At 62.5% G+C, this 57671-nt stretch carries 51 protein-coding genes and 2 tRNA genes (2 of these 53 cut by a window edge); 48 read left to right on the top strand and 5 right to left on the bottom strand.

What is annotated here, in order from left to right; all coding sequences use genetic code 11:
- From LQD11_RS06950 to LQD11_RS07035, 19 genes are all read left to right on the top strand, one after another.
- Nucleotides 1-113, top strand: partial view of a host specificity factor TipJ family phage tail protein gene (locus tag LQD11_RS06950; protein WP_238616897.1) — the 3' portion only. 10600 nt of this gene lie to the left of the window's left edge; the window shows 113 of its 10713 coding nt (coding positions 10601-10713); its start codon lies beyond the left edge, outside the window; it ends in the stop codon at nucleotides 111-113.
- A complete protein-coding gene (locus LQD11_RS06955) occupies nucleotides 110-520 on the top strand; it encodes a hypothetical protein (RefSeq protein WP_238616898.1) in 411 nt (136 codons plus the stop codon). Before LQD11_RS06950 ends, LQD11_RS06955 begins: the two co-directional genes overlap by 4 nt.
- Nucleotides 477-887, top strand: a complete 411-nt coding sequence (locus tag LQD11_RS06960; protein WP_238616899.1) for a hypothetical protein — start codon at nucleotides 477-479, stop codon at nucleotides 885-887. The genes LQD11_RS06955 and LQD11_RS06960 overlap by 44 nt, the downstream gene beginning before the upstream one ends.
- Nucleotides 888-968: 81 nt before the next feature.
- Nucleotides 969-1340, top strand: a complete 372-nt coding sequence (locus LQD11_RS06965; protein ID WP_238616900.1) for a hypothetical protein — start codon at nucleotides 969-971, stop codon at nucleotides 1338-1340.
- 3 nt (nucleotides 1341-1343) lie between these two features.
- A complete protein-coding gene (locus tag LQD11_RS15760) occupies nucleotides 1344-1745 on the top strand; it encodes a D-Ala-D-Ala carboxypeptidase family metallohydrolase (RefSeq protein ID WP_420828256.1) in 402 nt (133 codons plus the stop codon).
- Nucleotide 1746: 1 nt separating this feature from the next.
- A complete protein-coding gene (locus tag LQD11_RS06970) occupies nucleotides 1747-1977 on the top strand; it encodes a hypothetical protein (RefSeq protein ID WP_238616901.1) in 231 nt (76 codons plus the stop codon).
- On the top strand, nucleotides 1970-2503 hold the full coding sequence (locus tag LQD11_RS06975) for a hypothetical protein (protein WP_238616902.1): 534 nt from the start codon (nucleotides 1970-1972) through the stop codon (nucleotides 2501-2503). The genes LQD11_RS06970 and LQD11_RS06975 overlap by 8 nt, the downstream gene beginning before the upstream one ends.
- A gap of 67 nt (nucleotides 2504-2570) precedes the next feature.
- Entirely contained in the window at nucleotides 2571-5480 is a 2910-nt protein-coding gene (locus LQD11_RS06980) for a phage tail repeat domain-containing protein (protein WP_238616903.1), read from the top strand.
- Nucleotides 5477-6070, top strand: coding sequence for a DUF4376 domain-containing protein (locus LQD11_RS06985; RefSeq protein WP_238616904.1), 594 nt, complete (start codon nucleotides 5477-5479; stop codon nucleotides 6068-6070). The genes LQD11_RS06980 and LQD11_RS06985 overlap by 4 nt, the downstream gene beginning before the upstream one ends.
- Before the next feature lie 1360 nt (nucleotides 6071-7430).
- Nucleotides 7431-8204, top strand: coding sequence for a PhoH family protein (locus LQD11_RS06990; protein ID WP_238616905.1), 774 nt, complete (start codon nucleotides 7431-7433; stop codon nucleotides 8202-8204).
- A gap of 95 nt (nucleotides 8205-8299) precedes the next feature.
- Complete coding sequence (locus LQD11_RS06995; RefSeq protein WP_238616906.1) at nucleotides 8300-9034, top strand: hypothetical protein; 735 nt, start codon at nucleotides 8300-8302, stop codon at nucleotides 9032-9034.
- 76 nt (nucleotides 9035-9110) lie between these two features.
- Complete coding sequence (locus LQD11_RS07000) at nucleotides 9111-9437, top strand: RNA chaperone Hfq (protein ID WP_238616907.1); 327 nt, start codon at nucleotides 9111-9113, stop codon at nucleotides 9435-9437.
- A gap of 3 nt (nucleotides 9438-9440) precedes the next feature.
- Entirely contained in the window at nucleotides 9441-10850 is a 1410-nt protein-coding gene (locus LQD11_RS07005) for a DnaB-like helicase C-terminal domain-containing protein (protein ID WP_238616908.1), read from the top strand.
- A gap of 155 nt (nucleotides 10851-11005) precedes the next feature.
- A complete protein-coding gene (locus tag LQD11_RS07010) occupies nucleotides 11006-11935 on the top strand; it encodes a toprim domain-containing protein (RefSeq protein WP_238616909.1) in 930 nt (309 codons plus the stop codon).
- Between the two features lie 55 nt (nucleotides 11936-11990).
- The gene (locus LQD11_RS07015) at nucleotides 11991-12455 is read left to right on the top strand and encodes a hypothetical protein (RefSeq protein ID WP_238616910.1); all 465 of its coding nucleotides are present in this window, start codon (nucleotides 11991-11993) and stop codon (nucleotides 12453-12455) included.
- Complete coding sequence (locus LQD11_RS07020; RefSeq protein WP_238616911.1) at nucleotides 12449-13138, top strand: hypothetical protein; 690 nt, start codon at nucleotides 12449-12451, stop codon at nucleotides 13136-13138. The genes LQD11_RS07015 and LQD11_RS07020 overlap by 7 nt, the downstream gene beginning before the upstream one ends.
- Nucleotides 13128-14477 (top strand): ATP-dependent DNA ligase, encoded by a 1350-nt coding sequence (locus LQD11_RS07025; protein ID WP_238616912.1) that lies wholly within the window; start codon nucleotides 13128-13130, stop codon nucleotides 14475-14477. The genes LQD11_RS07020 and LQD11_RS07025 overlap by 11 nt, the downstream gene beginning before the upstream one ends.
- Nucleotides 14474-14698, top strand: a complete 225-nt coding sequence (locus LQD11_RS07030) for a hypothetical protein (protein WP_238616913.1) — start codon at nucleotides 14474-14476, stop codon at nucleotides 14696-14698. The genes LQD11_RS07025 and LQD11_RS07030 overlap by 4 nt, the downstream gene beginning before the upstream one ends.
- Nucleotides 14691-15317: a guanylate kinase gene (locus tag LQD11_RS07035; RefSeq protein ID WP_238616914.1), complete on the top strand. Its 627-nt coding sequence runs from the start codon at nucleotides 14691-14693 to the stop codon at nucleotides 15315-15317. The genes LQD11_RS07030 and LQD11_RS07035 overlap by 8 nt, the downstream gene beginning before the upstream one ends.
- Nucleotides 15318-15653: 336 nt before the next feature.
- On the opposite strand, the gene LQD11_RS07040 is transcribed toward LQD11_RS07035, so the two are convergent.
- Nucleotides 15654-15730: transfer RNA gene (locus tag LQD11_RS07040), tRNA-Val, on the bottom strand.
- Between the two features lie 104 nt (nucleotides 15731-15834).
- Here LQD11_RS07040 and LQD11_RS07045 point away from each other — a divergent pair.
- The 3 genes from LQD11_RS07045 to LQD11_RS07055 all read left to right on the top strand — a co-directional run bounded on the left by LQD11_RS07045 (nucleotide 15835) and on the right by LQD11_RS07055 (nucleotide 19623).
- Nucleotides 15835-16632 (top strand): type II secretion system protein N, encoded by a 798-nt coding sequence (locus LQD11_RS07045; protein ID WP_238616915.1) that lies wholly within the window; start codon nucleotides 15835-15837, stop codon nucleotides 16630-16632.
- An 81-nt stretch (nucleotides 16633-16713) separates the two neighbouring features.
- The gene (locus LQD11_RS07050; protein ID WP_238616916.1) at nucleotides 16714-17658 is read left to right on the top strand and encodes a histone deacetylase family protein; all 945 of its coding nucleotides are present in this window, start codon (nucleotides 16714-16716) and stop codon (nucleotides 17656-17658) included.
- A 90-nt stretch (nucleotides 17659-17748) separates the two neighbouring features.
- Entirely contained in the window at nucleotides 17749-19623 is a 1875-nt protein-coding gene (locus LQD11_RS07055; RefSeq protein ID WP_238616917.1) for a phosphoenolpyruvate carboxykinase (GTP), read from the top strand.
- Between the two features lie 75 nt (nucleotides 19624-19698).
- On the opposite strand, the gene LQD11_RS07060 is transcribed toward LQD11_RS07055, so the two are convergent.
- On the bottom strand, nucleotides 19699-21030 hold the full coding sequence (locus LQD11_RS07060; RefSeq protein WP_238616918.1) for a helix-turn-helix transcriptional regulator: 1332 nt from the start codon (nucleotides 21028-21030) through the stop codon (nucleotides 19699-19701).
- 147 nt (nucleotides 21031-21177) lie between these two features.
- Here LQD11_RS07060 and LQD11_RS07065 point away from each other — a divergent pair, with 147 nt between their 5' ends.
- The 24 genes from LQD11_RS07065 to recJ all read left to right on the top strand — a co-directional run bounded on the left by LQD11_RS07065 (nucleotide 21178) and on the right by recJ (nucleotide 50883).
- Nucleotides 21178-23298, top strand: coding sequence for a vWA domain-containing protein (locus tag LQD11_RS07065; RefSeq protein ID WP_238616919.1), 2121 nt, complete (start codon nucleotides 21178-21180; stop codon nucleotides 23296-23298).
- A gap of 22 nt (nucleotides 23299-23320) precedes the next feature.
- Nucleotides 23321-24073, top strand: a complete 753-nt coding sequence (locus LQD11_RS07070; RefSeq protein ID WP_238616920.1) for an ABC transporter ATP-binding protein — start codon at nucleotides 23321-23323, stop codon at nucleotides 24071-24073.
- A gap of 6 nt (nucleotides 24074-24079) precedes the next feature.
- Complete coding sequence (locus LQD11_RS07075; protein ID WP_238616921.1) at nucleotides 24080-25915, top strand: FtsX-like permease family protein; 1836 nt, start codon at nucleotides 24080-24082, stop codon at nucleotides 25913-25915.
- Complete coding sequence (locus tag LQD11_RS07080) at nucleotides 25905-27596, top strand: formylglycine-generating enzyme family protein (protein ID WP_238616922.1); 1692 nt, start codon at nucleotides 25905-25907, stop codon at nucleotides 27594-27596. The genes LQD11_RS07075 and LQD11_RS07080 overlap by 11 nt, the downstream gene beginning before the upstream one ends.
- Nucleotides 27597-27630: 34 nt before the next feature.
- Entirely contained in the window at nucleotides 27631-28275 is a 645-nt protein-coding gene (locus tag LQD11_RS07085) for a glycine zipper domain-containing protein (protein WP_238616923.1), read from the top strand.
- Nucleotides 28272-28817 carry a hypothetical protein gene (locus tag LQD11_RS07090; RefSeq protein WP_238616924.1) on the top strand — a complete coding sequence of 182 codons (546 nt, stop codon included), beginning with the start codon at nucleotides 28272-28274 and terminating at the stop codon, nucleotides 28815-28817. Before LQD11_RS07085 ends, LQD11_RS07090 begins: the two co-directional genes overlap by 4 nt.
- Nucleotides 28814-30016 carry a S41 family peptidase gene (locus LQD11_RS07095; protein ID WP_238616925.1) on the top strand — a complete coding sequence of 401 codons (1203 nt, stop codon included), beginning with the start codon at nucleotides 28814-28816 and terminating at the stop codon, nucleotides 30014-30016. The genes LQD11_RS07090 and LQD11_RS07095 overlap by 4 nt, the downstream gene beginning before the upstream one ends.
- Before the next feature lie 66 nt (nucleotides 30017-30082).
- On the top strand, nucleotides 30083-32302 hold the full coding sequence (locus LQD11_RS07100; RefSeq protein WP_238616926.1) for an NHL repeat-containing protein: 2220 nt from the start codon (nucleotides 30083-30085) through the stop codon (nucleotides 32300-32302).
- 95 nt (nucleotides 32303-32397) lie between these two features.
- A complete protein-coding gene (locus tag LQD11_RS07105) occupies nucleotides 32398-34608 on the top strand; it encodes a PepSY domain-containing protein (RefSeq protein WP_238616927.1) in 2211 nt (736 codons plus the stop codon).
- Between the two features lie 94 nt (nucleotides 34609-34702).
- Complete coding sequence (locus tag LQD11_RS07110) at nucleotides 34703-35071, top strand: DUF4870 family protein (RefSeq protein WP_008931338.1); 369 nt, start codon at nucleotides 34703-34705, stop codon at nucleotides 35069-35071.
- Nucleotides 35072-35339: 268 nt separating this feature from the next.
- Nucleotides 35340-37271, top strand: coding sequence for a threonine--tRNA ligase (gene thrS / locus LQD11_RS07115; protein ID WP_238616928.1), 1932 nt, complete (start codon nucleotides 35340-35342; stop codon nucleotides 37269-37271).
- Nucleotides 37272-37274: 3 nt separating this feature from the next.
- A complete protein-coding gene (gene infC, locus LQD11_RS07120; RefSeq protein ID WP_238617033.1) occupies nucleotides 37275-37793 on the top strand; it encodes a translation initiation factor IF-3 in 519 nt (172 codons plus the stop codon).
- 110 nt (nucleotides 37794-37903) lie between these two features.
- Nucleotides 37904-38101 (top strand): 50S ribosomal protein L35, encoded by a 198-nt coding sequence (gene rpmI, locus LQD11_RS07125; protein ID WP_008931335.1) that lies wholly within the window; start codon nucleotides 37904-37906, stop codon nucleotides 38099-38101.
- Nucleotides 38102-38126: 25 nt separating this feature from the next.
- Nucleotides 38127-38483 carry a 50S ribosomal protein L20 gene (gene rplT / locus LQD11_RS07130; RefSeq protein ID WP_238616929.1) on the top strand — a complete coding sequence of 119 codons (357 nt, stop codon included), beginning with the start codon at nucleotides 38127-38129 and terminating at the stop codon, nucleotides 38481-38483.
- Between the two features lie 105 nt (nucleotides 38484-38588).
- The gene (pheS, locus tag LQD11_RS07135) at nucleotides 38589-39608 is read left to right on the top strand and encodes a phenylalanine--tRNA ligase subunit alpha (RefSeq protein WP_090206202.1); all 1020 of its coding nucleotides are present in this window, start codon (nucleotides 38589-38591) and stop codon (nucleotides 39606-39608) included.
- Between the two features lie 28 nt (nucleotides 39609-39636).
- Entirely contained in the window at nucleotides 39637-42015 is a 2379-nt protein-coding gene (pheT, locus tag LQD11_RS07140) for a phenylalanine--tRNA ligase subunit beta (RefSeq protein ID WP_238616930.1), read from the top strand.
- A gap of 3 nt (nucleotides 42016-42018) precedes the next feature.
- Nucleotides 42019-42321, top strand: a complete 303-nt coding sequence (ihfA, locus tag LQD11_RS07145) for an integration host factor subunit alpha (RefSeq protein ID WP_238616931.1) — start codon at nucleotides 42019-42021, stop codon at nucleotides 42319-42321.
- Entirely contained in the window at nucleotides 42299-42664 is a 366-nt protein-coding gene (locus LQD11_RS07150; RefSeq protein ID WP_238616932.1) for a MerR family transcriptional regulator, read from the top strand. The genes ihfA and LQD11_RS07150 overlap by 23 nt, the downstream gene beginning before the upstream one ends.
- A gap of 72 nt (nucleotides 42665-42736) precedes the next feature.
- Nucleotides 42737-42813, top strand: a tRNA-Pro gene (locus LQD11_RS07155).
- Nucleotides 42814-42900: 87 nt separating this feature from the next.
- Complete coding sequence (locus LQD11_RS07160) at nucleotides 42901-44289, top strand: AmpG family muropeptide MFS transporter (RefSeq protein ID WP_238616933.1); 1389 nt, start codon at nucleotides 42901-42903, stop codon at nucleotides 44287-44289.
- Nucleotides 44290-44298: 9 nt separating this feature from the next.
- Nucleotides 44299-46974 (top strand): PAS domain S-box protein, encoded by a 2676-nt coding sequence (locus tag LQD11_RS07165; protein WP_238616934.1) that lies wholly within the window; start codon nucleotides 44299-44301, stop codon nucleotides 46972-46974.
- Nucleotides 46971-48110 carry an ATP-binding response regulator gene (locus tag LQD11_RS07170; protein ID WP_238616935.1) on the top strand — a complete coding sequence of 380 codons (1140 nt, stop codon included), beginning with the start codon at nucleotides 46971-46973 and terminating at the stop codon, nucleotides 48108-48110. Before LQD11_RS07165 ends, LQD11_RS07170 begins: the two co-directional genes overlap by 4 nt.
- Entirely contained in the window at nucleotides 48107-49174 is a 1068-nt protein-coding gene (locus LQD11_RS07175; RefSeq protein ID WP_238616936.1) for a hypothetical protein, read from the top strand. Before LQD11_RS07170 ends, LQD11_RS07175 begins: the two co-directional genes overlap by 4 nt.
- Nucleotides 49171-50883 carry a single-stranded-DNA-specific exonuclease RecJ gene (gene recJ, locus LQD11_RS07180; protein ID WP_238616937.1) on the top strand — a complete coding sequence of 571 codons (1713 nt, stop codon included), beginning with the start codon at nucleotides 49171-49173 and terminating at the stop codon, nucleotides 50881-50883. Before LQD11_RS07175 ends, recJ begins: the two co-directional genes overlap by 4 nt.
- Nucleotides 50884-50886: 3 nt before the next feature.
- Here the strand turns inward: recJ and mgtE (LQD11_RS07185) are convergent, their stop codons facing one another.
- The 3 genes from mgtE (LQD11_RS07185) to LQD11_RS07195 form a co-directional block, all read right to left on the bottom strand.
- A complete protein-coding gene (gene mgtE, locus LQD11_RS07185) occupies nucleotides 50887-52254 on the bottom strand; it encodes a magnesium transporter (RefSeq protein WP_238616938.1) in 1368 nt (455 codons plus the stop codon).
- A 1-nt stretch (nucleotide 52255) separates the two neighbouring features.
- On the bottom strand, nucleotides 52256-53626 hold the full coding sequence (gene mgtE / locus LQD11_RS07190; protein WP_238616939.1) for a magnesium transporter: 1371 nt from the start codon (nucleotides 53624-53626) through the stop codon (nucleotides 52256-52258).
- Nucleotides 53627-53780: 154 nt separating this feature from the next.
- Entirely contained in the window at nucleotides 53781-54962 is a 1182-nt protein-coding gene (locus LQD11_RS07195; protein WP_238616940.1) for a glycosyltransferase, read from the bottom strand.
- Nucleotides 54963-55069: 107 nt separating this feature from the next.
- Here LQD11_RS07195 and LQD11_RS07200 point away from each other — a divergent pair, with 107 nt between their 5' ends.
- Both LQD11_RS07200 and LQD11_RS07205 read left to right on the top strand, forming a co-directional pair.
- Nucleotides 55070-55804, top strand: coding sequence for an ABC transporter ATP-binding protein (locus LQD11_RS07200; RefSeq protein WP_238616941.1), 735 nt, complete (start codon nucleotides 55070-55072; stop codon nucleotides 55802-55804).
- Nucleotides 55801-57671, top strand: partial view of an ABC transporter permease gene (locus LQD11_RS07205; protein WP_238616942.1) — the 5' portion only. 646 nt of this gene lie beyond the right edge of the window; 1871 of the gene's 2517 nt are visible here — the first part of the coding sequence; it begins with the start codon at nucleotides 55801-55803; the stop codon falls past the right edge of the window. Before LQD11_RS07200 ends, LQD11_RS07205 begins: the two co-directional genes overlap by 4 nt.

Here is a 57671-nt window from a genome sequence, read left to right on the forward strand (position 1 = left end):
CTGGAGTTGATTATATTGTCAGGCTTTATGCTAGGACGACTAATTTGAACACTTTTGATGGCCATCGTGGAGTAACAAGAGCACACTTGGCCGTACTTGGATCAATGAAATGAATTTCATCGTTTACGAAAAAGACACTGGCAGAATTACCAGCATTGTTTCTGGGGTATGTGTTTCTGCTAGTGAGATGGAAAAAAATATCTCTCATTATCAAAATAGAAAATTTATTGCTGGAGAGGCGGACCCTGAAAGGCAATATATTTGCGTCAAAACGCTGGATATTTTGAATAGAGAGGAAATGCCATTTTATTTTGATGGAACGAGGATGGTGGTTCCCTCAAATACCCGCTTTTTTCTTTACGGCGCCACAGAAGTATCGGGGGTTACGGATGCAAGTGGAGTTCTTGAATTTCAGTTTGAAGAGCCTGGCTCTTACTTTCTTGATTTGTTCTGTTTTCCTTTTTTAAGTAAAAAGGTTGAAATCCATGTTGATTCGAGTCTCCAAGTTTCATTCGTCTGACGAGGCAATTCTTTTTGCCATTGAAAAAATCGACGCCGCTGCAGAACAGGCCCGCCTCAAGTACCTCACTCCCGGCTCCGGACAAGCCATGGAGTACGAAGAGGCGCATCGTCAGGCTCTGGAGTTCATATCCAATCCAAGAAGCGGCCACTATCCCATGCTGGAGGCAGACGTGGAGGCCGGCCTTTGTGAAACCGTCGAGCAGGCCGCATCCACCGTCATCGCCATGCGGCAACAGTGGGAGCAGGTGGGTCAGGCCATTCGGCGCATCCGACTGGAAGCCAAGCGGCGCATCCGAGAATCCGGCGATCCCGCCGAGATCGCCAGAATCAGAGAAGAGGCGGTGAGTCTTTTGAGCGGCCTTTAAGGTAAGTAACCACTGACTGTACAAAAGGCTTTGTTTGCCATATCCTTTTGAAAAATTTTCCATCAAGCGAGCGGTGGAGCAGTGGAATCCCAACACAACGCGAGCATCAGCTTTGGTATGGCAAAAGAAATCGCTGAGGCTGTCGCCCTCTCTGCGGCCACGAAGGTGGCCCAGGAGCTTCGGCACGAAATGCAGATGGAAAACAAGAAGCTCAGGGATGAGCTTCTTGAAGGTGTGCGTAACGAAATCAAGCTGTACCACGGCGACATGACGCCTACCGAGCACGCCATTCAACACGCCCGGATCAATCGCTTCCTCTCATGGATGGATCGCACATCGCAAAACGTCTGGGCACAAGTCCTGAAGACTATCGTATCCGCCATGCTGTTTTTGTTCTTGCTTGGTTACTTCCTCTGGAACCAGGGCATTGGCGATAAGGTTCTGGGAGGCTGAGAAATGTTGGTCCACGCTGGAAAAACACTGTTTACCGAGGACGAGTTGAGGTGCAAAGGTAGTGGTCTTCTGATCCTGGCGCCGGGATTTGACCTTGAGCTTTTGAAGTTGCGTGTCGCCTTTGACATGCCAATGTCTGTCAATTCGTGTTGCCGCTCGGAATCCCATAATCGCGCTGTCGGGGGGCACCCAAGAAGCCTTCATGTTTGTGATAAGCCTTACTGGCCCACTGGCGGCTGCTGCTCCATCGACGTTGGCACCCGTCACCGGGGCGAGGGCTACAGGCAAAAGCTGATCAAGCTGGCCGAAAGTCTGAACTGGAGCGTAGGGATTCATCCCCACTTCATTCACCTGGACCGCCGGGTGGACTACACCTCAAGGCCAAGAGCCACTTTCCCGTACTGACATGCCATCGCTCATCATTCGCACGCATCAGGTTCTCACCACGATCTTCGTCATCTGGATGCTGGTCGTGACCACGGCCATTCTCTACAAGACCTTTTGGCAGCCGGTTGAGATCCCAAGTTCGACCGTCGCAGCTCTGACCGCTGTGTTAGGGCTGCCGACGATTGCGGTAGGACTTTGGAAGGCCCGTTGGGACTGGCTGATGGCCACCAGGAAGCCTCGCCATGATTAAGCTCGCGTCCCTCAAAAGCATGGCCCTGGTGGCGATTCTGACGGCCTCTGCTGGCTTTGGCGCCGGATTCTACATCAAGGGTGAGATTGAGGCTGCGGCCCGTCTGGCAGGCGTTGAGGCGGCTTTGCGAGCGCAGAAGGAGGCCGTGCGGCTGGTCCGCGAGCAAGCCGAGGCGCAGAGACAGATTGATCAGGCCGCCATGCAAAAGCTGATGCGCCAGGCCAACGAGTTCCGCGCCATTGAGCGCACCGTTCCGGAGGTTGTGATTCGCCATGTCCCCGCTGAAGACCACGATACTGACTGCCGCCTGCCTGTGGCTGTTGTCAGGATGCTCAACGATGCCCGGCGTGGCCATCGAGCAGAACTGCCCACAGCCACCCTCGATACTGACGGAGAGGCCGGCGCCACTTCCGCTCTTGCCAGAAGAGCCGAGGTCGAGGCCCACGCCGACTGCGCACTGAAATACAACGCTCTGGCAGGGAAGTACAACGCCCTGATCGACTGGCTGCAGGATACGAGAAACTGAATGTGCAATATGTTTTCAGGCTATCAAAACGCCATTAAAATAAGTAATCAATGACTGAGGTTTTCGGATGATTACCACGCGGGTAAACGCAAGACTTATTGATGGCGCCGGCAAGCCCATTGTCGGCGCAACTATCGTCGCCAGCCTGACCCGCGTCGAGCTGGATCATGGTGTGGTTGTGCCGCGCAAGGTGTCTTTTGTCACTGATGGCGCGGGCATGGCCAGCATGAACCTTTGGCCAAACTCTCGCGGCACCGGCGAAAGTCGCTACCGGATCGAGGCTTTTTCAAAGTCCGACTCCAGGCCGCTGATGAATGTTTTTGCCAACGTGCCGGAGTCTGGCGAAACCCTCGATCTGCACACGCTGGTATCTACTGATGCACCGCCCAGTCTGAGTCAGGCCGAGGTCATTCTGAATCAGGCCAATCAGGCCATCCAGACTGCCAAGGCGGCGTCCGTCGAGGCCACCAACGAGGCTGACAGGGCAGAGCAGGCCGCCAGCGAAGCCTTGGCCGCTGTAGAAGGCGTGCAGGATCTGATTGACGCTCTTGGAGAGAGCGCGGGCCACGTTCATGCGAACCTGAGCGTGTTGGCCGGGTTTGACACTGATCCACAAGGCACCCTGACGTGGCAAGGGCAGCTCGTCAATAAGCAGGCGGAATCCATCGAGCTTTCCGACGTGGCGCCCTCCAATCTTGGGGCCACTGCCTCTGCAGGCTCCGGCGACAAGGCTGCCCGTGAGGATCACGTTCACCCGCTACCCACTGCGACCCAAGTAGGCGCAGAAGTGGCCGGCGCGGTGGCTTGGCATGTCGGTCAGGCCAATCCGCACCCGCAATATGCCCAAGCACTTGAAGCGCACGCCGCAGAACGCAATCCACACGGGGCAACTGCAGCCGACGTAGGGGCTGACCCCGCTGGCACGGCTGCCGGGCTTGTGACTGCGCATGGGGCGGAATCAAACCCCCATCCGCAGTATGCCCGATCCGCTGATGTTGCCGACGCCCTGAGTGGGAAGGCTGGGGTTGATCATGGTCACGAAGTAGGTCATGTGGCCGGCCTTGCGGAAGGGCTTTTGGCGATCAGCAATAGCGTACTTGAGATGGAGAACGCTATTGGCACTAAGCAAAACGTCCTTGTCTCCGGAACCAATATCAAGACCATCAACGGCCAGCCGATTCTTGGATCTGGGGATGTTCAGATTACGCCTTGGGATGGTCAGTCTTTGCTGTCCAATGCGGCGCCGCAACCACTTGGCACCGCCACCCCAGGCTCTGCAACCACCGTCAGTCGCTCTGACCATGTTCACGCGGTCCCGTCCCCAGCCCAAGTCGGTGCGGAGCCTGCAGGCGCTGTGTCCGCTCACGTCGCGGCGGCCAACCCGCACTCGCAGTATGTGCTTGGCGAAAACCTTGCCCCTCTACTCAGCGGAAAGGCAAACGTCGTGCATGGTCACGCCATCTCTGATGTGACCGGAATGCAGGCTGCGCTTGATGGAAAGGCGGCATCCGCACATACCCACACCATCGCCAACGTCTCTGGTCTGCAGGCCGAGTTGGACGCCAAACAGAACGCCCTTGTCTCAGGAACCAACATCAAGACCATCAATGGGCAGCCGGTTCTTGGATCTGGGAACATCGAAATTGTGGCAAGTGGAGGCGAGGGCGCCGCGCTTTCCAACAGCGCACCTCTCGCTCTTGGGGTCGCCTCTGCGGGCACCGCCGCCACGGCCAGCCGCTCCGACCACGTTCACCCGCTGCCTGGCGCGGCCCAAGTAGGTGCGGACCCCGCAGGCACTGCTTCCGCATCCATGGCGGCCCATACCGGCGCTTCAGATCCACACACCCAATACGTCCAAAAGGTAGCAGGCAAGCAGCTCTCCACTGAAGATTTCACCAGCGCCGAGAAAACGAAGTTGGCCGGGGTAGCTGCAGGCGCTCAGGTGAACGTGGCAACGAACCTCGGAATTTCTGGTAGCGGAAACACCAGAAGCATCACCAGCTCCACAGGCTCCAGCGTATCGGTGCCGACGGCAACATCCTCGAACGCCGGATTCATGTCCACCGGCGACAAGGCAAAGCTGGATGCCATTGCTGCAGGTGCCACTGCCAATTCGACCGATGCTCACCTTCTCAACCGAAACAATCACACTGGCTCTCAGGCCATTTCAACAGTGACTGGGCTTCAGGCCGCGCTTGATGAAAAGGCAGCATCTACTCATTCGCACACGCCTGCCGAGACGGGCGCAGATCCTGCGGGCACTGCTTCCGCATCCATGGCGGCCCATACCGGCGCTGCAGACCCACACCCTCAGTATTCGCTCAAGGCGTCGCTGGCCCAAGTGGCGAGCAGCGGTAACTACCTGGACCTGTCGAACCGTCCTACTCTTGGCACGGCGGCTGCAGCGGCCGTTGGCGACTTTGCCACAGCCGCTCAAGGGGCGAAGGCCGACGCCGCTCATGGCTGGGGCAATCACGCCACGGCCGGGTATCAGTCTGCGCTCGTCTCCGGAACCAACATCAAGACTATCAATGGCCAATCGGTCCTTGGACCTGGAAACATCGCCATTGATGGAGGCAGCAGTCTGCCTGCGGGTGGCAGTTTGATGTCAATGCTCATTTTTGGACCTGATGGCGCCGCTTGGTCGAGCACCATCACGCCGACGCTGCTTGGTCAGCCTGAGCACAACCTGGGCAACCTCGGCGCCGCGATCACCCTTGATCCGTCCTTGGGTAATCGGCAGACCGGCCTTGTCAATGCGAACGTCACCATCACGATGCCTCCGCCTGTAGATGGTGGCGTCATCTTCGTTCGCCTTCGACTGATCAATTCCGGCGGCACGAGAGCCATCACCATCTCTGGCGCCTCTCGCATCGGCCCTGTTCCTGATCTGACCGATGCCGATGGCGGCGTTAATTTCCTGTTCTTCGAGGGCAACCCGTCCGGTTGGTACTTCAGTGGAGAGAAAGCAGAATGAGACAGCAGCAATACCTGACCAATGATGGTGAGGTGATTCGTGATTTGAATCGACACCTCCCGAGCAATACTACTGTCATCTTTCCTCACGTTCTGACGCATGAAGATGTAATGACTCATGGTGTAGTTCGATGCGAGGTTGTGCATCCGAAAGTTGAGTGGTGGCAGACGCTTGGGGCAAAGACGGTCGATGGCTCAGTAAGTCCCGCCATCGTGAGTTGGGAAGTCATTGATCGTCCGATTGACGAGGTGAAGAGTGAAGCCATTTTTCGCATCAGCAGGCGGAGGTTTGAACTTGAGGATCGCGGCGTAACGATAGATGGCGTTCGGTATAGCGGAAGCCGTGAGAATCGACAAACCTTGGACGAGGCGGTGAGAGCCGCAGCGCGTTTGGGCATTACGCATTTCGTTCGCTGGAAAGATAGTGACAACAATTTCCACGCGAACCATCCCGTCAGCGCAGTTGAGGCCGCCATTGACCTAATTGTTCATGAAAGAAGCCAGTTGATCAACGCTGAGGGCGAAAAGGTTGAAGCGGTGATGCAGGCTGCGTCCGTGGCCGAGGTCGTTGATGCTGCGGGGTGGGAGTGATGGCGCAGTTCTTCGTTCTTGCCGGGAGTAGATCAGGCGGCATCACCACGAGAAAATTTGATAATAACGGTGATCTTCTCTGGTCAAGAGATCACGGAAACCACGTCATGTCTGTGGCGATAGATCAGAGAGACGGTTCCATCGTAACGGCTGGTAATAGAGCGAGTAACATCACTACACGAAAATACAATTCTGAAGGTGATCTTCTCTGGTCAAGAGATCACGGAAACCAAGTTCGAGCCGTCGCAATATCCAGTATTGATGGTCGCATAATTACGGGTGGAGTTGTTGTCTCCGGGGTGTCGACCAGATGTTATACCTCAGCAGGCACTGAACTGTGGGGATTAGATCACGGAGCCACTGTTCATTCGGTGAGCTTCGATCCGTATGGGGGTAGATTTCTGTCCTGTGGGGATCGGTTCGGAGGTATTACAACGAGGATATATAGTGTTGATGGGGTTTTAATATCTAATCTCGATCACGGAGACTCTGCCCAGGCTGTATCTGTAGTACGTGAAACTGGGGATTTCGTCATCGGAGGGTTCGAAGTCTCTGGAATTTCTATAAGAAAGTTTAGTACGAATGGGGTCCCTCTACTCAGTATATCTCACGGTAGTGCAGTGTCGGTTTTGGCGGTTGACCAGAGTGATGGTTCGTTCTTTGCGACCGGATTCCAGTTCGATACTCCTCTATCCGTTACGCGATATAGTTCAGACGGTGACCCCATATGGTCGCTTCCTGGAACTACGAATGGTGTAGCCGTCATGCCAAGCGACCCTCAACCCTCCCGCCGCACGACGCCGCTTATGTGGAGCCAATTCTAATGCGCCAACTCACAAGAATCTCCGCTTGGTTTTCCCAAGGTATCAACTGCCTTTTCCTTTGGGTGTTTGGCTTGGAATACGCAAGTCATGACCTGACCGTATCGGCCCGATGCTATGTTCAGGGCGAGGTAAACGGGCACAAGGGATGGAGGTTCGCTCAAAAAGTGATTGACGCCGGGTTCTTCTGGCAAAAGGCGCACTGCAGAGGCTCATTCAATAAGGACGTTGAGTTTGCCGATTGGGTGAAAGCGATTCAGAGCCGAATCCATGCACGCAACACTTGAGCCTCTTACGGTAATCATTCGCGTGCATGATCAGACCGAGGATTCCTTCGTTTGGTCATGCACGGCAACGCTGGACCGGGCCACCGGCTCGGCAAGGCTTTACGGCGCAATCCAGGCGCCAACGCTCTCTCAAGTTCGCGCTCTCAAGGAAATTCTACTGGCGAGCGGTATCCAACAGATCCTTTGGGAAAGGCGAACCGGGGTAGGGCGTAGGCTTGTATCGCTCAAACTCAAACCAAGAAAGGGCACAGAATGAAGGGCCGTCAACGGTTCAGCAAGAAAGACCAGCGTCAGCACCGGGCCGAAAAGAAAGCGGCCAGGGCGATGGCCAAAAACCAGGCGCTGTTGGAAATTGTCCAAAACGAAGCCACGACAAAGCCTCGCCCCAATGAGGTCAAAGCCCTTGAGGCCCGCACGGAAGCCCAGGGGCATTACATCATCGCCATCAAAAGTGCTCAGCTTACTTTTGGCATTGGCCCCGCAGGGACCGGCAAGACCTACATTGCAGCCGCCATGGCCGCCGAGGCTCTTGCCAGCAAGAGGATCGAGCGCATCATCCTGACCCGCCCTGCCGTTGAGGCCGGCGAGCACCTTGGTTTCCTCCCCGGTGAACTGGCGGAGAAGATCGACCCCTACATGGCGCCTTTTATGGACGTGTTCCATGAGCGCCTGGGTCGTGGTTTTACCGAGTATCTGGTCAGGCACGGGACCATCGAATGCGCCCCGCTGGCATTCATGCGCGGCCGCACCTTCCGCAATGCCTTTGTGATTCTGGACGAGGCCCAAAACACCACCCCAACCCAGATGAAGCTGTTTCTGACCAGGGCAGGGGAGGGCGCCAAGCTGATTGTGAACGGCGATCCGCGCCAGAAAGACATTCCCGGCCCCTCGGGACTGACTGACGCCGTGGACCGCTTACAGGGACTCTCAGGGGTCCGCACGGTGACGTTTGAAGCCGGTGATATCGTCCGCTCCGGGCTTGTGCAGAGGGTCATCGAGCGTTACGAGCTTCCCGCCGCAGCGTGACCAACCCATATGGGTCATTTGCCGCCGTTGTAGTGTCTATAATTCCGCTTGAAATAGTAAGTAAGAAGTAAGGTAATAAATTACAACGGCGGTGGATGACCCAGATGACAACCCATATACCCAAGATTACCGTTCAAAGCACGATTCATGGCAAATACACCGGCGCGGGACTCTCCACGGAGGTCTACGACGCCATTGCCCTGGGGAAGATCAACCCGCGCCTTTTTGACGAAGAAAAGGCGCTTTTCAATAGCAAGTGGTTCGACTACCGCCGAATGCACCCGGTTGAGGCCACCTACCTGTTTGCGGCCTGCTACAGCCACGCTTACGCCGCATCATCTATAAAGCGCACCGGAAAATACAGCCCCGGAATCAGGGGCAGCCGGGACATCTTCAGTGGCAAATCCACCAATTATCAGGCCCTTTGGAGAGCCAGACAGCAGGCGGATCGTCTTGGCATCCCCTATCCGGTGTTCTGCGACTCCGGCATGGCTCACGCGGAAAGGCTGCTCTGGCAGCGCCCGCCCAGGCCACAGCACTTGTGCTGCGATGCGCTGCAGGTGGGGATCATCGAGGGTTGGCTGGACGCGATCAAGACCTCTGTTCGCGTCCCTTATGATGCTTGGTATCGACTGGATAACTTCGAGGGGCACCCGTACCAGGTGGCCTACCAGGACTGGCTGTGCGAGCAGATCAAGGAACGCCGGCACCAAGAGTATGCCCTGGCTACCTGCATCTTCATGGAGAAGGTGCTGAGCGTTGAGGTGGCCGCAAAGCACTTCCCGCCGGAGGTAGTGCGTAGGGCCGTTGATTTGGGGTGTGAAATGTAAGTAACCACTGACTATACTAGCCCCGCAAGTGAAAAGCGCCGTTCAAGTTCAAGTTCAATTTTTGGAGAGGAATCACATGACCGCACATACTGGCGAAAGATTGAAGGAAAAACTGACCCTGAAGCGGACGCCCCCCCGCGACATCGTGATCGGGACGCATCACGGCAAGCAGGCTCGGGTTCCCATCGGCCATGAGGCGCTGCTGAACAAGTACCGCAAGGGCGAAACGAAGGTCCGTTTCGTCTTTAACTCCGACCAGACGCTCGATGGAAAGGTTACTTCCTTCGACAAGTATACCGTCACCGTCAAATCGGCAGGCTCGAAAGATGACATCGGTGATCTTGAGGTCACGATTTTCAAGCACGCCATTCAGGCTTTCTTCCCCTTGCCCGACCAGGAGTAAAGCATGGCCGTCACCGAGGAATCGCTGGCAAAAGACATTGCTGCGCGGTTTGAGGGGACGGCCACCGCAACCGCCCCGGCAGTTTCTGCCGGGGATTGGTCCGACAATGCGGCGTTCGAGTTTGATTCCGCTTTTCAGACCAAAATTGCGGCATTGGCCGTCAAAGACCCCATCTTCGTAGAGCGCACCGATGGACTGGTACGGCCCGAGTATTTTGAGAACGTAGCCGAGGCTGCTTTGGTCAGCATCGCGCTTAGATACTATGGCAGATATCGGCGTCTGCCTGACACCGTGACGCTGATGCAGTTGGTCAAGGACGATCTCCGGGCAAAAGTAATTCGTCCGGAGCTGTTGGGTGAGGTCAAGACAGCCCTCAAGCGTGTACTCACGACCAACATTGATGACCGGGATTATGTGGTGGACCAAGTGGCCACCTTCGCTCGGCATCAGGCGATTTCAGGCGCGATATTGACTTCGGTTGACCTGCTTGGCCGGGGCGATCATGCGCGGATTCTGGAGTTGGTCAGAAAAGCAACGGAAGTGGGCGCAGCCGACTTTGCGGGCCAGTATGACTATGCCGAAAGGATTGACCAGCGGGCCGAATTGCGTCGGGCCGAGGCTGCGGGTGAGATCGCACCGCGAGGCATCTCCACCGGCGTTCGTGCCCTGGACAAGCTGCTCAAGCACAAAGGCTGGGGCAGGCGTGAACTGTCTTTGCTCATGGGCGGGCCGAAAGTGGGCAAATCGACCGGCCTTGCGATGTTTGCCAAGAACGCATGGCTGCAGGGGTGCAATGTTCTGTTTGTGACCCTTGAGGTGTCCAACGAGATTCTGAGCGACCGTCTGGACGCCTGTATTGCCGAAGTGCCCATGAGTGAGTTGAGCGACAGGATCATTGAGGTTCAGGAGCGAATCAAGTTGGCCGCAGCCAGCGCAGGCAAGCTCATGCTGCATGAGTACCCAACCGGCACATTCACGTCGGCCATGCTCAAGCGGCTGATTGCCCGTTACAAGGCGCAGGGTATCCGGTTCGACATGGTGGTGGTTGACTATGCGGACATCATGGCTCCGAACCGTGCCACCGATGATCCCAGGGAGAACTCCAAGAGCATCTATGTGGATCTGCGGGCCATTGCCCAAGAGGAAGACCTGGCCATGCTGTCCGCCACGCAGACGAACCGCGAAGGTGCCAAGTCCATCGTGGCAGGCATGACCCACGTTGCCGAGGACTTCAACAAGATCCGCATTGCGGACATTGTGATTTCCATCAACAAGACCGAAGAGGAAGAAAAGCGAGGCGAAGCCAGATTGTTCTTCGCAGCATCCCGTAACCAGAAGGGCGGCATGACCTTGAGGATTCAGCAAGACCTTGAATCCATGATTTTCGTGAAGCGTGTAACGGGGATTGAATGAGGCGCACAAACCTCCAAGAAGTTCTTGAAGCGATAGATCCGGAGAGCTATTTGGATCATCAGGGCATCACCTATAGGAGAACGACAGGCACTCGCGGTCCACAGCTCAACGTAAGGACGTGTCCGGCGTGTGGAACGAGCAAGTGGAAAGTGTTTTTGAACGCGGAGACTGGCCTTGGCAACTGCTTTTCCGGCGGTTGCGAGGCCAAGTTCAATTTGTTCACCTTCATCCGGGCGCATGTGGGCGGCAACAATGGCGACACGATCAATCATATCGAGGCCGTGGCCAAAGAGCTGGGATGGCGTCCGCGTAAGCGCGTGGAGCTGGCGGTTGAGATGGATAAGGGCGACCTGAAGTTGCCCGACTCCATGCCTCTGCCGATCAATGGGCGCAACCTTCGATATCTGGAAGAGCGCCGGATCAGCCTGGATCTGGCCCGGCACTTCCATTTGCGCTACAGCCACGATGGCGGGTTCTTCTACAAAGACCCCAGCGGCAAGTGGCGCCGGCAGGATTATTCCAAGAGGATCATCATCCCGGTGTTCAACCTGGATGCCGAGCTGGTGTCGTTTCAGGGCCGAGACATCACCGGGGCCGCCACCAATAAGTATCTGTTTCCGCCTGGTTACGCTGCGGCCGGGCGCTACCTGTTTGACGCTCACAACGTCCGTGGAAGTAAGTCAGTCGTTATTGGGGAAGGGGTGTTTGACGTGATGGCCATCCGCAGCGCACTGGATGAAGAGTGTAGCTTGCGGGAGGTCGGCGCCATCGGCACGTTCGGCAAGCATCTGTCCGACGAGCAACTGATGATGCTCCTGACGCTCAAGGAGCGCGGCCTGGAAGAAGTGGTGTTCATGTGGGACGGCGAACCCAGGGCGATTCAGGATGCGTGTGAGACAGCCCAGCGAGTATCCAAGTTGGGATTGAGGTGTCGCATCGCCATCCTTCCGCCGGGCAAAGATCCCAACGAGGTGGCGCCCTCCGTTGTGCGGGAAGCCTACTGGACGGCAAAGGTGGCGACGCTGGAGACGTTGGTGAAACTGAAGATGACTTTTGCCTTGAAAGCGGCGCAGGGAAGTCTGTAAATCCCTGCAATCAAGCAGTATCTTTGAATCATTCAGAAAGTAAAGCGAGGGAAATATGAGATACGTTTTTTATGAAGCCTCTTATTGGGTGCATCGTGGATACACCAAAGACTACGCTATTGTGAGGCTTCACTCCAATACGTCCTCAGATGTGATTTTTAGAGCCTGGGGCAAAGTTGATCAAACTGGGCAAGTGAAAATTGACGTTTCGACCAACGCAAGTTTTCTGGTGGATAAGTTTGAGAAAGAGAGAGCCGCAAAGGGTTATTTTAGAGTGGTTCAAGTCAGAACTAAATGTTCTGGTGATTTTATGGCAAGCATTGCCAAGCATTTTGATCCTGCTTACGCCGAAAGGTCAAAAGTAAGGTTTGAGAGTTTGGTGGGAAGTAAAGAATTTTCTAATCATTTTAGCCGCATAATGGATGCTTCGAGAGGCAATTCCGAGCCTGAACAGGTATTCGTCGCCAAAAGCGTCATCGCGGTTTCTTCCATTGATAATAAGGAGTGGGGAGCATGGTAAACGAGACTCAGGAAAACGCCGTCTCTGTTGATCAGTCCGTGGGCAATGGCAACGTCCACATTCACTGGTGTGACGCGCTCAATCAGCGCCGGTTCTACGGCTCCTGTCTGGTGACGCTTGAAGCCTGGAAGAAGGGAGAGGTCAGCACCGACGCGGAAAAGGATGTGCGCTGCGACTGCGCCGGCGCCATGAACCGCAATAACTGCAGCGCCATGAAGTTGCGCCAGGAAGAGTTGACCGCCGGCAAGGCCATTTACTTCAAGCCTCTGAAGCGGCTTGAAGGGATGCCTGCGCTGTCCATGACCGTGGACAGGACCAGCCCCGGATTCATCCGTGGTTGGAATGCTGCTGGCAGCGACAAGTCGTTGAATCTGACCGTGCCGGGTCAAAAGACAAACAGTGACGAGGTGTTCGCCAGAAAACCCGTGCCACGTCCGGAACCGAAGGTGCCGACCGATGATGGCTATGCTGGCCTGATTAACACAATGATGAAAGAGGCCGAAGGGGGTCCAGCAACGCCCGTCGAACTCAAGGTCGAGGAAAAGCCGCCGGTTCAGGTTGCGGCTGCGCTCAAGCCACAAACTGAAAAATCAGTAAGTGGTGACTCATTCAAGAAACCCGAAAGTATGCTTGAAAAGGCAAGAAGAATGGCTGCAGAAAGGAGATTGGCAAATGGACAGTAAATATGTCATGAGGCAACTCAGAACCCTTGAGGGTCTGAGTGGTAAGGCCAAAATGGCTCATCTGAAGACTTGCCTTGAGGATGCAAACTTCAGGCTTGTCATGCTCTATGCCCTGAATCCGTTTTGGACCTATGGCGTGGGCAAGGTAAAAGTTTTCGAGGCATTGTTCTCAAGATCGGAGCCGGTACATGGTCAGCCTGGGGGCAATGTGACCTTTGATCTGACGAACAAGGATGACGGCATTCTTGGTCTTCTTGAAGGACTTAAAGAGAGAAGGATCAATGATGCAGTTATGGTTATTGGGTTTCACGCAAACCTTCTTGACCCCGAATCGGCAGAACTGCTGAGAAGGATCTTGCTCAAGGATCTGAGGTGTGGCGTTACCGAGGTATCCGTCAACAAGCTGATGAAGGATTTGATCCCAGTTTTTAATTGCATGTTGGCGCACCCATTTGAGGTCAAGCGGGTCAAGACCTGGCCAATGATGGTGGAGGAAAAACTGGATGGAATGAGAGTTCTCGGTATTGTAAAGGGCGATGATGTCGAGTTCGTATCCAGAACTGGGAAGCTTCAAACTTCTTTGGACCACCTCAAAGAGCCTTTGCTGGAATTGATTGCCAAGAAGATCGTTGCTCACTTCTCAAACGAGAGAGACAGGCACATTTATGAGGAAGGGATCGTGTTTGACGGGGAGGTTGTTGCGGCCTCTTTCAACGAAACCGTTTCTCAGGTCAGAAAGAAAGAGAAAAAGGCGGAGGATGCGGTATTCACCGTTTTTGACATCGTGCCTTACCGCTTTTTTATCGAAGAGAAGTTTCCTCTAAAGTTCAGATTCAGGCGACAACTGGTTACGAAATTTATCCCAAGAGAAGGCGCGATTCGGCATTCCACATGCTACCTCGTCAACTCCGAAGAGGAAATCATGGCCATCTACGGTTCGGTTCGATCTCGGAATGGCGAGGGTGTCATTGTGAAAAATCCTGACGCCCCTTACGTCTGCAAACGCTCTCATGATTGGGGCAAAATCAAGGCTGAGGAAACGGTCGATTTGCGCGTGGTTGGTTACTATCGTGGCGAAGGCAAATACAGCGAAGTGCTAGGTGGTTTGGTTGTAAAAAGGTACAACCGGGAAGATATCTGTATCGGCGGTGGATTCTCCGATGACCAGCGCCATAAAATTTGGAAAAAGCTGCATGACTCCCCTGATGAAATTATTGGCAGCATCATCGAAATCAACTATCACGAGGTCACGTCGGACGGCTCCTTGAGGCATCCGCGATTCAAGAAGTTCAGGCACGACAAGACCGTGGCAGACGACGAATTGGAGGTCGCAGCGTGAGTGATGTTCGGATTGGAATTTTGCTGAACCAGGGCGAAGCGGTGGGACTGGTTCGACTGCTTCATGCTCAGGTTGGCGAAATGCAGGCCAAGGCCAGAGCGACCGGCAAAGTGGACAACCCGGCTCTTCTGGATCAGCAACTTGGATTGCGCAATCGTCTGTTGGCGATGCTGGGGCAGGAAGTCCCGGCAAGCCCCGTGGAGGAAACCATCGTTGAGTAACCTATTACTGACCATCACCGGACCCACGGCCTCCGGCAAGACGACTCTTCAGCGCATCCTTTGCGAGCTGGGTTTTGAGCGTCTGATCACCTGCACGACCAGAAGCCCAAGGCCGGGCGAAGTGCCTGGGCGTGAGTATTTCTTCGTGGATCGCCAGCTCTTCTTGGAAATGATCGCCGCCGGGGAAATGGCCGAATATGTGGAGCGGGGCGGCGAGCTGTATGGATTGCCCGTCTCGCAGCTTCTGAGAGCGAGCCAGAGCGACGCCCCGTGTGTCGTTGTCGTTGACCCGCGTGGCGCTTTGAAAGTCGCTCAGAAAGCCCGAGAGCGGCCCCTGTCGGTGTTCGCGTTGTTCATGTCCGGATCAAAGCGGTTTCTTCTGGAGCGTTACCTGAAGCGGGAGCTGGGGACTGGTTCGCCTGATCTGTCTGAAATGGCCGAGAGAATCGTCTGCCTGCTTGATGAGGAAATGTCCTGGGAGAGCGCGATGGACTGGTCGGCAATGGCGTCGGACTTTGGCCCGGAAAACCAGGTTGAGGTGGTTCATTTTCTGGTCGATTACGCCTGCCGGCGCATGGGGCGCAAGGACTGGCTGAAGACTCAGGAGGCTGCGGCGTGATTCAGGTGGGTGACGAGTTCCCAACCGCTTGGTGGAAACATGCCGATGGAAGCCCGGTGAGGGTACTGGCGATCTTCCCGTATCAACCAAGAAGGGCGCTGAACCCCTTTAACTGCGTCCTCAGATTGTCGGCAGATACCCAACGCGGATGGTTGGAGATTCCGTATCACGATCCGGATCGTCCGGAGGCGAAAACGGGCACCTGAAGGCGGTATTTTTGGGGTGCTTTCCGGGTTTAGGGAAGCACCTCATTTGCAGAAAATTTGCAGAACTTTTGCCAACGAAAAAGACCCCTACGATTGAGGGGTCTTTTTTGGCTTTAAATTCAAGCAGTTATGGTAGGCGCGATTGGACTCGAACCAACGACCCCCACCATGTCAAGGTGGTGCTCTAACCAGCTGAGCTACGCGCCTGTCGTTGTTGAAGGGCGCATTATACAGCCTGTCTTTGGTGTGTCAAACACTTTGTAAACATGGCGGTCCGGCAGATCCGTCACCGTTCCGTTTATAATCTCCCCATGCGCCGACTCTTCCTGTCCCTGTTGCTTTCATTGTCCCTCCTGGCCATCCTGCTGACCGCTTCGGTCTGGGTAGTGGCGCAGGTTCCGCTACCGCCCTTGCAGGCATTTGCCGATCGACATCTTCCCGTCCCGGAGCCCTTGGCCAGGTTGGACATTGAGGGTTCCCTGGGCTCCGGCCAAGTGAGACAGGTGGTTCTTCCCGGGACGGCGGGCGCGGATCTGGGGGCTGTGGACCTGTCCTGGAAGTTGAGACCCATGCAGGCCGTCACCGGACGTATCGCTGCCGACGTGGAAGCACATTTCGACGGCGGCCGGTTTGAGGGTGTGGCCAGTCGAAGTCTGACAGGCTGGCGTATCACCGAGGGTCAGGCTCAGTTACCTGCCGCACGCCTGGGACGGATATTGGAGGGAGCGGGGCTGCAGGGCGTTGGCCTGGACGGCACTGTTCGGCTGGACCTGCGACGGCTGGACATGACCGATGACGGCCGGCTCCAATCGGCCAGCGGGCAACTGGAATGGCACCATGCCGCCATTCTCGCTGATCGTCCCGTCCCGTTGGGACAGTTATCGGGCCGGTTTCATACCGAAGGCGATCAATTTCAGGGCACGTTGAGGGATCAGGGGGGGCCTTTGGCGCTGCAGGGGAGAGCGACCGGAGATCTTCGCCGGGGCGGGGTGCAATTCGAGGCCGTCGCCACGCCCCGCGACAGGAATGATTCGGCCCTGATCGGCCTGCTGGCCGAGGTGGGTGAAGCGCAGGGTGATGGGTTCATGATCCGGTTTCAGAGTCCGTGATTTCCGGTCCGCCAACGGGGTGGCGGACGGTGGGCTATATCAATAGGAAGAACCCAGCCACTTTTTCAGGATCCCCGGCCCATGTCGCTCTTCTTCGTCTCCCATGAAACCTGTCGGCTGCATCGGGCACCTTCATCCCATCCTGAATGTCCCGAGCGTCTGCAGGCCATCGAGCAGGCCCTGGACGCTTCCCCCTTGGGGCGGCGGGTGATCCGCCTTGAGGCTCGCCCCGTCACCCGTGACCAGCTGGAACGGGTTCATGCACCGGAGTACCTGGATCTGGTGGAGGCCTCCGTGCCGCCACCGGGACAATGGGACATGCTCGATACCGGCGATACCTATCTGTGTGAACACAGCCTCGAGGCGGCCCGGCTGGCGGCGGGTGCGGTGGTGACGGCGGTGGACCGGGTGATGGAAACCCCCGGCAGCACGGCCTTTTGCAGCGTGCGGCCGCCGGGACACCACGCCGGGCGGCGGTTCGGGATGGGATTCTGCCTGTTCAACAATGTTGCCGTGGGGGCGGCCCATGCCATGGCGATCCATGGCCTGACGCGGGTGGCCATCGTCGATTTCGATGTCCATCACGGCAACGGTACCGAAGACATCTTCCGTCATGAGCCGCGGGTGCTGTTGTGTTCCAGTTTTCAGCACCCCTTGTATCCCGGCACCGGCGCCGATACCCGCAGCGATCATATCCTCAATCTGCCCCTGCATGCCGGTACCGATGGTCCGGCCCTGCGCAGCGCCATGAAGGCGCGCTGGCTGCCGGTGCTGGAGGATTTTGCGCCACAACTGGTGATGGTCTCCGCCGGGTTCGACGCGCATGTGGATGATCCGCTGGCGAGTTTCCGGCTGGTGGAGGCGGATTATGCCGAGTTGACGGAGATGATCATGGATCTGGCCTGTCGATACAGCCGGGGCCGCGTGGTATCCGTGCTGGAGGGCGGTTATGACCTCCCGGCACTGGGGCGCAGCGTTCTGGCGCATCTTCAGGTGCTGGCCGATGCCGATGGTGAACTTGTTTGAGGCCGTCGGTCTGATTCGACGGGTGCAATACTCGGCAGGCTGAGCTAGTCTCGGCAGACAGGCATTTTCAATTCAAACCTGAGAGGAATCATGAGCGAACAAGCAAGAACCCAGTCAGTCCCCGGTGCCGACTATTCCAGCGAGGTCAGGAATGAAGCCCTGGTCCGTTGGGTTCAGGAGATGGCGGATCTGTGCAAACCGGACGCGGTCTACTGGTGCAACGGCTCTCAGGAGGAATACGACTTCTTTACCGGCCAGTTGGTGGATCAGGGGACCTTCATCCGGCTCAACCCGGAAAAACGCCCCAACAGCTTTGCCTGTTTTTCCGATCCCAGCGACGTGGCCCGGGTGGAGGATCGTACCTTCATCTGCAGCCTGCGCAAGGAAGACGCGGGCCCCACCAACAATTGGGAAGACCCCAAGACCATGAAGCAGACCCTCAACGGTCTGTTCGACGGCTGCATGCAGGGGCGTACCATGTATGTCATCCCCTTCAGCATGGGGCCGCTGGGTTCGCCCATCTCCCAGATCGGCGTGGAGCTGAGCGATTCTCCCTATGTGGTGGTCAACATGCGCATCATGACCCGCATGGGCCGCAAGGTCATCGATATCCTCGGCGAGGGGGATTTCGTCAAGTGTCTGCACTCGGTGGGCGCCCCCCTGGCTCCGGGTCAGCAGGATGCCAAATGGCCCTGCAATCCCGACACCAAGTACATCGTGCACTTCCCCGAAGAGCGCTCCATCATGTCCTACGGCAGCGGCTACGGCGGCAACGCCCTGCTGGGCAAGAAGTGCTTCGCCCTGCGCATTGCCTCGTCCATGGCCCGGCAGGAGGGGTGGCTGGCCGAGCACATGCTGATCCTGGGGGCGGAATCTCCCGAAGGGGAAAAGACCTATCTGGCGGCCGCCTTCCCCAGCGCCTGCGGCAAGACCAATTTCGCCATGATGATCCCGCCGGACTCTCTGGACGGCTGGAAGATCACCACGGTGGGTGACGACATCGCCTGGATCAAGCCCGACTCATCCGGACAGCTCCATGCCATCAACCCCGAGGCGGGCTATTTCGGGGTGGCGCCGGGCACCAACTACAAGACCAATCCCAATGCCATGGAAACGGTCAAGGCCAATGCCATCTTCACCAACGTGGGCGTGACGCCGGACGGGGATGTCTGGTGGGAGGGCATGAGCGATGAGCCGCCCAAGGGCACCATCACCTGGACCGGAGCGGTGTATGATCCGGCCTCCGGCAAGCCGGTGGCCCATCCCAATGCCCGGTTCACGGTGCCGGCCGGTCAGTGTCCGAGCATCGATCCCGAGTGGGAAAACCCCAGGGGGGTGCCGATCAGTGCCTTCATCTTCGGTGGCCGCAGAAGCACCACCATTCCCTTGGTGTACCAGTCCTTCAACTGGAGCTTCGGGGTCTACCTGGCGGCCACCATGGGGTCGGAGATGACCGCCGCGGCCTTCGGCAAGCTGGGTCAGGTGCGTCGGGATCCCTTCGCCATGCTGCCCTTTGCCGGCTATCACATGGGCGACTACTTCAATCACTGGCTGCAGTTCGGTCGTGATCTGCCGTCGCCGCCGCGTATCTTCGGGGTCAACTGGTTCCGCAAGGACGATCACGGCAACTTCGTCTGGCCCGGCTTCGGCGAGAACATGCGCGTGCTCAAGTGGATCATCGACCGTGTCAAGGGCAAGACTTCGGCGGTGGAGAGCCCTATCGGCTGGATGCCTCACTACAACGACATCGACTTCAAGGGCCTGGATTTCTCCATGAGGGATTTCGACAAGGTCATGGAAGTGGATCGCGAGGCCTGGAAAGAGGAACTGATGGCCCACGAGGAGCTGTTCTCCAAGCTCTATGACAAGTTGCCCAAGGAGTTCTTCTTCATGCGGGAGCTGTTGCTGTCGGGGCTGTGGCGGTCGCCGGAGCACTGGCATCTGGCCCCCGAACGGGAGAGCTGATCTTTATCCCCCCCACGGAGTGTTCCGTGGGGGGGCTGTCCCCAACCCCAGTGACTTTGGCCGTCCCCGTTGGGGTCAGGCCACCTTGGCTTTCTTGTCGGGATCCGTCACTTGTTTCGGGACGGCATGCAGTCCCGCCCGCGGGTTACGGATCAACTCCAGTAGCTGATGCCGCCGGTAGACCCCGGTTTTCTGGAAAATGCGATGCATGTACGTCTTGACCGACGATTCCGAGATGGACAGGGCATCGGCGACCTCCCGATAGGTCTTTTCGGTCAACACCTGGCGCAATACCTGCTGTTCCTGGTCCGACAGGATCTGGACGAGGGTGTCGGGTAACCGCGTCTCCGGCGTCTGTTCGGCAGGTTCATCGACTGCCTGGACTTCGGATTTTCTCCTGGGAAGATACAGGCTGAGCACGGCCATGTTCAGCAGAATCAGGCCGATAAAGGCAATGGTATCGGCCGCCCCTCCCAGAGCCATGCTCAGCAGATGTCCCACCAGGATCCCCCCGCAGAGTACCCCGACGCCGTAACCATAGGCACGGACCAGATCCGTCTGCTTCAGCACCAGGAACAGCAGCAGCAGATCAATGATGCCGGCCGCCACCATCATGAAGAACATGGCCCCGTGGATGCCCGCCCCACTGGGCAGCAGTGACCAGAGGGCAAACGCCGTCAGGGCTGAGACCACGCCGATCAGCATGGCGGTGGGTTGGGTGTATTTGACCAGCCAGAGACAGCCGATGGCCCCGGCGCCGTAGAAGATCACCTCCAGCCCGGGAGCGACGGCATGGGCCTCATAGGCCGGGATCAGACCGCCGTACATCAATCCCGAGACGATCTGGAACACGAAGATGAAGGGCAGGTAGCTCAGCAATCGCCCCAGTTTTGCGGTTTCCGGTTCCCGGCGGTGTTGTCCGGGTCCCAGCGGCGTGAGCAGGAACAGCAGCAGGACGCTGACGAAGGTGAGCTTGAGCTGGGGCGAGAGGGGGATCAGGACCACGATCAGGGACAGCAGATTGCCGGCGGCCAGGGCCAGCGCCGCAAAGACGATGGGACGTTCAGAGGCTTTGAGATATTGCCCCATGCGCAGGGAGACCGGCGCGGAGGCGATGCCCAGCAAGACCATGAGGGGAATGGACCATCCGCCGTTGAGTTCCAGGGCCAGCAAGCTCAAACCCACCGTCCCGATCAGGCTGATGCGTATCAGCTGCTGGAGTCGTTGCAACGGCATGCGGCCGGCAAGGCGGCCCAATCCGAGCAGGACGAGAATGTGGGGGGCCAGGAACCACGGCATCAACTGCTCGTGAGTCAGCAGGATTCCTGACATGGGGAACGTGGTCAGCCAGGCGATGAAGAAAGCGGCGATGCCGATCCTCACCATATGTTGGGGAGCAAGCGTCATTGACATCCCAAGTTGCTGATCTTGTGCGGGAGTCTACACCATGGTTTACATCGCTCCAATGGATGGTTGACAGGTTGACGACTTATTAAAAGGAGCGCTCCGGCGCAGAATGGGGCTGTCACCACAACAGCCTCCGGAGAGTCGCTGATGAATCCTGCGTCCATTGCCGACCGGCAAATCAGTCGCGCCACCCTCTGGCTTGGGCTGTTGCTGAGCGGCCCCGCCGTGGCCGATCTTTCGGCCCTGGAGGGGACTGCGGGCCATCCTTCGCCCACTTCCGCGCTCTGGGCGCTTGAAGGCACCGAGGGGCATGAGTCCGCCTCCGCCGGCAGCGTCCGGGAAGACGAGATACGCTGTTCCGGCGACGTCCCCTGTCTGGAGATCGCCACCGATCTGCCGCTCAGGGGATTGCCAAGGCCGTTCTCCCACATCTATCGGGAACCCCGGGCGGAAGAAGGCATGATCGCCATGGCCAATGTGCCGGCTTTTCGCCCCCTCTATGTGTTCGAACGCCGTGACCTGGACTTCACCCAGGGGGCGGATCCTCGGGGATGGTACCGGGTCGGCGCCGGTCGGACCCAGTCCGACGGCTGGATGCAGGCCAAGGATCTGCTGGAGTGGCGGCAGGCACTGCTGGTGTCCTATACCCACCCGGGGGATGCCATCGAAGGACGCAGCCCGGTGCTGATGTTCCGGGATCTCCAGGCCCTGGAAGCCGTGGTGGATGACATGGACATGGCGGGCCGGGCCAGGGCCATTTATCAGGGCATCGGCAAGGGCGAGGTGCCCGACTCCGTGATCAGCATGGAGCCGGCCCGTTTCGTTGACATCACCCGTCAGTTCTACATGTTGCCCATCATTGACTGGCGGGAGACCCGAATCCACGGCGACGATGCCCGCTTGCTGCAACTGGCGGCCGCGGTGCCGCGTCAGCGCGGTGCCGACACCCTGGAGGACGCGTCCTATCGGACCCAGTCCCAGGTGGGCAGAACCCAGGCCGGCAGCAGTGCCGGTGATCTGAACGTGGATGTGGTATTCGTGATCGACACCACCCGCAGCATGCAGCCCTTCATCGACATGACCCGCGAGGCGGTGATCCGCATGACCCGCCGCTTCACCGGCGAGACCGCCGACCGCTTCCGCTTCGGTCTGGTGACGTTCCGGGACTCCACCCAGGTGATTCCCGCCCTGGAATACGTGACCCGCAACCATACGCCGACCCTGGTGGACGGCAACACGCTGGTGGAACTGCTGGGCAATTCCGCCCGGGCCACGCAGGTGGGCAGTCTGGATTATGCCGAGGAGGTCTTTGCCGGCGTGGATGCGGCCTTGCGCAGCCAGTGGCGCGAGGGGGCCCTGCGTTTCATGATCATGATCGGGGATGCCAGTTCCCATCCCAAGGGGCATCCCCAGAACGTCACCGGCAAGGATGAAACGGACCTGCGCCGGGAACTGGATGATGCCCAGGTTCACCTGCTTGCCATTCATCTGCAGGACCCCCGGGCAGTGGAGGATCATCCCATTGCCCATGCCCAGTTCAGCCGGCTTTCCCGCGTTCGCGGCGATGAGTCCCGCTCCGCCCTGGAAGCGGTCAATGCCTTTGAGGAAGCCGAATATCAATCCCTGGCGGACCGGGTGACCGGTGGTATCAGCCAGCTGCTCACCACCACCATCGGTGCCGAATTGCCTGGTAGCGCCAACGCGCCGGTGTCGGTGCCGGAGTCGGTGGAAAGTCTCTGGAAGGCGGCCATGGTGGAATACATCGGGCGGGATGCCAATCCGCCCAAGGATGTGGTGGCCTGGTCGCTGGATCGTGACCTGGTGAATCCCGCCGACCGGGCCCTGGAGGTGCGCGTACTGGTGAACCGGGAGCAGCTCAGCTCCCTGGCCCAGTCCCTGGACATGGTGGTGCAGGCCCTGATGCGGGCCGAGGTGACCCAGGCCCAGTTCTTCGAGGCCCTGCAGGGCGTGGCCGGACAGACCATGAAGCGACCGGAGGAGATCGGTCGGGGCGCCCGTCTAGCGGAGACGGGTCTGCTGCCCGCCTTCATCCAGAGCCTGCCCTATCGCAGCGACATCCTGTCCCTGACCGATGAGATGTTTGCCAGCATGACCACGGAACAGCGCTCCCAGCTGGAGTGGAGCATCCTGGCCAAGCTGGAGCAGTACCGGGCCATCAACGAACAGGTGGATGCCTGGTTCCGTCTCAACGATGCCGATGAAGACAGGGACATGGTCTATCCGCTGCATCTTGATTATTTGCCCTGAGCGAATGGTGAGGATGCAAGGCATGTCCACGGCCATGGTCAGCCTGGAAGGGGTCGTCAAGCACCGGGAGCAGGGGGGGAGTCGTTTTGAGCTGGAGGTTCCGGCCTTCTCGGTGACTGCCGGAGAAATGGTGGCGGTGGTGGGTGCCAGCGGTTGCGGCAAGAGCACGCTGCTGGATCTGTTGGCGATGGTGATGGCGCCGACGGAGGCGGACCGGTTCCACTTCAAGCCTCGCCGGGATACCCCGTCCATCGACGTGCGGGTACTCTGGAACCGTTCCCGGGAGGCCGAACTGGCGGGGTTGCGGCGTGATTATCTGGGCTATGTGCTGCAGACCGGCGGGCTGCTGCCCTTTGTCAGCGTGCGTGACAACATCCGTTTGCCGGGGCGCATCCGGGGCGGTTCCGGGGCAGGGCAGGCGCAGCGCATTAGCGACCTCGCCCGGCGTCTGGGAGTGACGGTCTGCCTGGATCGCATGCCCCACGCCCTGTCGGTGGGGCAGCGTCAGCGGGTGGCCATTGCCAGGGCCCTGGCCCATTCCCCCCGTCTGGTGCTGGCCGATGAACCCACGGCGGCGGTGGACAAGACCCGCGCCCGGGACATCATGCAGGATTTTCATGCCCTGGCACGGGATGAAGACATGGCGGTGGTGATGGTCACCCATGACGTGGATCTGGTCAGTGACCATGCCGACCGTTTCTATACCTTCGACGTACAACAGATTACCGCGCAAAGGACTCGCTCCGTCTGTCGTCCGCTCCCTGCCGGACGGTAGCTGTCCATGCCACGGCCGAGCCCGTTTCGACTCATTCCCGCCCTGGCGGCCTCCCATCTGCGCCATGACTGGATTCTCACCCTGTGCCTGGTGGTGGCCCTGGCGGCGGTGATTGCCCCCCTGCTGGTGCTGATGGGACTCAAGCACGGCACCATCGAGACCCTGCGCGAGCGCCTGGTGGAGGACCCGGTATTCCGGGAGATCCGGCCCGCCCAGACCCGACAGTATGCCCCCGCCTGGTTCGACGAGGTGGCCCGGTGGCCCGGGGTGGCCTTTGTCACGCCGACCATCCTGCCCCTCTCCTCGGTGCTGCAGGTGGTGCATCCGGGGACCGGCAGGACGGAGCTTTTTGATCTGGTGCCCACGGCGGCGGGAGACCCGCTGCTGCTGGAAAACGGCGCCCGCATCCCCGGCGAGGACCAGCTGGTGCTCAGTCATGAGGCAGCGCGGCGCCTGGGAGTGGCCGCCGGTGATCGGCTCACGGTGCGGGTGACGCGGTCGCGGGCAGGGCGCACCGAGCAGGCCGAGGAAGTGCTGGAGATCGTCTCCGTATTGGCATCCCGGGCCGGACATCTGCCCCGGATCTACGCCCCCCTGTCGCTGGTACTGGATGTGGAAGCCTACAAGGAAGGCTACGGTGCGTCCCGCCGGGGGTGGCCTGGAGAGACGCCGGAGCCTCATTTGAGCTTTGATGGCGCCATCCTCCTGCTGGAGAGTCCGCTGGATCCCATTGCGCGCACCGGCCTGGTGATCAATACCGGCTTCGCCCGGATGCAGGAGGCATCTTCGGAACGCATCCGCGCCCTGCTGGGCTTCACCCCGCCGTCGCGCCTGCATGCCTATGAACTGCTGACACCGGGGACGGCCATCACCCTCTCCAATCTGCGCGCCATCGAACAGAAGCTCAGGGGTCAGGAACGCTGGCTGCTGCCCTATGTGACGCAGGTCAGGCTCCATGCCGGAACGGGACTGCCCGGGTCGCCGGCGGGGTTGTCTCTGACCCCGGAACAGGCGGCGTCTCTGGGGCTGGACCCCTTGCCCTGGGGCGGCTTCACCGGGACGGCCGCGGATGGAGATCGTCTGGCCTCGGTGCTGTTGCCGGGGAATGTCGAGGTCCCGGCATCCCGTCTGGTTCTCGGCAGCGATGGCGTGGCCCCCCTGGCCCTGGAACTATGGGTCCGGGGGCAGACCGACCTGGATCGACCCGTGGTGCCGGTGGAACTGTTGGGGGTGTTGCGCACAGCCACCCAGCGGGCCGTGATCCACGATCCGGAGGGGCGTCGTTTCGAGATGGCGCGGGGGGGGTATCGGGGATTTCGTCTCTATGCCCAGGGCATCGACGATGTCCCCGATCTGGCGCGCAGGCTGGAAGCCCAGGGCATCGAGTTCATCGCCGAGGTGGAAGCCATCGAACGCATCCGGATCCTGGATGCCGGACTGAGCCGTTTGTTCCAGCTGATCGCCCTGCTGGGGATCAGCGGTGGGACGGCGGTCCTGATCGCCAGTCTCTACGCTTCCGTGGAACGTCTGCGGCGGGATCTGGGCGTGTTGCGTCTGCTGGGGTTGGCGCGCCGGCATGTGTTTTTCTTCCCGGTGGCGGAAGGGGCCATGATCGCCGCCCTGGGGCTGCTGGCCGCCTTTGCCGGCTACGCCGCCCTGGCCATGACCATCAACCGTACCTTTGCCGGTGAGCTGGCGCCCGGTGAGCGCTTTTGCGCCCTGCCGCCGAGCCATGTCCTGACGGCCATCGTCGCCACCTTGTTGCTGGCGGTGCTGGCTTCCCTGGTGGCCGCCTGGCGCGCCACTCATATCGATCCCGCGGAGGCCATCCGTGAACAATGAACGGCGTACATCCATGCATCGTCGGTTCCGGCTTCTCTGGATGCTGCTGATCATGGTCCTGCCGGCCCCCTGGGCCGGTGCCGACGAGGGACTCACGCCCACCTTCTTCAACCCTCGTCCGGCGCCGGGCGACATCGTTCTGCCCATGCCCGACAACGCCGAGATGGTGTTCCGGGCGGTGCGGGTCCCGGGCAGCGGGTTCTGGGGCGATCAGGACCGCATCATCCAGATCGGGGATGCGGCCGGCGGGATCTTCGAGGGTTTGCAGCGCACTCAGATCAGCGGTTCGTTTCCCAGCGCGGACGGGCAGAGCTGGGACATCATCCTGGCCAAGTACGAACTGACCCGGGCCCAGTATGTGGCGGTGATGGGCATGGAATCCCTGCTGGCAGTCAGCGGCGACCCGGAGGATCAGAAATTACCGACCCTGCAGGGGCGGGCATTGCGAGATGCTCTGACCCTGCCGCTGACCTTCGTCAGCCATCAGGACATCCAGGCCTTCGTGCGTCGCTACAACCAGTGGCTGTTCGATCCGGCACACCCGGAACGCGTCAAGGCACTGCCCCGGGTGGATGGCGTGCCCGGCTTCCTGCGCTTGCCCACCGAGGATGAGTGGGAATATGTGGCCCGAGGGGGGCTGCCGGCCCTGCAGGCGGGTACCTTCAATGATCGTCTGCCCTTTGCCGAGCGGGAGATCAATGAATATGCCTGGCATCTGGGCAATGCCCGTCATCAGTTGCGGTCGGTCGGCCTGCGCCGGGCCGATGCCCTGGGGTTCCATGACTTGCTGGGTAATGCCCAGGAAATGACCGCCGGCCTGTTCCGGCCCGAGGTCTGGCAGGGCAAGCCGGGCGGGATCGCCGTCCGGGGCGGCAGTGTCTCCACGCCGCCGGCCGAGCTCAGAAGTGCCCTGCGGGCCGAGCTGGATGCCTATGCCTGGAATCCGGACCAGGGGCGCATGGAGGAACGCCGGTCCTTCAATACCGGCGTGCGTCTGGCCATCGGCGCCAACGTGGTGGTCAGTACCGCCCAGCGCCAGCGCATCGAGCAGGAATACGACCAGTACCGGGCGGAGTGGCGACGCACCATGCCTGTGGGGCGCACCCTGGACAACCTGGTGGCCCAGGCCTCGGTGCAACTGGGGACGGTGGAGCCCATCCTGGCCCGGCTGATGCAGGAGAATGCCGCGCTCAGGGAACCGCTGACGGCGGTGCAGGCCCACATGGACCGGGCCAGGGAGCGACTGGATATGGCCCAGCGGGAGAGTGCCCGCAGTCTGGCCCAGGATGCCGCCCGCAACGGGGTGAACCTGAGTGTCTACCTGTCCCGTCTCCAGCGTCTTGAAGGCAGTCTGGAAACCGCCCGCCGGCTGGCGGAACTGTCCACCCGCTACCAGGAGCAGGTGACGGCGGTGGAGGCCTCGATCAGGGATCTGGACGAGGCCGCCCGGGCGCAATTGCAGGGCTACCGGGACAAGGTTTCCACCCTGGGCGATTACGAGCCGGCCTACATTGAACAGGCCTTTGCCGCCCTGGCCGCCCGTGAGACACCCAGGCGCGAGCAGGTGGTGCTGGAACTGCTCAAGACCCATGCGGAGGACTTCAACGAGCAGCGGCGGGCCGACCTGGATCTCTGGCTGGAAGACTACCGGGCACGTTTCCGGGACTTCACCGACGGCTGATGCATCATTCGATTGTGACCATGAGGGGATGAAGATGAACAAGACGTGCAAGGGGCTGACACTGCTGTGCGCGGCGGCATTGCTGGGCGGGTGCGCCACCATGGATGACCAGCAGCGTACCCGGGGAGAGGGGGCCGCCGCCGGTGCCCTGATCGGCGGCCTGCTGGGCTATGCCATCGACCGCGAACGTGGTGCCGCGGTGGGTGCCCTGCTGGGCGGCGGGGTCGGCCTGGCCGTCGGCAACGAGATAGCCAAGCGCAAGCAGGCCTACGCCAGCACCGAGGATTTCCTGGACGGCGAGATCGCCCGGGTGGCGGAATTCAACACCACCACGGTGGCCTACAACCAGCGTCTGAGCGGCGAAATTGCCCAGCTGGAAACCGAGTCCAGCAACCTGCGGGCCCGTTTTGACGCCGGCAACGCGGACCGCCGTACCCTGCAGGCCCGTCGGGATGACCTCAGGGGACGTATCGAGACGGCACAGAAGCTGGAAAAGACCCTGGAGGACGAACTCAAGGTTCAGAACGCCATCCTCGCCCAGGAGAGCAAGGGGCGTCCCAAGGATGACCCCTACATCGCCCGCCTGGAGCAGGAGGTTGCGGCCTTGCAGGCCAATCTGGAGCAGCTCCGGGAAGGCAGCACCCAGCTGGCCCGCATTGATCAGAGGTTGTCGGTATGAAGGCTTGCAGACGGATGGTGATCACCCTGCCCATGGTGTTGTGGCTGGGTGGGTGCGCCACTTCCACCGACCCCCGGGAAGGCGGGCTTCTGGGCGGCATTCAGGGATTGGGCAGCGGTGCCTATGACGCCCGGGTGCAGGAGCGCGAGGCGCGTCTGGAGGCGTTGCGCAGGACCCAGCAGGAACTGGAAGGCGAGCGGAGTGACCTGGAAACCCGCAGGGCCGAGCAGACCCGACAGGTGGCGGCGGAGCGTGCCCGTTTGCAACGGCTCGACGGGGACGTGGCGTCCCTGGATCGCGAGGTCGCGGCCCTGAGCGCGCAGCATGGACGGGGTGACCAGCGGGTACGGGAACTGCAGAGCCGTCTGGCGGCGCTGAAACAGCAGATGGGACGTCAGCAATCGGCCTTGGATGCCCTGGAAGGCGACGGGCTTGGCGACAGCGACGCGGATCTGCGCCGCCGCCAGCTGGAGCAGCAGCGCCAGGCCCTGCAGCAGGAATATGAGCTGTTGATGCAGCTGTCCCTGGAACTTGCCCGTTGAAACGGGGGCTGACGGTTCTGGCCTGCGCCATCGCCATTGCCATCGCAGGCACGGCCTGGGGCCATGAGGACGGTGAGGGCTCGGTTCCCCTGGATGAGATTCGTCAGGTCATGCGGGAACACGCATTGCATCCACCTGCCGAGTCGGTACTGGAGGGGCTGTCCGCCGCGAATTTCGAGCGGGAGTTACGGGCGCTGGATCCCCATGCCCGTTACTTTCCCGCGGGCACCTGGCGTTCCCCCATGCTCAGTCGGGATGCCTGGGTCGGCATCGGTGCCGGTCTGGTATTCCAGCAGGACGGGGTCATGCTGTTGCCTTACCAGGGCGGCGGTGCCGCCCTGGCCGGTGTCGTGGAAGGCATGTGGTTGCTGGAGGTCGATGGGCTGTCCGTGACGGGCGTGGCTCCCGCTGAATTGCTGCGCCTGTTGCGGGGCACGGAAGGCAGCACGGTCACCCTGACCCTGTTGCCCCCGGGGTTGAATGCGGCGCCGGTGAGGCTGACGATGGTCCGAGAGCGATTCCGGCCCCTGGATGTGGAACTGGTGGATGCCTCCGGTCAGCGGATCGTCAGGGTGCGGGATTTCGTCGGCGGCCTGACCCGTCCGGCACTGCTGGCAACGCTGGATTTCGTGCTGGCGGCATCGCCTCCCTCCGCCGAGGGGGCCGCACCCCTGATCCTGGATCTGCGGGACTCCGGCGGCGGAGATCTGTACGAGGCGCTGGACATGGCGGCCCTGTTCCTGCCCGCGGGTGCGGTGCTGGGCAGCATGCAGGGGCCCGACGGCAGGTCCACGGTGTTTCATGCCCCGCCGGGCGGGAAGGTGGATTTTCCCATGGTGCTCTGGGTGGGACCGGAGACCGCCAGTGCGGCGGAGGTGTTTGCCGGTGCCCTGCAGTATCACGGACGGGCGAAGATCGTGGGTCGCCCGACCTTCGGCAAGTGCAGCAGCCAGAGGGATGTCGGCCTGTCGGACGGTTCCGTGCTGCGCTTGACCAACCGGATGGTATGGCTCCCCGGGGGCGAGAGCTGCGCGGACGTGGGCATCCAGCCTGACCGGGTGGTGGGCACGGCCATGCTCCGTGATCCCTCCCGCCTGCTGGCCGTCTCGATGGCGTTGCGGCATGGTCGCGGCGCCAAGGTGCCGCCGCCGCGGGCAGAACCCGATGCACCGGCGGCATTACACCAGGAAATGTTTTGACGGGATGTCAATCACCCTTGCCGCCCGGAGACGGGCGGCCTTTTCTTCATGATGAGAATCCATGCCATGAGTGCAATACGCGGGTTGATGTTGTTGTTGCTTTGGCTGCCGGTCATGTCCGTCGCGTCCGGAGCGGCATCGGTGTCCTGGCCGGATGAGCTGCTGTCACTGGAGCAGCAGGATCGTCTCACCGTGCGTGCGCTGGCCGCCTACGGGCTGTTGCCGGATCGCCACCGTAGTCTGGCGATGGAACTGCGAGGGCAGGGTCTGGATCTGCTGGCCGCGGACAGGCGTCGTATCCAGGGTTGGATTGATGAAGCCGCGCTGTCTTCGGCACAGCTTGACGGGCTGAAGACGCTGCTGGTGCTCATGAGCCCGCCGGCGGAGGACACCCGTGCCGCCAATACGGTGGCGGCCAAGGCCGATCCCGCGGTCGTCACGGGGGCGGGACCCTGGTATGAGGTCATCCGCACGGTTGACCTCAAGCTGCCGGATCAGGAGACGAGGATGGAGGCATCCCGGTTACTGCGGGATCCGCAGGGCCGCTGGCATGTGCTGTTCAAGTCGGACCGCCATTCGGAGGCTGCGATCGCAAGGCTGGACGCCGAGACCCTGCAGCCGGAGGGGTCTCCCTGGCCGCTGACCCATGAGGGGCGGCCGCTGGGCTACGTCCACAACGGCATCTTCGACGAGGAGGGGGCGTTGATCGTCTCGCGGATGGCCATGGGGGATGCCTCGCCCCTCGTGAAGGTCTTTCCGGGAACGGAGCGTCCTTCCGAGGTGATTGCCTTCAGCGGCGAGATCACTCAGGTGGGCGGCGCCTTTGATCTGGACTTGGACCATGAAGGCAATATCTACGTAGTGGAGGCCGCTTCGGACTTTTCCGGGGTCAAGGGCGTGAAGAAATTTGCGCCGGATGGCCGGTTCCTGGCCTTTTTCAGTGGTCCCAACGGCCGGGAAGCACATCAGTACGGCCGTATCCGCGACATGCGCATTGCCGCCGACGGCATCATTCATGTGGGGGATACCCATCGCGTGAAGCGCCTGTCCGCCGAGGGCGAACTGCTGAATATCCTGGCCTCCCCGGCTGATGAGATGGCCTGGCGGGGTGGCTCCATGGCCGTGGATGGCCGGGGGCATGTGTTTCTTGCCGATACCGCCCATGGGCGGATACTGCAGTTTTCCCCCGAGGGACAGTTGCTCAATGTCATCGGTCGGCAGGGAACCGACACCGGCGAGTTCATGTTCCTGCGGGACCTGCAGGTCGATGATGCCGGTCGGTTGCATGTCCTGGACGAGATGATCGACGCTGATCGCAAGCACCGGATTCGTCTGCAGATCCTGGCTTCTTCCGACAGGGCGCCCAAGCCCATGCTGTCGGAACAGTTGCACCTGGCCACCTGGGAGCTGCGCGGGGCCAGGGATATCGCGGTGGGTCCCGACGGGACCCTGTGGGCGCTGGCGCGTTGGGAGGAGAAGACGGACGACGGCGCCGTCGGCGTGGTCAGGATCCTGCGTCTGAACCGGGATGGCGAGTGGGTGCCGCACTTCGGGCAGTGGGGCACGACACCGGAAGCCCTGAGCGCGCCCGAGTCGCTGGCTGTTGGGCCGGGAGGCGAGTTTTATGTGCTGGATGCCGGTGAATCCGGTCCGCCGGTGAAGGTTTTTGATGCCGAAGGCAGGTTCCTGCGCGGCTGGGGGACCATCGGCACCTATGAGCAGCGTGCAGAGCCGGGAGTGTTGCGCAGTCCGCGCAAGATCCGCGTGGCGCCGGATGGTACCTTGCTGATCACCGACCCCATGAAATTCGGTGTCCTGCGCTTTGATACTCAGGGAAACTTTCTGCATCAGGCGGGTCGAGAGCGGGAAAGGTACTCCAATGAGATGGAGGGGTTCCCCCAGTATCCCGAGGACGCCTTTGCCGTGGCCGATGGGCGCATCTTCATGCCGGACAAGAACAATGGTCTGATCCAGGTGTTTGATGCCGATGGCGATTTTCTGAGGCTCATCCGGCGAGAGGGGGGGTATCTGGGCGGACTGTCGATTCCCAAGGCGCTGGTGGTGGATTCAAGGGGGTACATCCTCGTCACCGAGGGCCATCATGTTCAGGCCTTCCACGGGGATGGTTCACTGCATGTGAGGCTGGGTGCGCCGGGGGGGCGGGACGGCCATTTCGACGATCCGGTACGGATTGAAATGGCGCCGGACGACAGCTTTTATGTCCTCGACACCTTCCTGATCGGGGATCGCGCCCCTCGCATCCAGCATTTCCGGGCCTTGCCGTAGGGGAGGGACAGGCAGCCGGATGGCCGGGTCAACGGATCATGCCGTCATGCGTGCATGATAAAAAGGCGTATTGAATCTTATCAAGGACAACACCCATGACCCCAGGCCTAAAACGGACACTGAGCTGGCTGCACCGCTGGCTCAGCCTGCTTCTGCTGCCTCTGTTCGCCCTCATCATCGTGACCGGGGCGATCCTCTCCTTTGATCCCATCCTGGATGACCTGCGTTCCGGGCCCGCGGCCGAGACGCCGGCGGATGCCGCCGCGCTGGTGCGGTTGCTCAACCAGGTCGATCCCGGGCAGCGGGCGCGGTCCGTGGCGGTGGAGGCGGGCGATGTGGTGCTGCTGGAGTTCCGCCAGCAGAGCCGCTCCCAATTCATGAGCTTTGACCTGAGCACCGGTGAAGCGCTGGAGCCTCGCGGCGAGCAGGGTGATTTCTTCAATACCATCAAACATCTGCACAAGGACCTGTTGCTGAATGCCGCCATCGTGGTGGAGATCGCCACCTACCTGATGGTGCTGGTGATCATTGTCGGCCCCTTCCTGGCCTGGCCCCGGTTGCGCCGGACCCTCATGGGTTGGCATGTGGTGGGCGGCTGGGTGGCCCTGCCGCTGGTACTGATGGTCTCGGTGACCGGGATCCTCATGTCCTTGCACGTCGGCACGCCCCAGCTGCCGCCGCTGTATCCCGAGGACCCGCGCATGGGCATGGCGCCCGCCATTGAGACGGCCATGGCCACCGGTGATCTGTCCGGTGTGAGGGAAGTGACTCGGGTGAAGAACTCGGCCGCGGCGGTGCGGGGGGTGGACCCTGCCGGCGAGGCGGTGTACGTGGTGAGCCGTCATGGAGTGATCCGGCAGGACAGCTTCCCGGGCCTGGTGAAGTCCCTGCATGAAGGCACCTGGGCCGGTGCCTGGTCCGGCCTGCTCAATCTGCTGGCGTCCGTGCTCCTGATGGGATTGATGGGGACAGGGCTTTGGTCTTGGGCCCGTCGTATCCGCCAGGGTCGCCGGCGCAGCGGTGACGCGGATGCGGATATCCTGGTGGCCCACGCCAGTCAGACCGGGACGGCAGCCAGGCTCGCCGATCTGACCCGTCAGGCCCTGCAGGCCGGGGGTGCCCGGGTGATGCATGCCTCGCTGGCGGGGCTGACCCCGGTGGAACTCAAGGGGTTTCGTCAGGTGTTCCTGATCGCGTCCACGGCGGGGGAAGGGCAAGTACCGGAACAGGCGCGTTCGTTTCTCAAGACCCTGGAGGGGGCGGATCTGGCCGGTTGCCGGTTTTCCGTCCTGGCCCTGGGGGATCGCGGTTATACCCACTTCTGTCGGGGTGGCGAGCAGTTGCGCGCGGCCCTGCTGGCCGCCGGAGGCCAGGAAACCCTGCCCATGGTGAAAGTGGACGGGGATCCGGCGGCGGACTGGCGCCGATGGCTGGACCGGGTGGCCGCCCTGCTGGGTATCGGTCTTGGGGACGTGGCCGTGCCCCGGGGGGACCTGCCGGTCCGGCTGACCCTGCGGGAGCGTCGCCAACTCAATGACCCAACCGACCCGGATACCCATGAGGTCTGGAGCCTGCGGTTTGAAAGCGCCGCGCCGCTGGCGTTCCGGCCGGGGGATCTGCTGCTGGTGCGGCCTGGTGCCGGTGAGCCGGCGCGACCCTATTCCATCGGCAGCACGCCGGAGGATGATCCACGTTCGATCCTGCTGACCGTGGCCCTGGTGACCCATCGGGAGGCGGATGGGTCGCAGCGGCTGGGCAAGGCTTCGGGTCTGCTGTGCCGGCAACTCAAGGAGGGCGACGTGCTGGAGGGGCAATGGCGTGCCCATCCGGATTTCAATCCTCCCGAGGACCCGGAACGGCCGATGATCATGCTGGCCGCTGGTTGCGGGATTGCCCCGTTCATCGGCTTCATCGCCGAGCAGGCCTGCCGGAAATCCCGCCGTCCGGCCTGGCTGATTTTCGGCAATCGCAAGCGTGCCGGGGATTTCTTCCATGGCGAGCAGCTGGAAGCCTGGCATCGGGACGGGTATCTGCACCGGCTGGATGCGGTGTTTTCCCGGGATCCGGATGGGGGCGGCTATGTGCAGGACCGGTTGCATGGCACCGCCGACACGCTGATGGACTGGGTGCTGGACCGTGACGCGGTGATCTATGTCTGCGGCAATGCCCGGACCCTGGGAGAGGGGGTGCGCACGGCCCTGGCGCAGATCCTGGCGGCGCGTGAGGGGCTGACGTTGGATCAGGCGGCCCGGCGCCTCGGGGAATGGGAGGCCGCCGGCAAGCTGCGGATGGATCTGATCGACTGAGTGGTGCTTTCTCGGCCCAATGCTATCCTGTGCCTTTCTGCCGACCGCGGGGGCGGGCCGGTAGTGTCGTCTCAACCTCATGGGAGAACCGGACATGTCGGAGATTTCTGGAAACACGGCGGCTGGACAGCCGGGCAAGGATCAGACCCTGATGCCGAAGATCATCTATGTGCTGTATCTGATCTCGCCCATCGTCGGTCTGACGGGGCTGATCGGTGTGATCGTGGCCTATGTCTATCGGGGGGACAGCAGTGGCTGGTTGAGAAGCCATTATGATTTCCAGATCCGCACTTTCTGGATGGGGCTGGTGTACATGGTCGTGGGCGTGTTGCTGGCGTTTGTCCTGATCGGGTATCTGGTGCTGTTGTTCTGGTTTGTCTGGCTGATCATTCGGTGCGTGAAGGGATTGAAGGCCCTGGGCGAGGGTCAGGCGGTGACTCATCCCGAACGCTGGTCCTGGTGATGGACGCGTTCCGGGAACGGCTTGGGTAGCAGCCCCCGTGGGAGAGGCCCTTGGCCGCGACTGACGCCCGGTTCTCGCGGATGACTTGTGATTTTTCATCAATTTCGCTAGCCTGAGTGCCGTTGTCGGGTTCAGACGCCGACAACGGCCGGGCCGCCGGTCATCCTTACCCCGGGATGAGCAGGCCGACGCCCATTCCCACGGGGTTTTCCCTTCATCACGAACAGCGCACGACCCCTCGTACAGGCCGGCGCAGGAGATATTCCGCATGCCCGTCATCACCCTCCCCGACAACAGCCGGCGCAGCTTTGATGCGCCCGTCACCGTGGCCCAGGTGGCCGCCGACATCGGTCCCGGTCTGGCCAAGGCCACCCTGGCCGGCAGGATCGACGATCGCCTGGTGGATGCGTCCCATCTGATCGAGGACGATGTCCGTCTGGCCATCATCACCGACCGGGATCCGGAAGGGCTGGACATGATCCGCCATTCCACCGCCCATCTCATGGCCCAGGCGGTGAAGACCCTCTATCCCGGCGCCCAGGTGACCATCGGTCCCGTGATCGAGGACGGGTTCTACTATGATTTCGCCTACGAGCGCCCCTTCCATCCGGAAGATCTGGAAAAGATCGAGGCGAAGATGAAGGAACTGGCCAAGGCCGACCTGAAGGTGGAGCGTCGGGTCATGCCCCGTGACGAGGCGGTGGCATTCTTCCGCGAACAGGGGGAGGAATACAAGGCCCGGATCATCGCCGACATCCCCACCAATGAGGACATCTCCCTGTACAGCCAGGGCGATTTCACCGACCTGTGCCGAGGGCCGCACGTGCCCAGCACCGGCAAGCTCAAGGCCTTCAAGCTCACCAAGGTGGCCGGCGCCTACTGGCGCGGGGACTCCAGAAACGAGATGCTCCAGCGCATCTACGGCACCGCCTGGCCCAACAAGCAGCAGTTGGAGGATTATCTCCACCGCCTGGCGGAAGCGGAGCGCCGCGATCATCGTCGCATCGGTCAGGAGCTGAACCTGTTTTCCATCCAGGAGGATGCCGGCGGCGGTCTGGTGTTCTGGCACCCCAACGGCGCCCGCATTCGTCGCGCCATCGAGCAGTTCTGGTTCGAGATGCACGAGCGGGCAGGGTACGAGTTCCTCTACACTCCCCACATCGCCAATCTGGAACTGTGGAAGACCTCCGGGCACGCGGACTTCTATGCCGAGTCCATGTACGAGCCCATGGAGGATGAGCATCAGGCCTTCCAGCTCAAGCCCATGAACTGTCCCTTCCATGTGTTGGTGTACAAGGACCGGCTGCGTTCCTACCGGGACCTGCCCCTGCGCTGGGCGGAGATGGGTACCGTGTATCGCCGCGAGATGTCCGGTGCCCTGCACGGCCTGATGCGGGTGCGTGGCTTTACCCAGGACGATGCCCACATCTTCTGTCGAGAGGACCAGATTGAGGCGGAGATCCTGCGCATTCTGGACCTCACCCTGGCGGTGCTGCAGGCCTTCGGGTTCGAGGACTTTGACATCAACCTGTCCACCCGCCCGGACAAGGCCGTGGGTTCCGATCACATCTGGGCGCACGCCACCGCCGCACTGCGGGCGGCCCTGGAGAAGAAGGGGCTGGCCTATGACGTGGACGAGGGGGGCGGCGCCTTCTACGGCCCCAAGATCGACATCAAGATCCGCGATGCCATCGGCCGTCAATGGCAGTGCTCCACCGTGCAGTTGGACTTCAACCTGCCGGAGCGCTTCGACATGGAATACGTGGCGGACGACAACACCCGCAAACGGCCCATCATGATCCATCGCGCCTTGCTGGGGTCCGTGGAACGCTTCTTCGGCGTGCTCATCGAACACTATGCCGGTCACTTCCCCCTGTGGCTGGCGCCGGTGCAGGTGCAGGTGCTCACCATCACCGATCGACAGGGCGATTATGCCCGTCAGGTGGCCGATCTGCTGCGCGAGCAGGGGTTCCGCGCCGAGGCGGACTTGAGAAACGAGAAGATCGGCTTTAAAATCCGCGAGCATACGCTTCAACGAGTGCCGTATCTGCTGGTCCTGGGGGACCGGGAAAAGGATACGGGTACAGTCGCCGTGCGCACGCGCGATGGGCGAGACCTGGGGTCGATGGAGATCGATTCCCTGATTCAGCGTCTCTCCCTCGAAACCGCGAGCCGCGGCCATTCCATTTTGGAGGATTGACATATCAGCGCTGGTAAAGAGAACCGATTAAACGAGCAGATCAATGTTCCCCAGGTGCGCCTGATTGGTGAAGACGGCGAGAACATGGGGGTCATGCCGACTCGCGAAGCTCTGAGAATTGCCGAAGAGGCGGATCTGGATCTGGTGGAAATCGTGCCGACGGCCGAACCACCGGTCTGCCGGGTCATGGACTACGGTAAATTCAAGTTCGAGCACAGCAAGAAGGCGCAGGCTGCCAAGAAAAATCAGAAACAGGTTCAGATCAAGGAAGTCAAGTTCCGTCCGGGAACGGACGAAGGCGACTACCAGGTCAAGCTTCGCAATCTCAACCGCTTTCTGGAGCATGGTGACAAATGCAAGGTCACCATCCGGTTCCGCGGTCGCGAGATGGCGCACCAGGAGCTGGGTGCAAGGTTGCTCGACCGGATCGAAGCCGATCTGGGCGAACTGGCCACGGTGGAGCAGCGCCCCAAGATGGAAGGTCGCCAGATGATCATGGTGATCAGTCCCAAGAAGAAGTGAGCAGTCGGCAGTAGCCGGTAGCCACAATAAAACGGATGCACGGGTCACGGTACACCTGTGCGTCTCGACCAACATGTCGTCAACCAGGCGACATCATCCGGAGTTCAAAGATGCCGAAGATGAAGACCAATCGGGGCGCCGCCAAGCGCTTCACCAAGACCGGCTCGGGCGCCTTCAAGCGTGCCCAGTCCCATCGTCGTCACATCCTGACGAAGAAGAGCACCAAGCGTAAGCGCCACCTGCGTTCCGCCGCCCACATCCATGCTTCGGATGTGGCCGCCGTGCGTCAGATGCTGCCCAACGGCTGAGCCGAGTCACCCAGGAGTTTAGAGCATGGCCCGAGTCAAAAGAGGTGTAACCGCCCACGCCAAGCACAAAAAGGTGCTGAACAAGGCGAAAGGTTACTATGGTGCCCGCAAGAACGTCTATCGCGTTGCCGTGCAGGCCGTCACCAAGGCCGGTCAGTACGCCTATCGTGACCGCCGTCAGCGCAAGCGTCAGTTCCGCGCCCTGTGGATCGTGCGCATCAATGCCGCGGCCCGTGAGTTCGACCTGTCCTACAGCCGTCTGATCGACGGTCTGAACAAGGCCGGCGTCGAGATTGATCGCAAGGTGCTGGCTGATCTGGCAGTGCATGACCTGCCCGCCTTTGGCCGTATCGCCGAGAAGGCCAAGGCTGCCCTGGCGTAAGCACTGCGGACGCAGGCCTGCCCCGCACGGCGGGGCGGGAACGTCAAAAGGGGAAAGGCCTGGCCTTTCCCCTTTTTGTTTTCAACGCAACGACGGAAGCTCCACGTGGAATCCCTTTCCAATCTCACCGACGCGGCGCTCACAGCGATCCGGGCGTCTGCCGATCTGCGCCATCTGGATGAGCTGCGGGTGCACTACCTGGGCAAGAAGGGCGTCATCACCGAACAGTTGAAGTCTCTGGGGGCATTGCCACCGGAGCAGCGCCGGGAGGCCGGGCAGGCCATCAATCAGGCCAAGCAGGTGGTGGCCGAAGCCCTGGAGGCGCGCCGCGAGGCCCTGGAACTGGCGGCTCGGGAGGCCCGTCTGGCGGCGGAGACCCTGGATGTCACCCTGCCGGGGCGGCGTCAGGAGCCCGGCGGCCTGCATCCCGTCACCCTGACCATCGAGCGCATCCAGGCCCTGCTGGAGCAGCTGGGCTTTGCGGTGGCGGAAGGTCCCGAGGTGGAGGATGATTACCACAATTTCGAGGCCCTCAACATCCCGTCCCATCACCCGGCCCGGGCGATGCACGACACCTTCTATTTCGATGCCACCACGCTGTTGCGCACCCATACCTCGCCGGTGCAGGTGCGGGTGATGGAAAACCAGGCGCCGCCGTTGCGCATCATCGCCCCCGGTCGCGTCTATCGCTGCGACTCGGATCTCACCCATAGCCCCATGTTCCATCAGGTGGAAGGGCTGGTGGTGGATGAGCAGGTGACCTTTGCCCATCTGCGCGGCGTGCTGGACGCCTTTCTGCGGGCCTTCTTCGAGCAGAACGATCTGAAGACCCGGTTTCGGCCGTCCTATTTCCCCTTCACCGAACCCTCTGCCGAGGTGGACATCCAGTGTGTGCAGTGCGGCGGCCACGGCTGCCGGGTCTGCAAGCAGACCGGCTGGTTGGAGGTGATGGGTTGCGGCATGGTGCATCCCAATGTGCTGGGGCATGTGGGCATCGACAGCGAACGTTATTCCGGCTTTGCCTTCGGGCTGGGAGTGGAGCGCATGGCCATGCTGCGCTACGGGGTCAACGACCTGCGGCTGTTCTTCGACAACGACATCCGTTTCCTGCGTCAGTTCGTCTAACCCATTCCGAATCCAAGGTTGAGTATCTATGAAAATCAGTAATCAGTGGCTGGGTCAGTGGGTGGATCACGGCCTGGCGGTGGACGCCCTGGGCCATCGCCTGACCATGGCGGGCTTGGAGCTGGACGCCGTCACGGCGGTGGCGCAGGACTTTACCGGCGTGGTGGTGGCCCATGTGATTGCCGTGGACCCTCATCCGGACGCAGACAAGCTGCGGGTCTGTCAGGTGGATGACGGCAGCGGCGAGCCGGTGCAGGTGGTCTGCGGCGCCCCCAACGTGCACGTGGGCATGCGCGCTCCCTTTGCCCGGGTCGGCGCGGTCCTGCCCGGTGATTTCAAGATCAAGAAGGCCAAGTTACGGGGGGTGCCGTCCTTCGGCATGCTCTGTTCCGCTCGCGAGCTGGGTCTGTCCGAGGCCCATGAAGGTCTCATGTCCCTGCCGGACGAACCGGCGGCGGGCACGGACATTCGTGTGCTGCTGGGGCTGGATGATCAGGTTCTTGAAGTGGACCTGACACCGAACCGGGCCGATTGCCTGAGCATGGCCGGGGTGGCTCGGGAAGTGGCGACCCTGACCGGTCGGCCCCTGAAGGTGCTTGAGGTGCCGGCGGTGCCGGCGGCCTGCGAGGACGTCTTTCCGGTGCGCCTGGAGGCGGCCGCGGACTGTCCGCGCTATGCCGGCCGGGTGATCCGGGGCGTGAATCCCGCCGCGCCCACGCCGCTGTGGATGCAGGAACGTCTGCGCCGGGCCGGGGTCCGCAGCCTGGGTCCCTTGGTGGATGTGACCAACTACGTCATGCTGGAACTGGGTCAGCCCATGCATGCCTTCGATCTGGCCGTGCTCGATGGTGCCATCGTGGTGCGTCGGGCCAGGGCCGGGGAAAGCCTGGTACTGCTGGATGGCCAGCCGCTCACCCTCGGCGGCGATGATCTGGTGATCGCCGACGAAGGCAAGCTGCTGGCCCTGGCGGGCATCATGGGCGGCGAGGCCAGCGGCGTGACCGATGACACTCGGGATGTGTTCCTGGAGTCGGCCCACTTCGTGCCCACGGCCGTGGCGGGGCGTGCCCGTCATCACGGGCTGCATACCGAATCCTCCCATCGTTTCGAGCGGGGCGTGGACCCGGCGCTGCCCCTGCGTGCCCTGGAGCGGGCCACGCAGTTGCTATGCGAGATCGCCGGCGGTACCCCGGGACCGGCCACTGTCGCCGAGGAGGCATCCCAGGTGCCGGTGCGCGCGCCCATTACCCTGCGGCCTGCCCGGGTGAGTCGTCTGCTGGGCCTGGCGCTGCCGCCCGAGCGGATGCGGGAGATCCTCGTGGCCCTGGGCTGCGAGGTGAGCGGGGCAGGGGAGGCCTGGCAGGTGACGGTGCCCTCGTTCCGCTTCGATCTGGCCATCGAGGAAGACCTGGTGGAGGAGATCGCCCGGGTTCATGGCTATGACGATCTGCCTTCCGAGCTGCCCCTGGTCCGCCCCGGCATCACCTGGCTGGACGAGGCGCGGGTGGATCCTCGGCGCCTGCGGTCCCGTCTGTGCGACCTGGGATATCTGGAGGCCATCACCTTCAGTTTCGTGGACGAGGCCCTGGAAGCCCGGTTCTCCCCGGATACCCGACCGCTCAAGCTGGCCAATCCCCTCTCTTCGGAGTTGGCGGTGATGCGCACCACCCTCTGGCCGGGGCTGGTGAAGGTGGCCCGGCACAACCTCAATCGTCAGCAGACTCGGGTGCGACTGTTCGAGACGGGATTGAGGTTCGTGCCCGAAGGCGATGCATTGAAACAGGAAAAGGTCGTCTCCGGCCTGATCTGTGGTGCCCTGCTGCCGGCCCAGTGGGGTCAGGCCGAGCGCCCGGTGGACTTCTTCGATCTCAAGGGGGATGTGGAATCCCTGCTGGCCCTGGCAGGGCTGGACCGGCGGGTGAGCTGGCGGGCCGCCCGCCATCCTGCACTGCATCCGGGCCAGAGCGCGGAACTGGTGCTGGACGGAGAGTCCCTGGGCTGGGTGGGCGCCCTGAACCCGGCGCTGGAAGCCGAGCTGGACCTGGAAATGCCGGTGTTCCTGTTCGAGCTGTCCCTGGACAAGGTCTGCCGGGGCCGTCTGCCCCGATTCCGGGAGCAGAGCCGGTTCCCGGCCATCCGTCGTGACCTGGCCTTGTTGGTGGATGCCGCCCTGCCGGCCGCCCGGGTGGTGGAAATCATCGAGGGCGCCGGTCACGAGGCCCTCAAGGGTGTGAACCTGTTTGACGTGTATACTGGGCAGGGTGTGCCGGAAGGTAGAAAAAGTCTCGCTTTAGGCTTGATTTTACAGGATTTATCCAGCACTCTTACCGACGAAAAAGTGGACGAGATGATCCACGGCATCGTGACCAAATTACAAGAAGAGGTTGGGGCGACCCTCAGAGCTTGATCGATGGCATTGACAAAGGCGGAGATGGCGGAGCGGCTGCATGAAGAACTCGGGCTCAACAAGCGTGAGGCCAAGGAGCTCGTGGAGCTCTTCTTCGAGGAAGTCCGTAGCGCCCTGGAATCGGGGGAGCAGGTGAAGTTGTCCGGATTCGGCAACTTCACCCTCAGGGACAAAAACCAGCGACCCGGTCGCAATCCCAAGACCGGTGAGGAAATCCCCATTTCCGCCCGTCGCGTGGTGACGTTTCGTCCCGGTCAGAAACTGAAGGCGAGGGTCGAGTCCTATGCTGGAAGCGGGCAACAATAGCGAACTCCCGGCCATTCCGGGGAAGCGTTATTTCACCATCGGGGAGGTCAGCGAGCTGTGCGGGGTCAAACCCCATGTGCTGCGCTATTGGGAACAGGAATTCCCCTCCCTTAAGCCCGTCAAGCGGCGAGGCAACCGCCGCTATTACCAGCGACAGGATGTCATCCTGATCCGGCAGATCCGCAGCCTGCTCTATGAGCAGGGCTATACCATCGGCGGCGCAAGACAGAAACTGTCGGGGCAGGAGGCCCGTGAGGATACCTCCCAGAGCCAGCAGATCATCCGACAGATGCGGTTGGAATTGGAGGAGATCCTGCATATCCTGCGGCAGAAGTCCTCGTGAAAAAATATTCGGAATTTTGACTGAAAAAACCTTCACAAATGAAAATATACCCCCTATAATGCTGCACTTTCTCGGGGCGTAGCGCAGCCTGGTAGCGCACCTGCATGGGGTGCAGGTGGTCGGAGGTTCAAATCCTCTCGCCCCGACCAAATCCCGAAAAACCCGGCCTAGGGCCGGGTTTTTTGTGCCCGTCATTCGTCCTGTTCCCGCGAACCTTGCCGGGGGTGCCGCGCATCATGAGTACCGAGGTCGTTCCAGAACACCGCCGGGACTGGCGCGGCGCCCTGTCCGTCTATCGGCATCCCCGGGTCATCGGCATGCTGTTCCTGGGTTTTGCCGCCGGCTTGCCGCTGCTGCTGGTGGGAGGCACGTTCACCGCCTGGTTGCGGGATCTGGGGGTGGAACTGGCCGCCATCGGTTTCCTGAGCTGGGTGGGCATGGCCCACAGCATCAAAATCTTCTGGGCACCGGTGGTGGACCGCATGCCCCTGCCGTTCCTGACCCGTCTGTTGGGCCGGCGGCGGGCCTGGATGATCCTGGCCCAGGGGGTGATCGCCCTGGGGCTTTTGGGCATTGCCCTGACCGATCCCCGCGAGCAGTTGTGGTTGGTGGCCGTCTGGGCGGTGCTCACCGCCTTCGGGTCGGCGACTCAGGATATCGCCATCGACGCCTATCGCATCGAGGCGGTGAGCCGGGACCGGCAGGGGGCCATGGCGGCCTCCTATATCTTTGGTTACCGGGTGGCCCTGCTGGCCGCCGGGGCAGGCGCCCTGCATCTGGCCGCGGTGGGGGACTGGAGCCTCTCCTACGGGGTGATGGCCGCGCTGATGGCCGTGGGCGTGATCACCACCCTGATCATCCGCGAGCCGGAAGTGATCATCGATGGCGGCACCCGGCAACTGGAGCAGCGGGTGGTGGACTATCTGGATCGTACCCCCCATCGCGGTTGGCGCCGCCGCTTCACCGCCTGGTTCATTAGCGCGGTGGTCTGTCCCTTTGCCGATTTCTGGCACCGGTACGGCAGGACGGCCCTGCTGGTGCTGCTGTTCGTGGCCCTGTTTCGCATCAGCGACATCTTCATGGGGGTGATGGCCAATCCCTTCTATCTGGACCTGGGCTTTACCAAGACGGAGATCGCCAACGTGGCCGCGGCCTTCGGCCTGGCCATGACCCTGACCGGGGCCGCCCTGGGAGGGCTTTTGGTGATGCGTTTCGGCATCACCCGGATGCTCATCGCCACCGCTTGTCTGGCTCCCCTGACCAATCTGACCTTTTCCTGGTTGGCCGGATTGGGTCCGGAGTTGTATGGTCTGGTCTTTGCCATCATGGCGGACAATATCAGCGGGGGGTTGGCCATTTCCGTGTTCATTGCCTATCTGTCGAGCCTCACCAATAGCGCCTATACGGCGACCCAGTACGCCCTGTTCAGCTCCATCATGACGCTGCCGGGTCAGTTTCTGGCGGGCTTTACCGGGCTTCTGGCCGAGCAGGTGGGCTGGGTCTGGTTCTTCGTGTCATCGGCCCTCGTCGGCCTGCCGGCCATCGTGCTGGCGGTACTGATTGCCCGCCTGGCCAATCCCGATCGGATGGTCAGACCCGGCCGCCCCGATGACAACAGCAGATGAGGCATCGGCGTGGGTAATGCCGGACAGAGAATAGATCCCAGACTGCTCTACGGACTGATGGTGACCGGCCTGTTCATGGTGGCCATCGTGCTGTCCGGATGGCGTGCCGATGTCACGGCAATGGATCATCGGGAGCGTTTGCTGATTGAAACCCGCCAGATCGCGGCTGCGATTCAATGGCAGGACGTGGCCTCGCTGAGTTTTTCTCCGACCGACGAACAGCATCCCGTGTTTCAGGCCCTGAGCCGACAACTGGCCGATTACGCCGAGGCCGCCGGATATCGCGGTATCTGGACGGTCAGCCGGCGGGATGGCCGCTATCGCTTCGGTCCTGAAAGTTATCGGGTCAATGATGATCTGGCCAGCCCGCCGGGTACTCTCTATCTGCGTCCGCCTCCCGAACTGGACTGGGTGATGGCCAGCGGTCGTGCCACCACCACCGCGGGTTACCAGGATGAGTTCGGTCATTTTGTCAGTGCCCTGGCGCCGATATTGCACCCTCGGACCGGCGAGGTGCTGGTGGTGGTGGGTGTGGATCTGCCGGCGATGGGATGGTGGCGCCTGATCCACCAAGCCCGCATCTGGCCGTTGGCGGCAGGGGGGGTGCTGGTCATGATCCTGCTGCTCGGGGGATGGTATGCGCGACATGTCTCTCCCTCCCTGAGCCCGGGTAGCCGCCGTGCGGTCTATGTGGAGGCCGCGTTCGTGGCCCTGGCCGGCCTGGTGCTGACAACGGTCTATATGGGCATGGCCCGGGATGCGGAGCAGCGCGAGCAACAGCAGATATTCGAGCGTCTGGCTTCTTCCCAGGTGGACAACATCGCGGAGATGTTCCGGCGCACGGCCCATGACCTGAAAAGCCTTGCCCGTTTCACCCAGGGTCATGAGTCACTGGACTGGCGCACGTTTGCCGACTACGTCAGACCCATGGCCGCCGGTTCGGCAGTGAATGTCTATGCCTGGGCGCCCAGGTTGACCGCGGAAGGCTACGAGGCCTTCGAGATCCATCAACATCGGGAGGACTGGGAAGGGTTCGTGATCTGGGAACAGGATCCAGATGGCGAGCCAAGACGGGTTACCGTGACCGAAGACAGACTCTATTACCCAGCCCTGTTCGTTGAGCCGCCTTATGAAACCATGGCCATGATGGGATTTGACCTGGCTTCCAGTCCGCCGCGTCGGCAGGCCCTGCGCGAGGCCCTGGCCACGGGCCGCATGCGCAGTACCGACAATATCTCCCTGATGGTCTGGGACCGGTGCTGCAAGGGGGTGGCGATTTTTCAGCCCGCCCCCTTCAGATCGGTGGGCGGGCTGGCGGCGCTCGGTCCTGCTTCCACACCCGAGATCGAAGGCGTGGTGATTGCCGAGCTGCCGTTGCAGGCAGGTCTGGAAAAGGCGCTGGGAGCTTTTGACCCGGAAACCACCTTGTTGCGCATTACCCTGCTGGAGCTGAAGGAGGGACGGCCACCCGAGGTGCTGGGCAAATATCCCAGGCCACCCGAAGGCCTTGAGGAACTGGATGAGGGGTGGGTGCCTGACCGGCATGCGCCGTTTACCTGGCTGTCGCCGTTGCTGGAATTCGATCGCAGCTACGTGGTGGTAACCCAGGCCACGCCGGCATTTTTCCAGGCTCATCCGGGAGGCATGGTCTGGATGGCCGCGCTCACCGGGTTATTGTTGACGCTGGTGACCACCAGCCTGGTGGTCCTGCTGCGCGCTCGCCAGCTCACCGTGGAGCAACTGGTGGCGGAACGCACCCAGGCGCTGGAAAAGAGCCGCGCACTGATGCGTTCCATCACCGAGTCGGCCCGGGATGCCATCATCCTGATGGCGCCCGGCGGCCGGGTGGCTTTCTGGAATCCGGCGGCGGAAGCCTTGCTTGGATTCTCCCGGGAAGAGGCGATCGGTCGGAACCTGCATGACATGATCGTGCCCGGGGGAATGCCGGGTATCACCCGGCGCAGGCTGGCGAATTTTGAACGCAACGGGTGCGGCAACGCCATCGGCCGCACCCTGGAACTGCAGACCCGCTGCAAGGACGGCCGGGAGATCACGGTTGAGTTGTCCCTGTCCTCACTGCATCTGGATACGGGCTGGCACGCACTGGGCATCCTTCGCGACATCAGCGACCGCAAGCAGGCCGAGCGGCGACTGATGAATCTGACCGAAAGCCTGTCCAGCATGGGACCGAATTTTGACGACAACGTCCAGAAGATCACCCGTCTGTGCGGTGAACTGTTCGGCAGCGATGCGGCCTTGTACAACCGAATGATCGACGGCAGACTCTGCAGCCTGGGCCATTGGAACAGTCCGCCGGATATGCCCCTGGAGGATGACCCCGAAGGCCATGTCTGCTATGGCCTGATCCAGGACGCCGGTCTGGAATGCCTCATCATCGAGGATCTGGAGCGCTCCCCCTATTTTGAGACGGATCCGGCGATACGGCGCTATGGCCTCAAGGCCTATTTCGGCCACAAGGTATATTGCCAGGGTGAGGCGGTGGGTTCCCTGTGTGTCGTATTTGTGCGTCACTGGCGCCCGACCGAGGAGGAACAGCGCCTGCTGACCCTGCTGGCGGCCGCACTCGGTGCCGAGGAGGAACGTCACCTTCGCAGCAGTGGCATGAGGCCAAGGAGCGGGCGGAGCAGGCCAACCGGGCCAAGTCCGAATTCCTGTCCCGCATGAGTCACGAACTCAGAACGCCCATGAACGCGGTACTGGGGTTTTCCCAGTTGCTGGAAGCGGACCCGGCGTTGGGTGAGGAGCAGCAGGACAATGTGCGCGAGATCCTGCGTGGCGGTCGGCACCTGCTGGAACTGATCAACGAGATTCTGGATCTGTCACGGCTGGAGGCCGGCAAGATCGAGCTGTCCCTGGAACCGGTGGCCATGGCCTCGGTGCTGACCGAGTGTGTCATGTTGCTGCGTCCCTTGGCGGAAGAGCGGCGGATACGCCTGCATCCGAGCTGCCCCGAGACGCACGTGGTGCTGGCTGATCGCACCCGGTTCAAGCAGGTGCTGATCAATCTCATGTCCAATGCCATCAAGTACAATCGCCCGGAAGGCGAAGTGTGGCTGGAGACCCGGCTGGACACCGCGGGGGAGACGATCCGGGTGAGCGTGGCCGATACCGGCCCGGGCATCGATCCCTCGCGTCTGGACGAGTTGTTCGAACCCTTTAACCGCCTGGGGCAGGATGATGGGGCGATCACCGAGGGGACGGGCATCGGCCTGAGTATCGCTTTGCGTCTGACGGAACTGATGGGGGGCCGCATTGAAGTGGAACCCCGGCCGGGCGGTGGGAGCCTGTTCTGGTTCGAGTTGCCGGTGGCGGTGGAGGCACCTTCGATGGCGGCACCGACAGGCACCGACGGCGCCCCGCATTCCTCCTGGGACGACGGCTTGCATCACTGTGTCCTGCATGTGGACGACAATCCGGCCAACCTGCGCCTGGTGGCACAGATCCTGGCCAGGTATCCGGGCATTCGTCTGTTGCAGGCGCCCAGCGCCGATCTGGGGCTGGCCCTGGCCCGCAGCCATCGGCCGGATCTGATCATTCTGGACATCAACATGCCGGGCATGGACGGATATCGGGTATTGCAGTGCCTGCGGGAAGATGTGCAGACAGCGGCGACGCCGGTCTTTGCCCTGACCGCCAATGCCACCCAGCGGGATGTGGCCCGCGGGAAAGCCGCTGGTTTTGATGAATATCTGACCAAGCCTCTGGACATTCCGGTCTTCATGGCCCTGCTGGATCGGCAACTGGCGTCGGGGCAGCCGCCGGCGGTGGGCAGGGCTATGCCGACCAGGGAACTCACATGATGCCGCACCCCGTTTCACCGGTGGCGGATCAGGCCCTTTACCTGATCCTGCCGGGCCTGCTGATGCGCGTTGCCCGGTGGCAGGCCGACTATGGCGGCCTGGGACGCTATCCCGCGCTGGAATGGTTGTGGTCGCGGGGCCGGCCGGTCGAGTCCTGCGCGGATGCCCTGGAAACCCTGCTGTGCCGGCATTTCGGCGCCGGTGCCGATGCCCCCATGGGCGCCCTGACCCGGCTGGCCGTCACCGACGGCGTGCCCGAAGGGTACTGGCTCTGTGCCGACCCGGTGCATTTGACGGTGGGCATGGATGATCTGATCCTTTCCCGGGCCGTCGGCCCGTCGCTGACCGACGCGGAGAGCGATTCCCTGGTCGCCCGGATCAATGATCATTTTCAGGCGCGCCCCTGGACGTTGCACGCTACCGCCCCCGGGCAATGGCATCTGTACCTGGAGGCGGACCCAGGGTTGACCACGGTGCCCCTTTCCCGTGCCATGGGACAGCGGGTGGGGGGGCTGTTGCCCCGGGAGGGTGCCGCCGCCCGGGACTGGCAACGGGATCTGACGGAATTGCAGATGCTGCTGTTCGGCGCGCCGGCGAACGAGGCCCGGGAGGCCCGGGGCGAGGCCCCGGTGAACAGCCTGTGGCTCTGGGGCGGCGGCCGCTGGCCCAACCCGCCGCCGCCGGGGAGATGGGTGGCGGCCCACGGACGCGGCCCGCTGCTGGAAGGGCTGTGCCGCTGGACCGGGACGCCCCTGCATCCCCCACCGGACACCGCCGCGGCATGGCGGACCTCCGGGCCGGTGCTGGTGGTGCTGGAAGACCTTTTTGCGGCCGCCGTCGCGGATGACCTGGAGGCCTGGATGCACGCCCTGGCCGCTCTGGAGCAGGCCTGGTTCGAACCCTTGTGTCAGGGCCTGGGGCGGGGCCGGTTCCGGCACCTGGTGATCCAGGGTGAGGATGGCCGGGGAGTATGGCTGGATGGCCGGGCGCGCTGGCGCTGGTGGCGGCGACCCCGTCCGTTCGGCGAATACCATGGGGTCGCCGACTCGGAGCACGCCCCATGAAGGCCGCCCGCAGGCTGGAACGGGCGCGGGCCGCGGTCGACGGCGCCGACCTTCTGACCCGGCTTTATGCCAACCGGGGTGTCATGGACCCGGCGGAGCTGGATCACTCCCTGTCCCGTCTGGCCCCGTTCCGTGCCCTGGGCGGGATCGATCGGGCCACGGCCCTGCTGGCCCAGGCCCTGGCCGAGGGGCAGCGGATCCTGGTGGTGGGGGATTTCGATGCCGACGGCGCCACCAGCACCGCCCTGGCCCTGCGCGCCCTGCGGGCCATGGGGGCGGCGGCAGTGGATTATCTGGTGCCGAACCGGTTCGAGTACGGCTACGGACTGACGCCGGAGATCGTGGCGGTGGCCGCGGGCCGGGGGCCGGACCTGATCATGACCGTGGACAACGGCATCTCCAGTCTGGACGGGGTGATGGCGGCCCGGGACCTGGGCATGCGGGTGCTGGTGACGGATCATCACCTGCCCGGGGCGCGGCTGCCCGAGGCCGAGGCCATCGTCAATCCCAATCTGGCCGATGACCCCTTTCCCAGCAAGGCCCTGGCCGGGGTCGGGGTGATCTTCTACGTGATGGCGGCCCTGCGCGCCCACCTGCGCGAGCAGGGCTGGTTCCAGCACCGGGGCATCCCCGAGCCCAACCTGGGCAATCTGCTGGATCTGGTGGCCCTGGGCACCGTGGCGGACGTGGTGCCCCTGGATCGCAACAATCGCATCCTGGTGGAGCAGGGGTTACGGCGCATGCGGGCCGGGCAGGCGGCGCCGGGGATCCTGGCCTTGCTGCAGGTGGCGGGCCGCAATCCGGCCCGGGCGGTGGCCACGGACCTGGGGTTTGCCGCCGGGCCGCGCCTGAATGCGGCCGGGCGCATGGACGATATGGGTATCGGTATCGAATGTTTGCTCACCGATGATCCGGTGCGCGCCCTGACCCTGGCGCAGGCCCTGGACGACCTGAACCGGGATCGCCGTGAGGTGGAGGCGCAGATGCAGGATCAGGCCCTGGACGGCCTGAGTCGGCTGCTGGAAGGCGGGCTGACGGAGACGGCGGGTCACGGCCTGTGCCTGTATGAACCGACCTGGCATCAGGGGGTGATCGGCATCGTGGCCTCCCGCATCAAGGACCGGGTGCACCGGCCGGTGATTGCCTTCGCCGATGCCGGTGACGGTCTGCTCAAGGGGTCGGCCCGCTCCATCCCCGGGCTGCATGTCCGGGATGCCCTGGATGCCATTGCCACGGCCCATCCGGGCCTGGTGAGCAAGTTCGGCGGCCATGCCATGGCGGCGGGTCTGAGCCTGCCGGTGGCGCATTTCGAGACCTTCCGGCGGGTGTTTGACGAGACCGTGCGCCGGCGCGTCGATCCGGCGGCGCTGGAAGGGGTGGTCCTCAGCGACGGCCCGCTGGCCCCCCATGAGCTGACCCTGGAGGCCGCCGAGGCCCTGCGCGCCGGGGGACCCTGGGGGCAGGGTTTCCCGGAACCCTTGTTCGACGGGGAGTTCCTGGTGCTGGAGCGACGCTGGCTCAAGGGCAGGCATCTGCGCCTGCGCCTGCGCCATCCCGAAGGGAGGGAAGCGATCACCGGCATTGCCTTCAACGCCGATCCGGATGACTGGCCGGAGGACCGGGACCGGATGCACCTGGCCTATCGTCTGGACAGCAACGAGTACCGGGGCCTGTGCTCGGTCCAGATGATGGTGGAGCACGTCTTCTGAGCGCTACATCCCCGCCATCCGCAGCACCAGGGTGGCCACGGCGAAGTACATCACGATGCCGGCCACGTCCACCACCGAGGTCACCAGGGGGGCGCTGGCGGTGGCCGGGTCCAGCCTGAACCGGGCCAGGATGAAGGGCAGTACCATGCCGAACATGCTGCCGGTGATGACCACCAGCACCATGGAGATGGCGATGGCGATGGCCACTTCCGTGCCCCCCAGCCACAGACCGATGAGCCAGACCGCCAGTCCCAGGGTGGTGCCCAGGCCCAGGGCCACCACCAACTCCTTGCCCCAGAGCCGGAACCAGTCCCGGGCCTGGACATCGCCGGTGGCCAGGGCGCGCACCATCAGGGTGGAGGCCTGGGCCCCCGCGTTGCCGCCGGAGGCGATGACCATGGGCAGGAAGAACACCAGGGCCACCACCTTCTCGATGGCCGCCTCGAAGAAGGCGATGGCGGCCCCGCTCATGATGTTCACCACCACCAGGATCACCAGCCAGCCGATGCGCTTACGGTAAAGCATGCCGGCGGTGGCATCCTTCACGCTCAGGTTGAGCACGCCCACCGAGCCCATCTTGTGAAAGTCCTCGGTGTCTTCCTTCTCCACCACGTCCATGACGTCGTCCACGGTGATGATGCCCGCCAGGATGTTGTCCTCGTCGACCACCGGCAAGGCCTGCAGGTCATAGTGGCCGATCAGGCGGGCTGCCTCTTCCCGGTCTTCCTGGGTGTGGATGCGGATCACATCCCGGTGGTAGTGCTGTTCCACTCGGGTCCGGGGACGGGAGAGCAGCAGGTCCTGGAGGCTGATCCAGCCCAGCAGGCGACCCGCGTCATCGGTGATGAACAGGGTGTTGAGGGTCTCCCCCACATGGGCCTGTTCACGCACATGATCCAGGGCCTCGCGCACGGTCCAGGCAGGGGAGAGGGCCACGAACTCCGGGGTCATGAGACGGCCGGCGCTGTGCTCCGGGAAGGCCAGCAGGGCCTTGAGCACCTGCTGGTCCGCCTCCGGCAGCATCTCCATCAGGGAATCGGTGTGTTCATCCGGCAGTTCGTCCAGGATGGCGGCGGCATCGTCGTAGGACAGTTCACCGATGAGGCGCGTCTTTTCCTCGTCGGTGAGATCCTCCAGTAGCTCGGTCTGCAGGCCGGTATCCAGGTAGGCATAGACCGAGGAGGCCCGCTCCGGCGGCAGCAGCTGCATCAGCCGCACCCGTTCGGCCCGCGCCAGTCCGGGCAGGGCGTGGGCGATGTCCGGCTCCGCCAGATCCGCCAGCAGGGCCTGGATGCACTCCCAGTCCTGTTCCACCAGCAGGGCGGGTAGATCGGCCAGGCCGGGGCGTTCCAGGGTGGCAGTCTCGGTCATGTCACAGGCCTCCACCGGCGGCGGGCAGGTTCAGAATCGCCACGGCCAGGCTGAAATAGATCAGGATGCCGGCCACGTCCGCCACCGAGGTCACCAGGGGGGCGCTGGCGGTGGCCGGGTCCAGGCGCGCCAGGCTGAGGATGAAGGGCAGTATCATTCCCACCATGCTGCCCACCACCACCACCATGGCCATGGCCATGGCCACCAGCAGGGCGATCTCGGGGCCGCCCCGCCACAGGCCCACTGCCGAGACGGCAATGCCCATGGTCAGGCCCAGGGAGGTGGCCACCAACAGCTCCTTGCCCCAGAGCCGGAACCAGTCGGAGGATTTCACGTCTCCCGTGGCCATGGCCCGGACCATCAGGGTGGAGGCCTGGGCCCCCGCGTTGCCGCCGGAGGCGATGATCAGGGGCAGGAAGAACACCAGCACCACCACCGCCGAGATGGTGTCCTCGAAACTGGCGATGGCGATGCCGCCGAACATGTTCAGGAACACCAGCACCAGCAGCCAGCCGATGCGCTTGCGGTAGAGCAGCGAAGGCCGGGCATCCCGCAGGCTCAGGTTGAGGGCGCCCACCGAGCCCAGCTTGTGGAAGTCCTCGGTGGTTTCTTCCTTCACCACGTCCATCACGTCATCCACGGTGACGATGCCCAGCAGCACCCCGTCATCGTCGGTGACCGGCAGCACTTCCAGGTCATAGTGCTGGATCAACCGGACCGCCTCGGCTCGATCCGCGTTGACGGAAAGGGTGATCATGGGCTCGGTGCCCAGGCTGGAGACCGGCTCGTCGGCCCGGCCCATGACGAAACGCCCCAGGGGGATGCTGGTCAGCAGGCGACGCTCGTCATCGATGACGAAGATCACGTTGGCCATCTCGCCCCGTGCCTTCTGCACCCGGATGAAGTCCAGACTGTCCTGGATGGACCAGTCCGCCGCCACGGCGACGAACTCGGGGGTCATCAGGCGCCCGACGCTGTTATCCGGGTAGTCCAGCAGGGTGAGGGCACGGCGGATGGCGCGAAAGGGCAACAGCCGCAGCAGCCGGCGCACCTCGTCCCGGGGCAGATCCTCCAGCAGGGCGGTGAGGTCGTCGGGCAGCATCTCCGACAGGATATGGCGGGCATCGGCCTGGGCGATGCGGTCCAGCAGGGCGTGCTGGTGATGGGGATCCAGGTAGGAAAAGACGTCCACCTTGCGGCCGCGGGCAAGGGCGTTGAAAACCCGTTCCACGGCATCATCTTCCAGGGCCATCAGCACATGGGCGATGTCCTGGATGCGCATGGAGTCCAGGGTACGGCGCAGGGCCTCGTGCTCGTCCCGCGCCAGGAGTTCGCGGATCTCGGGCAGGTATTGTTCGAATTCCAACTCCATCGGCAGCCTCCGCCAAGGACACACTCCATCCGCGGCAACGGATGGCACGGGGGAGGGTCGCTCAAGCGATGCGTGTTACGGGAACCGGGGACGGCGCCATGGGCATCGGCCGCCTCTGGGTGCAGGGCGGTCGATTATAGCAATCCGTCCGGCGCTACGGAATGTCTCGTGACAGCCCGTCAACCCGGGCGCCGTGACTGACTTCGCCGTAAAGCGCCAGCATGCGCGCGGCCATCTCCGGCGCACTCCAGGCCAGGGCGCATTGCCGGGCCTGGTGCGACAGGGTCTGTTGCAGCTCCGGATCGGACAGCAGTCGGATGGCCTGTCGCGCCAGGTCCCGGTCATCCGCCGCCACCAGGGCGCCCTCGCCGGTGGAGAGGATGTCCCGGGTACCCATGACGGCGGTGGAGACCACCGGCACGCCCAGGGCCATGGCCTCCAGCAGAACCAGTCCCTGGGTTTCGGTGCGGGAGGCGAAGACGAAGCCGTTGCCGGCCCGGTAGCAATCCAGCAGGGTGGTGCGCCGATCCAGGTAACCGGCAAACCGTATCGCCGGTTCCAGCCCCAGTTGCCCGGTAAGGCGGCGGATATGGCCCATGGCGGGTCCGTCGCCGGCGATCACCAGCATGGCGTCGGGGATGGTCCGGCGGACGTCGACCATCATGTGCAGCAGGGCATCGATGTTCTTCTCGAAGGCAATCCGTCCCACATGAACCAGCAGGGGGGTGTCGTGGTCGATGCCCATGCGGTGGCGGAACGCGGCGCCGTCCCCGCCGGCGAAGGCCTCCTGATGAATCCCCGTGGGGATGATGGACATGGGGGTTTTCACCCCGTAGCCCGTCAGGATCTCGGCCATGGCCCGGGAGGGGACGACGACCGCATCCACCTGATTGCACTGACGCCGTGACAGGTGACGCGCCACGGATCGCATCCAGGTCCGGGGCAGAAAGGAGAGGTAATGGAACAGGTATTCCTCGAAATAGGTATGGTAGGACTCTACCACCGGGATGCCCAGTCGCCGTCCCAGGGCCAGACCTGCGTGATGGGCCACGAAGGGGGTGTGCACATGGATGAGGTCGAACCCTTCCCGGGCCAGTTCATCGGCATGGGCCATGATCCGCCGGGCCTTCATCATCCGGTCCTCCGGGTCCAGGACCACGTAGCGGGAGGGGATGCGCAGGATATGGGATTCTCCCTCATGTCCCGCGGGGTAGGCCGGCGCGATCAGGGTGACGTCATGCCCTTCCCGGCGCAGCTGACGCCGGAAGGTGGCGATGGAAGTGGAGACACCGTTGATGCGAGGGAAGAACACATCACTGATCATCAGGATCTTCACGGGCCGGTGCACTCCCCTTGGGTATCAGGATCGGCCCGCCGGGGCCGTTTCGGCCGCTGATGTTAAGGTTTTCACATGACGATTCTGTGAACGGAGGATTCGTAGTCATGGAGTATCGGCAGACGCAGACCACAGAGCCGACGACCGTCGCCGCCCGGGAGGCCCTGGTGGTGCTGGAGGCGGTGAGCAAGTCCTTTCGGGAGGGCGGGAAGGCACGGGTAGTGCTGGACCGGGTGACGGCTCGGATCCATGCCGGCGAGATCGTGGCCCTGGTGGGACGCTCCGGCTCGGGCAAGTCCACGCTGCTGAACCTGATCTGCGGCATCGAGGCCCCGGATCATGGCAGGATCCTGGTGGAAGGTCGGCGCCTGGACAGCCTGGCCGAGCGTGACCGGACCCTCCACCGTCGCGCCCGGGTGGGCTTCATCTACCAGTTTTTCAATCTGATCCCCACTCTGACGGTGGCGGAAAACGTGGCTCTGCCCCTGGAACTCAACGGTGTGCCCACCGGGGAGCGGATGCGACGGGTCATGGCCTTGCTGCAAACGGTGGACCTGGCGGACCGGCGCGATACCTTCCCCGATCGCCTCTCCGGTGGTGAACAGCAGCGGGTGGCCATTGCCCGGGCCCTGGTCCACGAGCCGCCCCTGCTGCTGGCGGATGAACCCACCGGCAATCTGGATGCGGAAACCGGGGCCCGGGTGATGGCACTGCTGCATGGGCTGGCAAGGGAGCAGGGACGCACGCTGGTGCTGGTGACCCACAGTCCGGAGGTAGCGGCCCTGGCCGACCATGTCTGGGAACTGGTGGATGGTCATCTGCAGTCTCGGGGGACGTCATGAGGCGGCTGACGGCCCGGGCCCTGATCCGGGATCACCGCCGCCATCCCTGGAACCTGATCTTTGCCGTCCTGGGCGTGGCCCTGGGGGTGGCCATCGTGGTGGCGGTGGACATTGCCAACAGCAGTGCCTCCCGCGCCTTTGGGCTGTCCATGGAGACGGTCACGGGGCGGACCACCCACCAGCTCGTTGGCGGCCCCGGCGGACTGGAGGAGGGGCTCTACACGCAGCTGCGCCTGCAGGGATTCCGGGACAGTGCCCCGGTGGTGGAGGGCCATGCGCGGATCCACGGCGAGACCTTCATCCTGCTGGGGCTGGAACCCTTTGCCGAACGGCCGTTCCGGGACCATGCCGCCGGCGGCCGGGACGGGCGCATCAACCGACTGATCACCGAGCCGGGCACGGTGATGCTGGCGGCGAACACGGCGACGCGATTGGGTCTGGCGGAGGATGAGACCTTTTCCCTCGTGGTGGGTGCCACCGTCCATGCGGTGACCATCGTGGGGCTCGTGGAGAGCGATGAGCCGGGGCTGGAGGGCTACGTGCTGACGGACATCGCCACCGCCCAGGACCTGCTCCGGCGTCACGGCCGCCTGGATCGCATCGACCTGATTCTGACCGATGAGGGGCACGTGGACCGGCTGCGGGAGATCCTGCCGCCGGGGGTCAGGGTGGAGACGGCCGAGTCCCGTACCCGTGCCACCGCCGAGCTGAGCCGGGCCTTTCACGTCAATCTGCTGGCCATGAGTCTGCTGGCCCTGCTGGTGGGCGCCTTCCTGATCTACAACACCCTGACCTTTGCGGTTCTCAGGCGCCGTCACCTGCTGGGCAATCTGCGCATGCAGGGCATGACCCGGGCGGGGGTGTCCGGACGGATCATCGTCGAGGCGGCCTTGTTGGGGCTGGTGGGCAGCCTGCTGGGCCTGGTGGCCGGCATCCTGATCGGCCAGGGGCTGGTTCACATGGTCACGCGGACGGTCACGGACCTGTATTTCGTGGTCACCGTGACCCAGTTGGCCCTGGGGCCGGCGGTGATCCTGAAGGGGCTGCTGCTGGGCTTGGGGGTGACCCTGATCGCGGCCCTGGGACCTGCCTGGGAGGCGTCGGGCGTGAGTCCCCGGGAGGCCTTGCGTCGTTCCGGGCTGGAGCACCGGGTGCGACGGGTTCTGCCCTGGTTGTTACCGGCGGGCGGGATGCTCATGCTATCCGGTTTTCTGCTGGCGGGCTGGCCCGGTCAGAGCCTGCTGTCGGGGTTTTTTGCCCTGTTCCTGCTGATCCTGGGCTATGCCTGCCTGATCCCGCCCCTGGTGTGGCTCATGGCTCGCCTGCTCTCCGGCCCATTGGGACGCATGTGCGGCGCCCCCGGGCGACTGGCGGCCCGGGGCATCGGCGCCGGCATCAGTCGCGCCGGTCTGGCGGCCACGGCTCTGGCCATTGCGGTGTCCGCCACCGTGGGCGTGGGGATCATGGTCGACAGCTTCCGCGGCAGCGTGGACCTGTGGCTGGGCCAGACCTTGCAGAGTGATCTCTACGTGAGTGCCCCGGGCCGCTCCAGTCTGGGGGTGAATCCGGTGTTGCCCGACGGCCTGCCGGCCCGAGTGGCGGCGCTGCCCTCGGTGACCGACCTGAGCACCGCCCGTCGGGTCCATCTCCATACGCCTTCGGGGCCTCTGGAAATGATGGCCATCGACCCTTCCCCGCGGACGCCCGACGGTTATGTCTATCTTGAAGGGGGCTCATCGGCCCGGATCTGGCAGCGCTTGGTCACCGACGAGGTGATCCTGATCTCGGAACCGCTGGCCTGGCGCAAGGGCATTGGTGTCGGCGACGCCCTGACTCTGCCCACGGATCGGGGCGAGCGCGCCTTCCA

It is taken from the genome of Ectothiorhodospira shaposhnikovii (assembly GCF_022227765.1).
Lineage (GTDB): Bacteria > Pseudomonadota > Gammaproteobacteria > Ectothiorhodospirales > Ectothiorhodospiraceae > Ectothiorhodospira.

What these genes read in the sequence shown, in the direction of transcription:
- LQD11_RS06955 (WP_238616898.1), top strand. Translation starts at nt 110, where the DNA reads ATGAATTTCATCGTTTACGAAAAAGACACTGGCAGAATTACCAGCATT.
- LQD11_RS15760 (WP_420828256.1), top strand. Translation starts at nt 1,344, where the DNA reads ATGTTGGTCCACGCTGGAAAAACACTGTTTACCGAGGACGAGTTGAGG.
- LQD11_RS06970 (WP_238616901.1), top strand. Translation starts at nt 1,747, where the DNA reads ATGCCATCGCTCATCATTCGCACGCATCAGGTTCTCACCACGATCTTC.
- LQD11_RS06975 (WP_238616902.1), top strand. Translation starts at nt 1,970, where the DNA reads ATGATTAAGCTCGCGTCCCTCAAAAGCATGGCCCTGGTGGCGATTCTG.
- LQD11_RS06980 (WP_238616903.1), top strand. Translation starts at nt 2,571, where the DNA reads ATGATTACCACGCGGGTAAACGCAAGACTTATTGATGGCGCCGGCAAG.
- LQD11_RS06985 (WP_238616904.1), top strand. Translation starts at nt 5,477, where the DNA reads ATGAGACAGCAGCAATACCTGACCAATGATGGTGAGGTGATTCGTGAT.
- LQD11_RS06990 (WP_238616905.1), top strand. Translation starts at nt 7,431, where the DNA reads ATGAAGGGCCGTCAACGGTTCAGCAAGAAAGACCAGCGTCAGCACCGG.
- LQD11_RS06995 (WP_238616906.1), top strand. Translation starts at nt 8,300, where the DNA reads ATGACCCAGATGACAACCCATATACCCAAGATTACCGTTCAAAGCACG.
- LQD11_RS07000 (WP_238616907.1), top strand. Translation starts at nt 9,111, where the DNA reads ATGACCGCACATACTGGCGAAAGATTGAAGGAAAAACTGACCCTGAAG.
- LQD11_RS07005 (WP_238616908.1), top strand. Translation starts at nt 9,441, where the DNA reads ATGGCCGTCACCGAGGAATCGCTGGCAAAAGACATTGCTGCGCGGTTT.
- LQD11_RS07015 (WP_238616910.1), top strand. Translation starts at nt 11,991, where the DNA reads ATGAGATACGTTTTTTATGAAGCCTCTTATTGGGTGCATCGTGGATAC.
- LQD11_RS07020 (WP_238616911.1), top strand. Translation starts at nt 12,449, where the DNA reads ATGGTAAACGAGACTCAGGAAAACGCCGTCTCTGTTGATCAGTCCGTG.
- LQD11_RS07025 (WP_238616912.1), top strand. Translation starts at nt 13,128, where the DNA reads ATGGACAGTAAATATGTCATGAGGCAACTCAGAACCCTTGAGGGTCTG.
- LQD11_RS07045 (WP_238616915.1), top strand. Translation starts at nt 15,835, where the DNA reads ATGCGCCGACTCTTCCTGTCCCTGTTGCTTTCATTGTCCCTCCTGGCC.
- LQD11_RS07050 (WP_238616916.1), top strand. Translation starts at nt 16,714, where the DNA reads ATGTCGCTCTTCTTCGTCTCCCATGAAACCTGTCGGCTGCATCGGGCA.
- LQD11_RS07055 (WP_238616917.1), top strand. Translation starts at nt 17,749, where the DNA reads ATGAGCGAACAAGCAAGAACCCAGTCAGTCCCCGGTGCCGACTATTCC.
- LQD11_RS07060 (WP_238616918.1), bottom strand. Translation starts at nt 21,030, where the DNA reads ATGACGCTTGCTCCCCAACATATGGTGAGGATCGGCATCGCCGCTTTC.
- LQD11_RS07065 (WP_238616919.1), top strand. Translation starts at nt 21,178, where the DNA reads ATGAATCCTGCGTCCATTGCCGACCGGCAAATCAGTCGCGCCACCCTC.
- LQD11_RS07070 (WP_238616920.1), top strand. Translation starts at nt 23,321, where the DNA reads ATGTCCACGGCCATGGTCAGCCTGGAAGGGGTCGTCAAGCACCGGGAG.
- LQD11_RS07075 (WP_238616921.1), top strand. Translation starts at nt 24,080, where the DNA reads ATGCCACGGCCGAGCCCGTTTCGACTCATTCCCGCCCTGGCGGCCTCC.
- LQD11_RS07085 (WP_238616923.1), top strand. Translation starts at nt 27,631, where the DNA reads ATGAACAAGACGTGCAAGGGGCTGACACTGCTGTGCGCGGCGGCATTG.
- LQD11_RS07090 (WP_238616924.1), top strand. Translation starts at nt 28,272, where the DNA reads ATGAAGGCTTGCAGACGGATGGTGATCACCCTGCCCATGGTGTTGTGG.
- LQD11_RS07100 (WP_238616926.1), top strand. Translation starts at nt 30,083, where the DNA reads ATGAGTGCAATACGCGGGTTGATGTTGTTGTTGCTTTGGCTGCCGGTC.
- LQD11_RS07105 (WP_238616927.1), top strand. Translation starts at nt 32,398, where the DNA reads ATGACCCCAGGCCTAAAACGGACACTGAGCTGGCTGCACCGCTGGCTC.
- LQD11_RS07110 (WP_008931338.1), top strand. Translation starts at nt 34,703, where the DNA reads ATGTCGGAGATTTCTGGAAACACGGCGGCTGGACAGCCGGGCAAGGAT.
- thrS (WP_238616928.1), top strand. Translation starts at nt 35,340, where the DNA reads ATGCCCGTCATCACCCTCCCCGACAACAGCCGGCGCAGCTTTGATGCG.
- rpmI (WP_008931335.1), top strand. Translation starts at nt 37,904, where the DNA reads ATGCCGAAGATGAAGACCAATCGGGGCGCCGCCAAGCGCTTCACCAAG.
- rplT (WP_238616929.1), top strand. Translation starts at nt 38,127, where the DNA reads ATGGCCCGAGTCAAAAGAGGTGTAACCGCCCACGCCAAGCACAAAAAG.
- pheT (WP_238616930.1), top strand. Translation starts at nt 39,637, where the DNA reads ATGAAAATCAGTAATCAGTGGCTGGGTCAGTGGGTGGATCACGGCCTG.
- ihfA (WP_238616931.1), top strand. Translation starts at nt 42,019, where the DNA reads ATGGCATTGACAAAGGCGGAGATGGCGGAGCGGCTGCATGAAGAACTC.
- LQD11_RS07150 (WP_238616932.1), top strand. Translation starts at nt 42,299, where the DNA reads ATGCTGGAAGCGGGCAACAATAGCGAACTCCCGGCCATTCCGGGGAAG.
- LQD11_RS07160 (WP_238616933.1), top strand. Translation starts at nt 42,901, where the DNA reads ATGAGTACCGAGGTCGTTCCAGAACACCGCCGGGACTGGCGCGGCGCC.
- LQD11_RS07170 (WP_238616935.1), top strand. Translation starts at nt 46,971, where the DNA reads ATGAGTCACGAACTCAGAACGCCCATGAACGCGGTACTGGGGTTTTCC.
- LQD11_RS07175 (WP_238616936.1), top strand. Translation starts at nt 48,107, where the DNA reads ATGATGCCGCACCCCGTTTCACCGGTGGCGGATCAGGCCCTTTACCTG.
- recJ (WP_238616937.1), top strand. Translation starts at nt 49,171, where the DNA reads ATGAAGGCCGCCCGCAGGCTGGAACGGGCGCGGGCCGCGGTCGACGGC.
- mgtE (WP_238616938.1), bottom strand. Translation starts at nt 52,254, where the DNA reads ATGACCGAGACTGCCACCCTGGAACGCCCCGGCCTGGCCGATCTACCC.
- mgtE (WP_238616939.1), bottom strand. Translation starts at nt 53,626, where the DNA reads ATGGAGTTGGAATTCGAACAATACCTGCCCGAGATCCGCGAACTCCTG.
- LQD11_RS07200 (WP_238616941.1), top strand. Translation starts at nt 55,070, where the DNA reads ATGGAGTATCGGCAGACGCAGACCACAGAGCCGACGACCGTCGCCGCC.